56 protein-coding genes (2 of these 56 running past the window's edge) are annotated in these 55,930 nt (G+C 72.6%); 32 read left to right on the top strand and 24 right to left on the bottom strand.

Features of this window, described 5'->3' with window-relative positions:
• Positions 1-404 carry the beginning of an EamA family transporter gene (locus tag IRQ30_RS01885; protein ID WP_227466763.1) on the bottom strand. It extends 466 nt beyond the left edge of the window, so 404 of the gene's 870 nt are visible here — the first part of the coding sequence; its start codon is at positions 402-404; its stop codon lies off the left edge, out of view.
• Positions 405-486: 82 nt separating this feature from the next.
• On the opposite strand from IRQ30_RS01885, the gene IRQ30_RS01880 reads away from it, so the two are divergent.
• Genes IRQ30_RS01880 through IRQ30_RS01870 form a run of 3 tightly spaced genes read left to right on the top strand, consistent with a single transcriptional unit; the run spans position 487 to position 2,764 of the window.
• Positions 487-1,395: a LysR family transcriptional regulator gene (locus tag IRQ30_RS01880; RefSeq protein ID WP_193611344.1), complete on the top strand. Its 909-nt coding sequence runs from the start codon at positions 487-489 to the stop codon at positions 1,393-1,395.
• A 5-nt stretch (positions 1,396-1,400) separates the two neighbouring features.
• Positions 1,401-1,907: a SigE family RNA polymerase sigma factor gene (locus IRQ30_RS01875; RefSeq protein ID WP_193611343.1), complete on the top strand. Its 507-nt coding sequence runs from the start codon at positions 1,401-1,403 to the stop codon at positions 1,905-1,907.
• Entirely contained in the window at positions 1,904-2,764 is an 861-nt protein-coding gene (locus IRQ30_RS01870) for a hypothetical protein (RefSeq protein WP_193611342.1), read from the top strand. Before IRQ30_RS01875 ends, IRQ30_RS01870 begins: the two co-directional genes overlap by 4 nt.
• Here the strand turns inward: IRQ30_RS01870 and IRQ30_RS01865 are convergent.
• Positions 2,761-3,951: a DNA methyltransferase gene (locus tag IRQ30_RS01865; protein WP_193611341.1), complete on the bottom strand. Its 1,191-nt coding sequence runs from the start codon at positions 3,949-3,951 to the stop codon at positions 2,761-2,763. The two genes, IRQ30_RS01870 and IRQ30_RS01865, sit on opposite strands and share 4 nt — an antisense overlap.
• A 38-nt stretch (positions 3,952-3,989) precedes the next feature.
• Here IRQ30_RS01865 and IRQ30_RS24020 point away from each other — a divergent pair, with 38 nt between their 5' ends.
• Genes IRQ30_RS24020 through IRQ30_RS01850 form a run of 3 tightly spaced genes read left to right on the top strand, consistent with a single transcriptional unit; the run spans position 3,990 to position 7,831 of the window.
• Entirely contained in the window at positions 3,990-4,895 is a 906-nt protein-coding gene (locus IRQ30_RS24020; protein WP_193611340.1) for a matrixin family metalloprotease, read from the top strand.
• 56 nt (positions 4,896-4,951) lie between these two features.
• Positions 4,952-6,541 (top strand): alpha/beta hydrolase, encoded by a 1,590-nt coding sequence (locus tag IRQ30_RS01855; RefSeq protein ID WP_193611339.1) that lies wholly within the window; start codon positions 4,952-4,954, stop codon positions 6,539-6,541.
• Positions 6,542-6,559: 18 nt separating this feature from the next.
• Entirely contained in the window at positions 6,560-7,831 is a 1,272-nt protein-coding gene (locus IRQ30_RS01850; protein ID WP_193611338.1) for a phosphodiester glycosidase family protein, read from the top strand.
• A gap of 3 nt (positions 7,832-7,834) precedes the next feature.
• On the opposite strand, the gene IRQ30_RS01845 is transcribed toward IRQ30_RS01850, so the two are convergent.
• Entirely contained in the window at positions 7,835-8,383 is a 549-nt protein-coding gene (locus IRQ30_RS01845; RefSeq protein WP_193611337.1) for a hypothetical protein, read from the bottom strand.
• Positions 8,384-8,440: 57 nt separating this feature from the next.
• Here IRQ30_RS01845 and IRQ30_RS01840 point away from each other — a divergent pair, with 57 nt between their 5' ends.
• Positions 8,441-9,049, top strand: coding sequence for a uracil-DNA glycosylase family protein (locus IRQ30_RS01840; RefSeq protein ID WP_193611336.1), 609 nt, complete (start codon positions 8,441-8,443; stop codon positions 9,047-9,049).
• On the opposite strand, the gene glgC is transcribed toward IRQ30_RS01840, so the two are convergent.
• Positions 9,046-10,287 (bottom strand): glucose-1-phosphate adenylyltransferase, encoded by a 1,242-nt coding sequence (gene glgC / locus IRQ30_RS01835; RefSeq protein ID WP_193611335.1) that lies wholly within the window; start codon positions 10,285-10,287, stop codon positions 9,046-9,048. The genes IRQ30_RS01840 and glgC overlap by 4 nt on opposite strands.
• Before the next feature lie 45 nt (positions 10,288-10,332).
• On the opposite strand from glgC, the gene glgA reads away from it, so the two are divergent.
• Together glgA and IRQ30_RS01825 are read left to right on the top strand one after the other, a co-directional pair.
• Entirely contained in the window at positions 10,333-11,520 is a 1,188-nt protein-coding gene (glgA, locus tag IRQ30_RS01830) for a glycogen synthase (RefSeq protein ID WP_193611334.1), read from the top strand.
• A 61-nt stretch (positions 11,521-11,581) separates the two neighbouring features.
• Positions 11,582-12,256: a hypothetical protein gene (locus IRQ30_RS01825; protein ID WP_193611333.1), complete on the top strand. Its 675-nt coding sequence runs from the start codon at positions 11,582-11,584 to the stop codon at positions 12,254-12,256.
• On the opposite strand, the gene IRQ30_RS01820 is transcribed toward IRQ30_RS01825, so the two are convergent.
• Positions 12,246-13,190, bottom strand: a complete 945-nt coding sequence (locus IRQ30_RS01820) for a DUF1707 domain-containing protein (protein WP_193611332.1) — start codon at positions 13,188-13,190, stop codon at positions 12,246-12,248. The genes IRQ30_RS01825 and IRQ30_RS01820 overlap by 11 nt on opposite strands.
• 144 nt (positions 13,191-13,334) lie before the next feature.
• On the opposite strand from IRQ30_RS01820, the gene IRQ30_RS01815 reads away from it, so the two are divergent.
• Together IRQ30_RS01815 and IRQ30_RS01810 are read left to right on the top strand one after the other, a co-directional pair.
• Positions 13,335-13,877 carry a DUF6318 family protein gene (locus IRQ30_RS01815; protein WP_193611331.1) on the top strand — a complete coding sequence of 181 codons (543 nt, stop codon included), beginning with the start codon at positions 13,335-13,337 and terminating at the stop codon, positions 13,875-13,877.
• A gap of 338 nt (positions 13,878-14,215) precedes the next feature.
• Positions 14,216-14,596 (top strand): hypothetical protein, encoded by a 381-nt coding sequence (locus tag IRQ30_RS01810; RefSeq protein WP_193611330.1) that lies wholly within the window; start codon positions 14,216-14,218, stop codon positions 14,594-14,596.
• Here IRQ30_RS01810 and IRQ30_RS01805 read toward each other — a convergent pair.
• Entirely contained in the window at positions 14,587-14,745 is a 159-nt protein-coding gene (locus IRQ30_RS01805) for a hypothetical protein (protein WP_193606531.1), read from the bottom strand. The genes IRQ30_RS01810 and IRQ30_RS01805 overlap by 10 nt on opposite strands.
• A gap of 18 nt (positions 14,746-14,763) precedes the next feature.
• Here IRQ30_RS01805 and IRQ30_RS01800 point away from each other — a divergent pair, with 18 nt between their 5' ends.
• Positions 14,764-15,381, top strand: a complete 618-nt coding sequence (locus IRQ30_RS01800; protein WP_193611329.1) for a hypothetical protein — start codon at positions 14,764-14,766, stop codon at positions 15,379-15,381.
• A 3-nt stretch (positions 15,382-15,384) separates the two neighbouring features.
• Here the strand turns inward: IRQ30_RS01800 and IRQ30_RS01795 are convergent, their stop codons facing one another.
• The 3 genes from IRQ30_RS01795 to IRQ30_RS01785 are packed head-to-tail and all read right to left on the bottom strand — an operon-like array spanning position 15,385 to position 17,235.
• Positions 15,385-16,068 carry an alpha/beta hydrolase gene (locus tag IRQ30_RS01795; protein WP_193611328.1) on the bottom strand — a complete coding sequence of 228 codons (684 nt, stop codon included), beginning with the start codon at positions 16,066-16,068 and terminating at the stop codon, positions 15,385-15,387.
• A gap of 4 nt (positions 16,069-16,072) precedes the next feature.
• Positions 16,073-16,759 (bottom strand): hypothetical protein, encoded by a 687-nt coding sequence (locus IRQ30_RS01790; RefSeq protein ID WP_193611327.1) that lies wholly within the window; start codon positions 16,757-16,759, stop codon positions 16,073-16,075.
• Positions 16,756-17,235: a DUF4383 domain-containing protein gene (locus IRQ30_RS01785; RefSeq protein ID WP_193611326.1), complete on the bottom strand. Its 480-nt coding sequence runs from the start codon at positions 17,233-17,235 to the stop codon at positions 16,756-16,758. The genes IRQ30_RS01790 and IRQ30_RS01785 overlap by 4 nt, the downstream gene beginning before the upstream one ends.
• Positions 17,236-17,358: 123 nt before the next feature.
• Between IRQ30_RS01785 and IRQ30_RS01780 the strand changes: the two genes are divergently transcribed.
• On the top strand, positions 17,359-19,635 hold the full coding sequence (locus IRQ30_RS01780) for a catalase (protein ID WP_193611325.1): 2,277 nt from the start codon (positions 17,359-17,361) through the stop codon (positions 19,633-19,635).
• 3 nt (positions 19,636-19,638) lie between these two features.
• On the opposite strand, the gene IRQ30_RS01775 is transcribed toward IRQ30_RS01780, so the two are convergent.
• Genes IRQ30_RS01775 through IRQ30_RS01765 form a run of 3 tightly spaced genes read right to left on the bottom strand, consistent with a single transcriptional unit; the run spans position 19,639 to position 23,476 of the window.
• On the bottom strand, positions 19,639-19,971 hold the full coding sequence (locus IRQ30_RS01775) for a TraR/DksA C4-type zinc finger protein (protein WP_193611324.1): 333 nt from the start codon (positions 19,969-19,971) through the stop codon (positions 19,639-19,641).
• Positions 19,968-20,759: a hypothetical protein gene (locus IRQ30_RS01770; RefSeq protein ID WP_193611323.1), complete on the bottom strand. Its 792-nt coding sequence runs from the start codon at positions 20,757-20,759 to the stop codon at positions 19,968-19,970. The genes IRQ30_RS01775 and IRQ30_RS01770 overlap by 4 nt, the downstream gene beginning before the upstream one ends.
• A gap of 53 nt (positions 20,760-20,812) precedes the next feature.
• The gene (locus tag IRQ30_RS01765; protein ID WP_193611322.1) at positions 20,813-23,476 is read right to left on the bottom strand and encodes a class F sortase; all 2,664 of its coding nucleotides are present in this window, start codon (positions 23,474-23,476) and stop codon (positions 20,813-20,815) included.
• Positions 23,477-23,586: 110 nt separating this feature from the next.
• On the opposite strand from IRQ30_RS01765, the gene IRQ30_RS01760 reads away from it, so the two are divergent.
• The 4 genes from IRQ30_RS01760 to IRQ30_RS01745 all read left to right on the top strand — a co-directional run bounded on the left by IRQ30_RS01760 (position 23,587) and on the right by IRQ30_RS01745 (position 25,701).
• Entirely contained in the window at positions 23,587-24,153 is a 567-nt protein-coding gene (locus IRQ30_RS01760) for a hypothetical protein (protein ID WP_193611321.1), read from the top strand.
• An 84-nt stretch (positions 24,154-24,237) separates the two neighbouring features.
• Entirely contained in the window at positions 24,238-24,705 is a 468-nt protein-coding gene (locus tag IRQ30_RS01755; RefSeq protein ID WP_193611320.1) for a hypothetical protein, read from the top strand.
• On the top strand, positions 24,702-24,992 hold the full coding sequence (locus IRQ30_RS01750; protein ID WP_338089524.1) for a transcriptional regulator: 291 nt from the start codon (positions 24,702-24,704) through the stop codon (positions 24,990-24,992). Before IRQ30_RS01755 ends, IRQ30_RS01750 begins: the two co-directional genes overlap by 4 nt.
• Before the next feature lie 19 nt (positions 24,993-25,011).
• On the top strand, positions 25,012-25,701 hold the full coding sequence (locus IRQ30_RS01745) for a hypothetical protein (RefSeq protein ID WP_193611319.1): 690 nt from the start codon (positions 25,012-25,014) through the stop codon (positions 25,699-25,701).
• 26 nt (positions 25,702-25,727) lie between these two features.
• On the opposite strand, the gene IRQ30_RS01740 is transcribed toward IRQ30_RS01745, so the two are convergent.
• From IRQ30_RS01740 to IRQ30_RS01730, 3 genes are read right to left on the bottom strand one after another with little or no spacing between them, the layout of a single operon-like run.
• The gene (locus tag IRQ30_RS01740) at positions 25,728-26,411 is read right to left on the bottom strand and encodes a SprT-like domain-containing protein (RefSeq protein ID WP_193611318.1); all 684 of its coding nucleotides are present in this window, start codon (positions 26,409-26,411) and stop codon (positions 25,728-25,730) included.
• 53 nt (positions 26,412-26,464) lie between these two features.
• Complete coding sequence (locus IRQ30_RS01735) at positions 26,465-27,316, bottom strand: helix-turn-helix transcriptional regulator (RefSeq protein WP_193611317.1); 852 nt, start codon at positions 27,314-27,316, stop codon at positions 26,465-26,467.
• A 47-nt stretch (positions 27,317-27,363) separates the two neighbouring features.
• Positions 27,364-28,149, bottom strand: coding sequence for an SDR family NAD(P)-dependent oxidoreductase (locus IRQ30_RS01730; protein ID WP_193611316.1), 786 nt, complete (start codon positions 28,147-28,149; stop codon positions 27,364-27,366).
• A gap of 164 nt (positions 28,150-28,313) precedes the next feature.
• Here IRQ30_RS01730 and IRQ30_RS01725 point away from each other — a divergent pair, with 164 nt between their 5' ends.
• Positions 28,314-28,721, top strand: a complete 408-nt coding sequence (locus IRQ30_RS01725; RefSeq protein WP_193611315.1) for a VOC family protein — start codon at positions 28,314-28,316, stop codon at positions 28,719-28,721.
• 28 nt (positions 28,722-28,749) lie between these two features.
• The gene (locus tag IRQ30_RS01720) at positions 28,750-29,229 is read left to right on the top strand and encodes a universal stress protein (RefSeq protein ID WP_193611314.1); all 480 of its coding nucleotides are present in this window, start codon (positions 28,750-28,752) and stop codon (positions 29,227-29,229) included.
• 104 nt (positions 29,230-29,333) lie between these two features.
• On the opposite strand, the gene IRQ30_RS01715 is transcribed toward IRQ30_RS01720, so the two are convergent.
• The 3 genes from IRQ30_RS01715 to IRQ30_RS01705 form a co-directional block, all read right to left on the bottom strand.
• Positions 29,334-32,276: a vitamin B12-dependent ribonucleotide reductase gene (locus IRQ30_RS01715; RefSeq protein WP_193611313.1), complete on the bottom strand. Its 2,943-nt coding sequence runs from the start codon at positions 32,274-32,276 to the stop codon at positions 29,334-29,336.
• Between the two features lie 140 nt (positions 32,277-32,416).
• Positions 32,417-32,923 carry a transcriptional regulator NrdR gene (gene nrdR / locus IRQ30_RS01710; RefSeq protein ID WP_193606548.1) on the bottom strand — a complete coding sequence of 169 codons (507 nt, stop codon included), beginning with the start codon at positions 32,921-32,923 and terminating at the stop codon, positions 32,417-32,419.
• A 290-nt stretch (positions 32,924-33,213) separates the two neighbouring features.
• Positions 33,214-33,723, bottom strand: coding sequence for a mismatch-specific DNA-glycosylase (locus IRQ30_RS01705; protein ID WP_193611312.1), 510 nt, complete (start codon positions 33,721-33,723; stop codon positions 33,214-33,216).
• Between the two features lie 94 nt (positions 33,724-33,817).
• Between IRQ30_RS01705 and IRQ30_RS01700 the strand changes: the two genes are divergently transcribed.
• The gene (locus tag IRQ30_RS01700) at positions 33,818-34,168 is read left to right on the top strand and encodes a hypothetical protein (protein WP_193611311.1); all 351 of its coding nucleotides are present in this window, start codon (positions 33,818-33,820) and stop codon (positions 34,166-34,168) included.
• Between the two features lie 177 nt (positions 34,169-34,345).
• On the opposite strand, the gene IRQ30_RS01695 is transcribed toward IRQ30_RS01700, so the two are convergent.
• On the bottom strand, positions 34,346-34,687 hold the full coding sequence (locus tag IRQ30_RS01695) for a LysM peptidoglycan-binding domain-containing protein (RefSeq protein ID WP_193611310.1): 342 nt from the start codon (positions 34,685-34,687) through the stop codon (positions 34,346-34,348).
• Between the two features lie 279 nt (positions 34,688-34,966).
• Here IRQ30_RS01695 and lexA point away from each other — a divergent pair, with 279 nt between their 5' ends.
• The 4 genes from lexA (at position 34,967) to IRQ30_RS01675 (ending at position 40,322) form a co-directional block, all read left to right on the top strand.
• Entirely contained in the window at positions 34,967-35,680 is a 714-nt protein-coding gene (gene lexA, locus IRQ30_RS01690; RefSeq protein WP_193606552.1) for a transcriptional repressor LexA, read from the top strand.
• A 10-nt stretch (positions 35,681-35,690) separates the two neighbouring features.
• On the top strand, positions 35,691-37,268 hold the full coding sequence (locus tag IRQ30_RS01685; protein WP_193611309.1) for an MXAN_6640 family putative metalloprotease: 1,578 nt from the start codon (positions 35,691-35,693) through the stop codon (positions 37,266-37,268).
• 76 nt (positions 37,269-37,344) lie between these two features.
• Positions 37,345-39,042 (top strand): alkaline phosphatase D family protein, encoded by a 1,698-nt coding sequence (locus IRQ30_RS01680; RefSeq protein WP_338089523.1) that lies wholly within the window; start codon positions 37,345-37,347, stop codon positions 39,040-39,042.
• Positions 39,039-40,322, top strand: coding sequence for an alkaline phosphatase family protein (locus IRQ30_RS01675; RefSeq protein WP_193611308.1), 1,284 nt, complete (start codon positions 39,039-39,041; stop codon positions 40,320-40,322). Before IRQ30_RS01680 ends, IRQ30_RS01675 begins: the two co-directional genes overlap by 4 nt.
• Before the next feature lie 38 nt (positions 40,323-40,360).
• Here IRQ30_RS01675 and IRQ30_RS01670 read toward each other — a convergent pair whose 3' ends face one another.
• Both IRQ30_RS01670 and IRQ30_RS01665 read right to left on the bottom strand, forming a co-directional pair.
• The gene (locus tag IRQ30_RS01670) at positions 40,361-42,340 is read right to left on the bottom strand and encodes a helicase C-terminal domain-containing protein (protein WP_193611307.1); all 1,980 of its coding nucleotides are present in this window, start codon (positions 42,338-42,340) and stop codon (positions 40,361-40,363) included.
• Positions 42,341-42,536: 196 nt separating this feature from the next.
• Positions 42,537-43,694, bottom strand: a complete 1,158-nt coding sequence (locus IRQ30_RS01665) for an ROK family protein (RefSeq protein WP_338089522.1) — start codon at positions 43,692-43,694, stop codon at positions 42,537-42,539.
• Positions 43,695-43,788: 94 nt separating this feature from the next.
• Here IRQ30_RS01665 and IRQ30_RS01660 point away from each other — a divergent pair, with 94 nt between their 5' ends.
• From IRQ30_RS01660 to IRQ30_RS01625, 8 genes are all read left to right on the top strand, one after another.
• Positions 43,789-45,321 (top strand): sugar ABC transporter ATP-binding protein, encoded by a 1,533-nt coding sequence (locus tag IRQ30_RS01660; protein WP_338089521.1) that lies wholly within the window; start codon positions 43,789-43,791, stop codon positions 45,319-45,321.
• Entirely contained in the window at positions 45,318-46,331 is a 1,014-nt protein-coding gene (locus IRQ30_RS01655) for an ABC transporter permease (protein ID WP_193611305.1), read from the top strand. Before IRQ30_RS01660 ends, IRQ30_RS01655 begins: the two co-directional genes overlap by 4 nt.
• Positions 46,328-47,440: an ABC transporter permease gene (locus IRQ30_RS01650; protein ID WP_338089520.1), complete on the top strand. Its 1,113-nt coding sequence runs from the start codon at positions 46,328-46,330 to the stop codon at positions 47,438-47,440. Before IRQ30_RS01655 ends, IRQ30_RS01650 begins: the two co-directional genes overlap by 4 nt.
• Positions 47,440-48,672, top strand: a complete 1,233-nt coding sequence (locus IRQ30_RS01645) for a substrate-binding domain-containing protein (protein WP_193611304.1) — start codon at positions 47,440-47,442, stop codon at positions 48,670-48,672. Before IRQ30_RS01650 ends, IRQ30_RS01645 begins: the two co-directional genes overlap by 1 nt.
• Before the next feature lie 144 nt (positions 48,673-48,816).
• Positions 48,817-49,689, top strand: a complete 873-nt coding sequence (locus IRQ30_RS01640) for a sugar phosphate isomerase/epimerase family protein (RefSeq protein ID WP_193611303.1) — start codon at positions 48,817-48,819, stop codon at positions 49,687-49,689.
• A complete protein-coding gene (locus IRQ30_RS01635; RefSeq protein ID WP_193611302.1) occupies positions 49,676-50,806 on the top strand; it encodes a Gfo/Idh/MocA family protein in 1,131 nt (376 codons plus the stop codon). Before IRQ30_RS01640 ends, IRQ30_RS01635 begins: the two co-directional genes overlap by 14 nt.
• A 41-nt stretch (positions 50,807-50,847) precedes the next feature.
• Positions 50,848-51,846: a sugar phosphate isomerase/epimerase family protein gene (locus IRQ30_RS01630; RefSeq protein ID WP_193611301.1), complete on the top strand. Its 999-nt coding sequence runs from the start codon at positions 50,848-50,850 to the stop codon at positions 51,844-51,846.
• Between the two features lie 84 nt (positions 51,847-51,930).
• Entirely contained in the window at positions 51,931-52,911 is a 981-nt protein-coding gene (locus tag IRQ30_RS01625) for a sugar phosphate isomerase/epimerase family protein (protein WP_193611300.1), read from the top strand.
• Here the strand turns inward: IRQ30_RS01625 and IRQ30_RS01620 are convergent.
• From IRQ30_RS01620 to IRQ30_RS01610, 3 genes are all read right to left on the bottom strand, one after another.
• Entirely contained in the window at positions 52,867-53,553 is a 687-nt protein-coding gene (locus tag IRQ30_RS01620) for a GDSL-type esterase/lipase family protein (RefSeq protein WP_193611299.1), read from the bottom strand. The two genes, IRQ30_RS01625 and IRQ30_RS01620, sit on opposite strands and share 45 nt — an antisense overlap.
• Positions 53,554-53,629: 76 nt before the next feature.
• Positions 53,630-55,162: a GTPase HflX gene (gene hflX / locus IRQ30_RS01615; RefSeq protein WP_193611298.1), complete on the bottom strand. Its 1,533-nt coding sequence runs from the start codon at positions 55,160-55,162 to the stop codon at positions 53,630-53,632.
• Between the two features lie 58 nt (positions 55,163-55,220).
• On the bottom strand, positions 55,221-55,930 hold the 3' portion of the coding sequence (locus tag IRQ30_RS01610; protein ID WP_193611297.1) for an AraC family transcriptional regulator. The gene runs 133 nt beyond the window's last position; 710 of the gene's 843 nt are visible here — the last part of the coding sequence; the start codon falls outside the window, past its right edge — the gene reads right to left on this strand; the stop codon is at positions 55,221-55,223.

Below are 55,930 nucleotides of genomic sequence, written 5' to 3'. Positions count from 1 at the left end.
GCCGCGCCGGTCCACGGCTGCGTGAGCAGCAGCACGCCGACCGCCGCGAGCGCCGGCCAGATCCGTCGGCCGCCGTGGCCTCGCGCGACCGCCACCCCGAGAGGCCCCAGGAACTCCAGCGCGCTGGCCGTGCCGAGCGGCAGCCGGTCGACGGCCGCCATGAACAGCATCGTCACCCCGGCGGTCACGACGCCGAGCAGCACGCAGGCCAGCAGCGACCCCGCCGGGAAGTCCGCGCGTCGCGGGCGGACCACGGCGAGCATGATCACGCCGGCCCAGGCGAGCCGCAGCCACGCAGCACCCTCGGGGCCGAGGTCGTCGATCAGGCCGACCGAGACGGCCAGCCCGAGCTGGACGCAGAGCATGGAGACGACGGCCATCGAGGCACCCGAACGAGAACGCATGTCCTCAGTGTGGGAGCCCGGACCGTTCGCGTCCACGTGTGATTGCTGGACATATCGTTCACGATGCACGGACAATGCGGCGATGGACGTCCGCCGCCTCCGGCTGCTGCTCGAGTTGTCCCGCCTCGGGTCCATGCGCGAGGTCGCCGACGAGCTCGGCCTCACCACGTCCACGGTGTCGCAGCAGATCGCGGCGCTGGCCCGGGAGGTGCACACGCCTCTGGTGGAGCCGGACGGACGCCGGGTGCGGCTCACCCCCGCGGGCCGCCGGCTGGCCGACCACGCCGTCACCATCCTGGCCGCGGTCGACGCGGCCCGCCTCGACCTGGACCCCGACGCCGAGCCGGCCGGGACGCTGCGGGTCGCGGGCTTCGCGACCGCCGTACGCCGCTCGCTGCTGCCGGTCATAGACGACCTCGCCACCACGCACCCGGGCGTGCGGGTGCTGGTCCGCGAGTACGAGCCCCTGGAGGCCTTCGACCTGCTCGCGAGCGACGACGTGGACCTGGCTCTTACCTACGACTACAACCTCGCCCCGGCCGCCCTGCGCAACGACCTCGACGCGCTGCACCTGTGGGACCTCACCTGGGGCCTGGGCGTCCCGGCCGGCTCCCCGACCCCGCGCGGCGACGCCGCCGCGGTCTTCGCCGCGCACGCCGAGCACTCGTGGATCGTCAACTCCCGCAACACCGCCGACGAGGACGCGGTGCGCACGCTGGGCTCCCTGGCGGGGTTCACGCCGCGCATCCGCCACGAGATCGACAGCCTCGACCTGGTCGAGGACCTCATCGTCGCCGGCCTCGGCGTCGGTCTGCTGCCCCTCGACCGGGCCTGCGGCCCCGGCGTGCGCGTGCTGCCGCTGGCCGATCCGGGCGTCGTGCTGCGGGCCTACGCGCTCACCCGCCGCGGCCGCGACGACTGGCCCCCGCTGCGGCTGGTCCTGGACCGGCTGCGCGCCGGTGCAACCTCCGAGCGCGTCGATCCCGTGTGAGGGGCATGAGACAGGACCCGGAGCCGGAGTTCCGCAAGTGGGTGGCGGCGCGCCGCTCCCACCTGCGGCGGACCGCCTACCTGCTGTGCGGCGACTGGCACCTCGCCGACGACCTGGTCCAGGAGGCTCTGACGCGGGCGTTCGCGGCCTGGGGCCGGATCGCCAGGCGCGGCCAGCCGGACGCCTACGTGCGCAAGATCCTCCTCAACCTCTACCTCGACCACCGCCGCCGGCCCGCGCGCCGCGAGGCTGCCTGGGCCGACCTGCCCGACGAGCCGTCGCCCGCCAGCGCCGCCGACGACCTCGGCGAGCGCGAGCACCTCCTCGCCGCCCTGCGCCAGGTCGCCCCCGGCCAGCGCGCCGTGCTGGTGCTGCGCTTCTGGGAGGACCTCTCGGTCGAGCAGAGCGCCCAGGCGCTCGGCGTCAGCACCGGCAACATCAAGAGCCAGACCAGCCGCGGCCTCGAGACGCTGCGCGGCGCCCTGGCGACGTACCAGGAGGAGACGCCGTGAACGACGTCCGCACGCTCTTCGAGTCGGTGCTCACCGACCCGCCGCCCGACCCCCTCGACGTCGAGCGCGTCGTCGCCCGCGGCACCCGCCGTCGCACCGTACGACGTGCGGTCACCGGCGCCGCCGGCCTCGCGGCCGTGCTCGTGGTCGGGGGCGGCATCGCCCTCGTGGCGACCCCCGGCGAGGACCGCATGGCGCCGCCGGTCACCGACCCCACGACGGCCCCGTCGAGCACGCCGCCGGTGATCGACCTCTCCGCGCGCCCCGCCACCGACTACACCTGCGAGACCAACGGGCAGGGGCTCGGCCCGCCCACGGTCATCGCCCAGCCCTCCGGGGTCGTCCTGCGCGTCTCGAGCACGATGCCTCCCGGCTCCCTGATGGGCTACACCTACGAGCTGCCGTTCGCGGACACGGGAGCTCACCGGCTGCCCGCACGCAACGGCACGTGGACCATGCCGCTCGCCCCCGGCAAGGTCACCCTCGCGTGCGAGCCGCTCGACGGGATCCTCCAGGAGATCGTCCTGACCGTGACGGACCCCGACGGCCACTGGCGCGGCGACGCGGTCGAGGGGTGCGAGGCCGGCGGGGTCCCCGAGTGGGGGCCGGCCCTGACCGGCTCGGGCCCGACCCCCGAGGACGCGGTCGAGGAGACCCTGAACGGCCTGCGCGCCGGGGTCGACGGGCTGCCTGCCGGCGAGGCGGACTACACGGCCCGACCGACGGAGAGCGGCTACGACGACCGGGCGACCGAGCCGTGGGTCGTCCTGAAGGACGGCGAGCCCTACCTCACGATCGCCATGGCGAGCCAGGAAGGGACCCGCTTCGTCGCGATGCCGGACCGGCTCTGCGGCTAGCGCGACGGCGTCAGGTCGACGAACCCGCCCCCGACCCGCTCCGCGACCGCCCGCAGCCGGGCGCGGGTGATGTCGGCGACCGTGGCGTAGCCCGCGAGGCGGGCGTTGGAGCCGACGCGGGTGGGCTCGGTGGAGTTGACCGAGAGGCAGGTCCGCGAGCCGCCGTCGGCGGCGTTGGCCAGCGCGACCGCGTGCCCCGTCGTGCCGCTGCCGGCGAAGAAGTCGAGCACGCGGGCGTCGGAGGGCATCGTCTGCAGGATCCGCAGCAGCAGGCCGGTCGGCTTGGGCGACTCGAAGACGTGACCCAGGATCTCCTTGAGCTCGGCGACCGCGGTGTCGGTGGAGCCGACCTCCTCGGCCATCCAGATCGTGCGGAGCTTCTTGCGGCGCCCGCCCGGGGTGTCTCGGTGCAGCCAGTCCCGCTGGAAGACGTCGACCCGCTCGCCGAGGGCGCCGTTGATCGTGCGGCAGACCAGGTCGTCGGGGCGCTCGTCGATCCGCGGCCGGCTCCACCGCCACACGGCCGGGGTGCCGTCGCCGAAGACCGGCAGCACCTCCACGGCCCCCTCGAACGGCGCCGTGCGCACCGTGCCCGTCACAGGGTCGCCCCACACCGGGAAGTGCAGCGTGCGCGCCGTCGCGGGGTTGAACTTCTTGTTCGTGTTGCGCAGCGGCAGGTGCCGGAAGCGCCGACCCTCGGCGTCCACGAGCGGGAAGTCGCGCTCGTCGACGGTGTCGCTGGTGCTGGCGTCCAGCACGCAGCGCCGCGCGTCACGCGCGTAGGCGAGCAGGTACTCGTGGCTGGTCGCGAAGCCCTTCCCGAGCTGGCGGCCCTTGGGGTTGAGGTTGACGACGACCTGCGCGAGCAGGTTGTCCTCGCCGTAGACCTCGTCCATCAGCAACCGCAGGTGAGCCGCCTCGTGGTCGTCGATGCTGACGAAGATCGCCCCGGTCGCGGCCAGCACCACGCGCGCGGCCTCGAGCCGCGGTCGCATCATCGCGACCCAGGCCTCGTGGCGGCTGAGCGACTCGTCGCCGCGGATGTCGTCGCGGTAGGCGAAGTCGTTGCCGGTGTTGTAGGGCGGGTCGATGTAGACCAGGTCGATGCTGCCCGGCGCCAGGGTGGGCAGCACGTCGAGGTTGTCGCCCGCGACGAACGCGTTCCACGGGGTCTCGTCGACGGTCACGGCCGCACCGTAGCCGGTCGTGGGCGATGATTTCGGGCGTGGCAGGGTCCGGGTGGTCGCGGCGGCGCGCCGAGCGGCAGTGGCAGCGCGACCTGCTGCGCGAGATCCGGGCGATGGAGACCACCGACGAGGGCCCCGACGGCGGCAGGGTGACCCCCGTCCGCGGCGGTCTGCCGCGGGCGCCCCGCGCCCCGCGACGCGGGCGCCGCGAGCCGGTCGCCCACGAGCGCCGCCGCACCGTCGTGACCGTGCTCCTCACCACCACCGCGATCCTCTCGCTCGTGCTGCTCAACGTCGGGCCGGGGTCGGCGCAGGTCCGGGCGTGGCTGGGCTTCGACGACCGCTTCGGCACCCAGGTCGACGGCGACGGCAGCGGCTCCTACGAGTTCCTGGCCACGCGGCCGGGCACCGACGAGCCGGTGGGCTGGAGCAGCTGCGAGCCGATCCAGTACGTCGTCAACACCGACGGGGCGCCCGGCGACTGGGAGGAGCTGGTCGACGACGCGACCGAGCGGCTGTCCGAGGCGTCCGGACTCGTCTTCGAGGACCGCGGCACCACCGACGACCGCGACTTCGAGGGCCGCTTCGGCCTCGGCGGGCGCGCCCAGCCGGTGCTCATCGCCTGGGCCGACGAGGACGAGGTGCCGGGGCTGGGCGGCGACGTCGCCGGCCTCGCCGGGCCGATCTCGCGCGACGACGGGATGTTCCAGAGGTACGTCACCGGCCGGGTCGTCCTCGACAAGGAGGCCTTCGAGGAGATCGAGTCGGTGCGCGGCGGCGACGAGCAGCGGGAGGCGATCGTCCTGCACGAGCTGGGGCACCTGGTCGGGCTGGCCCACGTCGACGACCCCGGCGAGCTGATGCACCCCACCACCGAGACGACCGAGCTCGGGCCGGGCGACCGCAGCGGGCTCGCGATCCTGGGCGACGCGCCCTGCGGCTGAGTCCACCCTCGTGCGGCGGCGCGTGACCTCACCCGGCCGCGGCAGTTGAACACCCCATGAAGACCCGCCTCGCGCCGCTGCTCGGCCTCGCCCTGGCCGCCGCCACCCTGACCGTCGTACCGACGTCGGCGGGGGCGGTGTCGGCGGGGGCGGTCGCGACCAGCGCCGAGGCCGCGCCCGTCGCGAAGCCCGGGGTCAGGGTGACGAACGGCTGCCTGCGCAGCGTCCCGGAGGCGAAGGGCGGCGCGCCGGTCAGGATCTGCTACACCCTCTTCAGGCCGGCGCGGGCCAGCGCCGAGCGGCGCGTCCCGATGATCATGCACAGCCACGGCTGGGGCGGATCGCGCACCACCGACCCGGCCCAGCTGCGGGCCTTCACGCGCGCCGGCTACGGCGTGATCTCCTTCGACCAGCGCGGCTGGGGCGAGTCCGGCGGCAAGGCGCACGTCGAGAGCCCCGCCTTCGAGGGCCGCGACGTGCGCGCGCTCGTGCGGCTCGTGAGCCGCCTGCGCTGGGTGCGGCAGGACGGCCGCGGCGACCCGCGCATCGGCGCGGTGGGCGGCAGCTACGGCGGCGGCTACCAGTTCGTGGGCGCGTTCGAGTCGCTACGGCTGCGCGGCAGGCCGATCTTCGACGCGCTCGCCCCCGAGATCACCTGGCACGACCTGTCGCAGAGCCTCGCCCCCGAGGGCGTCACCCGCACCGAGTGGGCGCTCGGGCTGAGCGCCGCGGCCCTGCCCTCCCAGGCCCTCCCCGAGCGCGTCTACAAGGCCCTCGTCGAGGGCGCCGCGACCGGCCGGTGGCCCGACGGCTCGCTGCCGGGCGGGGAGGACCTGGTGCGGTTCTTCGAGCGCAACGGGCCCAAGTGGCACGCCGACCACGGCCGCCGGCTGAGCATCCCGGTGCTGCTCGGCCAGGGCACCACCGACACCCTCTTCCCGCTCCAGCAGGGGCTCGCCAACTGGCGGCGCGCACTCACCGAGCGCGCGCGCCGGCAGAGCATCTTCGTCGGCTACAACGGCGGACACGTGCTGCCCGCGGTCCTCCCAGCCGGCGTGAGCGTCACCTCCGACCCGTGCAGCAGGAAGCTCGCGGGCGGCGACTTCCGCGCGCTGACGGTGAGGTTCTTCGACGCGAAGCTGAAGGGACGCACGACCCGGCTCCGCGGCTTCGGTCGCATCCACCTCGCCACCCCGGCGAGCCGCTGCACCACCGTGCGGTCGGTCGCGCCCACCAAGCGGTACGCCGTCGGCAGGGTCGCCACGACGACCGGACCGGCCGGCGCCCCGGTGGCCGTCCCGGTCGTCCGTGGCCCGGTGCGCGTCGCCGGGTCGCCGTACCTCACCGGCGCCGTGACGGCCCTCGGCGTGGAGAACCGCGCCTTCTACGGCCTCGCCATGGGCACCTCCCCCGCCACCGCCCGGCTCGTCCAGAACAACGTGCTCCCGCTGCGCGAGCCCACCCCGGTCACGGGCGTGACCCGGCGGGTGGCGCTGCCGTCCGTGGCCGTCGACGTGCCGGCCGGGCAGACGCTCTACCTGCTCGCCTCGGCCACCAGCGACACCTTCGTGACCATGGGCTCGCGCACCCCCGGCGTCGTCGTCCTGGACGACACCGTCGTCTCACTACCCGTTGTCGGCCGCTGAGCGCCTACCCTCGACACGGTGCGCACACTTCCTCGGGTCGCCGCCCTCCTGCTGGGCTGCAGCCTCCTCGCGGCGCCGTCGCCCTCGAGCGGCGGCGGGGCGGACGACGACACGCGTCTCTCGACCGGCCTCCCGTCCGACGGCCGGCCCGCGAGCACCCAGCTCTCCACCCGCCCGCGGATCCCGCAGACCTCCGACGGCGTGCGCGGCGAGATCGCGCGCCCGATCCCGCGCCGGCTGCGCGGCCTCGCCCGCGCGACCGCGCCCTCGGCCGAGTGGCGGGTCGCCCCCGGCATCCGCTACCACCGCTGGGACCAGGTCGACGCCCGCGGTCCGATCCGCGCCCACCTGCTGACCGTCAACCTGCGCACGCGCGGCGTGAGCCTCGGCTACGGCTCGCCGGGCTACGTCGCGCGCACCGACGAGGTCAGCGACATCGTGGCCCGCAGCAAGGCCGTCGCCGGCGTCAACGGCGACTTCTTCGACATCGGCGACACCGGTGCGCCGCTCGGCATCGGCCGCAGCCCGAGCGCCGGGCTGCTGCACGCGCCGAAGGCCGGCTGGAACGCCGCCTTCTTCCTCGACTCCCGCGGGCGCCCCGACATCGGGCCCCTGCAGCCGGTCCTGCGGGTCGCCAAGCGGCCGGGCATGACCATCACCAACTACAACTCCCCCGCCGTGCCGCCCGGCGGCATCGGCGCCTACACCCCGCGCTGGGGCCTGACCTCCGGCTACAGCGTGACCGACGGCCGCCGCCGCGGGGTGCGCTACGTCCGCGTCGTGCGCCAGCGCGTCGTCGAGACCGGCCGCCGGCTGTCGCAGGGCAAGCGCGTGCGAGGCGTCATCCTCGTCGGTCGCGGCCGAGGCGCGCGCAGCCTGATGGCCCTGCGCAAGGGCGACCGGGTGCGGCTGCAGCGCGGCATCGCCGGCTCGCCGCGCCTGGCCATCACCGGCAACAAGATCCTGGTCCGCGACGGGGTCATCGACGTGGTCGACGACCGCGAGATGCACCCGCGCACGGCGATCGGCTACGACCGCGACACCGGCGACGTCCTGATGCTGGTCGTCGACGGCCGCCAGAGCTTCAGCCGCGGCTACACGATGGTCGAGCTCGCCGAGCTCATGATCGACCTGGGCGCCGACGAGGCGCTCAACCTCGACGGCGGCGGGTCCACCACGATGGTCGCGCCCAAGCCCGGCGAGCGGGTCAGCGTGCGCAACAGCCCCTCGGACGGCGCTCAGCGCAAGGTCGCCAACGGCCTCACCGTCCGCTACCGCAAGCCCAGCTGACCCCTACGTCGCCGGGTCGGCCGCGGCCGGGGCGATGTCGCCGGGCACGTCGACGACCACGACGGTCGTGACCGGGGCGAAGCACTCCTGCAGCGGGCTGGCGACCTTGGCCGGGGTCACCGTCCAGGCGCCGTCCTGACGGGTCACGAACACCTCGGGTGGCACGTCGCAGCCCAACGCCACGACCGCCGCGCCCAGGCTGTGCCCCGTGGCCAGGGAGTGCTGGTCGACGGCGGCGCGCACCTGCTCGCCCAGGGTGGCGGAGTCGAGCTGCGCGAGGAAGGCGTCGACCGCCGCGCCCTCCACCGGGGTGAGCACGTCGGCGGCGCTCCCGCCCGCTGCGGTCTCGCTCAGCAGGGCGACCACGACGGGCTCGCCCGTGGGCGGCGGCTCCGTCGTCCCGCCGGAGGACGGCTCGCCCGGTGTCGGTGTTAGTGAAGGGGAGGACGAGGACGCCGGGACGTCTTCCGCGGTCGTGTCCCCACCGTCATCGCCGTCGCCGCAGCCGGCGAGCAGCGTCAGCAGCAGGAGGGGTCCGAGAGTCCGTCTCATGGTGGTTGGACGCTACCCCTCGGGGGCCGGTTCCCGCCGCCCTGGCACGCTGGCGGCGTGACCGCGCCACCTCCCGCCGAGCGACGCCGCAGCTTCACCCGCGCCGAGCTGGACGCCTTCCGCGACGCCCTCGTGGCCGACCTGTTGCCCGGACCCGGCCAGGAGCTCCGACTGCTCTTCGTCGGCATCAACCCGGGCCTCTGGACCGCCGCCACGGGCAGCCACTTCGCCCACCCGGCCAACCGGTTCTACCCGGCGCTGCTGCAGGCGGGCATCCTCGAGCGACCGATCAGCCCGTCGGCCGGGATGACCGACGAGGACCGCGACTACCTGCGCGCCCGGGGCATCGGCATCACCAACATCGTGGCCCGCGCGAGCGCTCGCGCCTCGGACCTCAGCGCCGAGGAGCTGCGCGAGGGCAAGGAGCGGCTCGCCGCACTGGTCCGCCGTACGACGCCGGCGGTGGTGGCCGTCGCCGGCATCACCGCCTACCGCACGGGCTGGGGCCACCCCAAGGCCGTCCTCGGCCGCCAGCCCGAGGACCTCGAGGGCGCGCAGCTGTGGGTGGTGCCCAACCCCAGCGGGCTCAACGCCCACCACACCGTCGCCACCCTCGCCGAGGCCTACGCCGAGCCCGCCCGCGCCGCGGGCATCGTGGCGGCCTAGAAGGACTGGTCCTTGCCGAGCACGGTGAGGCCGTCCTCGACGACGAACCCCCTCGCCCGGTCGGCCTCGTGGTCGACGCCCACCTGGGCGCCGTCGGGCACGACGACATTCTTGTCGAGGATCGCGTTGCGGACGATCGCGCCGGCGCCGATGCGCACGTCGTTCATCAGCACCGAGCCCTCGACGACCGCGCCGGCCTCGACGCGCACCCCGGGCGAGAGCACCGAGCGCTGCACGCTCGCGCCGCTGACCACGACGCCGGGCGAGAGCAGCGCCTCGTCGACGGCCGCCTCGCTGCCGTCGACGCCCTGCACGACCTTGGCCGGGGGCTGCGGGCCGTAGGAGGTGTAGATGGGCCAGGCGAAGTTGTAGAGGTTGAACACCGGAAGCGGGGAGACGACGTCCATCTGGGCGGCGTAGTAGGACCCGAGCGTCCCGACGTCGCGCCAGTAGCCGCGGTCGCGGTCGGTGGCGCCGGGCACGACGTTGTCCTTGTAGTCGTAGACGCCCGCCAGCTCGCGCCGGACGAAGGCGGGGACGATGTCGCCGCCCATGTCGTGCTTGGAGCCCTCCATCGTGGCGTCGCGGGTGACGGCCTCGATGAGGGCGTCGGCGTCGAAGACGTAGTTGCCCATGGAGGCCAGCACCTCGCCGGGGCTGTCGGGCAGGCCAACGGGGTTGGTGGGCTTCTCGAGGAACGCGCGGATCCGCGACGGGTCGTCGGGGTGCACGTCGATGACCCCGAACTGGTCGGCCAGCTCGATCGGCTGCCGGATCGCGGCCACGGTGCACGTGGCGTCGCTCTCGCAGTGCTGCTGCACCATCTGGGCGAAGTCCATGCGGTAGACGTGGTCGGCGCCCACGACCACCACGATGTCCGGCTTCTCGTCCTTGAGCAGGTTGAGCGACTGGAAGATCGCGTCGGCGCTGCCGAGGTACCAGTGCTTCCCGACGCGCTGCTGCGCGGGCACCGGGGTGACGTAGTTGCCGAGCATCGTCGACATCCGCCAGGTCTGCGTGACGTGGCGGTCGAGGCTGTGGGACTTGTACTGCGTCAGCACGACGACCTTGAGGTAGCCGCTGTTGACGACGTTGGACAGCGCGAAGTCGATCAGGCGGTAGATCCCCGCGAACGGCACGGCGGGCTTGGCGCGGTCGGCGGTCAGCGGCATCAGTCGCTTGCCCTCGCCGCCCGCGAGCACGATGGCCAGGACCTTCTTGCGGTTCGGGGCGCTCATGGATGCACCGTATCCCTCGAGCCACGTCCGAGTAACGTGCCTCACGTGAGGATCGACGTGCTGAGCAAGGAGTACCCGCCCGAGGTCTACGGCGGCGCGGGTGTCCACGTGACCGAGCTCGTGCGAGCGCTGCGGGCGCGGCGCGACGTCGAGGCCCGGGTGCACGCGTTCGGAGCGCCGCGCCAGGAGGCCGGCACGGCGTCGTACCCCGACCTCGCGGAGCTCGCCGGCGCCAACCCCGCCCTGCAGACCCTCGGCGTCGACCTGGCCATCGCCGACGCGTGCGCCGGCGCCGACCTGGTCCACTCCCACACCTGGTACGCCAACATGGCCGGCCACGTCGCGTCGCTGCTGCACGGCGTCCCGCACGTCGTGTCGGCGCACTCGCTGGAGCCGCTGCGGCCGTGGAAGGCCGAGCAGCTCGGCGGCGGGTACGCCGTGTCGTCGTGGGTGGAGCGCACGTCCTACGAGGCCGCGGCCGCCGTGATCGCGGTGTCGGCCGCGATGCGCGACGACGTGCTCGCCTCCTACCCCGCCATCGACCCCGCCCGCGTCCACGTCGTCCACAACGGCATCGACACCGAGCAGTGGGCGCCGCTCACCGCGCCCGACCGGGTGCGCGAGCTCGGCGTCGACCCCGACCGCCCCTCGGTGGTCTTCGTCGGCCGCATCACCCGGCAGAAGGGCCTCCCACTCTTCCTCCGGGCGGTCGCCGAGCTGCCTCCCGAGGTGCAGATCGTGCTGTGCGCCGGCGCCCCCGACACCCCCGAGATCGCCGCGGAGGTCGAGGGGCTCGTGAGCGAGCTCGCCGCCCGGCGTACCGGCGTCGTGTGGATCACCGAGATGCTCCCCCGCCCCGACGTCGTCGCCCTGCTCACCCAGGCCACCGTCTTCGCCTGCCCCTCGATCTACGAGCCCCTGGGCATCGTCAACCTCGAGGCCATGGCGTGCGAGACCGCCGTCGTCGCGACCGCCACCGGCGGCATCCCCGAGGTCGTCGTCGACGGGGAGACCGGCCGACTGGTCCCGATCGAGCAGGCCACCGACGGCACCGGCACCCCCCTCGACCCCGACCGCTACGTCGCCGACTTCGCCGCCGCCCTCCTCGAGGTCGTGGCCGACCCGGCCCGCGCGGCGCAGATGGGCGTCGCCGGCCGCCGGCGCGCCATCGAGTCCTTCGGCTGGCCCGCCATCGCGGACCGCACCGTCGACATCTACCGCTCGCTGGCCTGAGCCGCGCGCGGCCGTCCGGCCGGCTGTAACGCAGCGGTCGGGGGCCGCTAGATTCGCCGGCGTGACCAAGCTGATGTTCGCGCTGTGGGGCTCGGACCTCGCCACCTCCCTGCACCTGCCGACGCTGCGCGACGCGCTCGCCGCCGCCGGGGGCGAGCGGGTGCAGCTCAACGTCGACGACGAGCACGTCGCGCCGGCCATGCGGATCCCGACGTCCGAGGAGCCCATCGGAGCGATCGTCAGCGTCTGGACGTCGGGCCCGGCCGAGCCGGTCGCGCAGGTGCTGGCCGGTGTCGCCGCCCGCGTCGCCGGCTGGGAGGTCGAGGAACGTCGCCCGATCGACCCGCCGGAGACCTGGGACGGCGCTCGGGGCGACGGTCTCGCCAACGTCGCGGTGCTGCGACGGCCGGCCGAGCTCACGCAGGAGGAGTGGCTGCACCGCTGGCTCGTCGACCACACCCCGGTCGCGATCGCCACGCAGGCGACGTTCGGCTACCTGCAGAACGTCGTCGTGCGCCCGGTCACGGCGGAAGCGCCGCCGGTCAGCGCGCTCGTCGAGGAGCTCTTCCCGATCGAGGGGATGAGCGACATGCACGCGTTCTACGGCAGCGGCGGGGACGACGCGGAGCTGGCCGCGCGGCTGACCCGCCTCATGACCAGCGTCGCGAGGATCGGCGCCGACCGCGACCTGGACCTGGTGCCGACGAGCCGGTACCTCTACCCGCTCACTCGCTGACGTAGCGGTTGACGACCTTGCCCGTGAGGTCGGCCTCGAGGTAGCCGCTCTCCTGGAAGTCGTTGGAGGCGTAGACCGAGATCCACGCGTCCGCGGCGCCGAACTCGTCGGGCTTCTGCAGGATGACGTAGACGCTCGTCGGGTCCTCGACCAGGTTGTTGCGGGCGCGACGCACGAGCGGCGCGATCACCGACGGGTCGATCCGCGCCAGGTCGAAGCGCTGGAAGCTCGAGCGCCCCGGCGACGGATCGGTGTCGAGGTCGCCGTCGTAGTAGTAGCTCAGCTCCCGCGGTCCGGTCGCCTGCGCCGGCACGGCGACGGAGGCGTACGTCGGGTAGAGCACCACCCGGAACACCGTGGTCGTGCCGGTCTCGGCCTCGATCGCGTCGCGGAGGGCGTCGAAGTCGGCGGGCCGGAAGAGACTGGGACGTCCCTCCTCGGGCACACCGTCGGGGCCGACGCCCTCGCTGAACGTGTCGGACCCGAACGGGTCGGACTCGAAGGGGTCGTCGCTGATCGCCGAGAACACACCGAGGATGACGCTGCCGACCACCACGAAGATGACGACGAAGAACACGATCGCGCAGCCCTGCCCCCCGGAGGACTTCCGCGTGCCGAAGAGCTGCTTGGCGGTCGCCGCCGTCCCCCGGGGTGGGCCGTAGGGGTTCGTCGAGACCGGGGTCGCGGGCGCCTCGTACGTCGGCCACGAGGTCGGCGCTCCCGTAGCCGGCGTCGTGCTCGGGGTCTGCGTCGCGCCGGGCTGGTCGCGGTAGGCCAGGTCGTGGACGACCATCCGCACCTCGGACGCCGTCTGCGCGCCGCGCAGCTGCATCACGCGGTGGTCGCGGTCGGCCTGCACGATCCGGCCGTCGGCCAGCGCCGCCTCGACGGCCTTGATCGCCGCGTTGCGCTCGCTGTCGCTGACCGGGTCCACGCTGAGCACCGTAGTGCCACCAGGGCCCCCGGAGCCATCACGTTCGACGACCCGCGTCACGTTGTCCACAGGCGTCACGCCGCCCCTTCCGGCCACGCGCCTCGAGCGGTAATTTCGGCTCCACCTTCTCGGGAAGGACCGCTCGTGCCCCACCTCCGCCTCGCCGCTCTCCTCGCCACCGCGACCCTCCTCGCCGCCGGCTGCTCCGACGACGCCCCTCAGCCGCGCGTGGAGCCTCCGCCCAGCGCAACCCCCACCGAGTCCCCCTCGCCGACGGAACCGACTGCGACGTCAAGCGCACCGGCGGCCCTCAACCCAGTGCAGACCGTCCGAGCGTGGGTCGCCGCCCGCAATGAGGCGCTAACCAACGGTTCAACCACCGCCGTCTACGAACTCAGCTCGTCGGATTGCAAGAGTTGTCGAGACCTCACTGAGCCCTTCGCAAAGGTCTACGCGGCTGGCGGATCAATTGATTCGAAAGGCTGGCTAATCGACAGCATTGAGCGCCGCCCAGACTTCTCGAGCAATCGACAAGTTATCGCGGCCATGACCTTTGCGGCTGGTCAGATAATCCGGGCCTCGGGGAAGCCCCCTTCTCAGTTCTCCGAAGAAAAGCACATCCTTCAGTTCGATCTCATCCGACGCGACTCGGCTTGGCTGGTCGCCGAGGTGGTGTTCCTGCCATGAAGCCCATCCATCTATTGGCACTGGCCCTGATGGGTGGGCTCGTGTATCTCCCTGCGTCGGCGACTCAAGCGGGGTGCGTTAGAACTGAAGTGGTCAACTTCGTCATGGACACCGCTGTCGTGACTGTCGTCGAGACCTGCTCGGAGAACACCGGCGGCGACTCGTCAGCCACCGACGCGGCTACTCCGACCATCGGTGGAGCCGCATGTGTTGCGGCTTCACTGCTCTTGGAGGATGCCCCAGCGGACTATTGTGCGGGACCCCCCGCGCAACCTGTCCTCACGGACGATGTTGTGGCTGCTGCTCTGCGTCGCCTCCCGCTTCCCCCGTCCCAGCTCGTGGTGCAGCCACCCAACGGCCGCACGCTGGTGAACTTCGCGACGAACTTCTACACCGAGACCGAGCCGTTCACGCGGACGATCACGCTGCTCGGGCAGCAGGTCGACCTGCGGATCCGGCCGAGCGCGTTCGGGTGGCGCTTCGGCGACGGGGAGCGGGTGACGACGAGCGAGCCGGGGTCGCCGTACCCGCGGCTGGAGATCACCCACCGCTACCAGGACCGAGGTGCCGTGCGGCCGTCGGTGGACACCACCTACTCCGCCGACTGGCGCGTCGGCGGCGGTCCGTGGCAGCCGGTGAGCGGCACGGTCACGATCCCCGGCGCGCCCGTGGCGCTCGACGTGGTCGAGGCCTCGCCCACGCTGGTCGGCTACCGCTGACCGTCGAGCTCCGCGAGCCGCTCGTGCAGCTTCCGACGTACGTCGTCCGGCGTGACCTGCGCGCGCTTGCGCTGGTCACGGGCGAGAATGGCTCCCGTGGCGGCCACCCCGGTCAGTCCCGCGATCCCCAGGATCTTCCACAGCTTCACCGACAGGACTCCCTCACGTTGGACACCTCCAGGCTGACGCTCGACGCGGCGGTCGAGATCACCCGCACCGGCGACCTCTGGCTCTTCCGCGGTCGCTCCGCCGCCGACCACGCTATCCGGGTCGTGACCAACGCGCCGGTCAACCACGTCGGCATGGCGGTCGTGATCGACGACCTGCCACCGCTGATGTGGCACGCCGAGCTCGGCAAGGGCCTGCTCGACGTGTGGACCGGAGACCACCACCGCGGCGTGCAGCTGCACGACCTGCGCGACGCGGTCACCCAGTGGTGCGGCCGCTACGAGCAACGCGCCTGGCTGCGCCAGCTCGACACCGAGGTGACGCCCGACATGGAGGCGGCGGTGCTGCGCACGATCGCGCGGCTGGACGGCACGCCGTTCCCGTCGACGGCCAAGCTCGCGACGCGGTGGGCACGCGGACGGGTGCGCAGCAAGGCGCCGGCCGAGCTGACCTACTGCGCGGAGGTCGTCGCGGCGACGTACCAGGCGATGGGACTGCTCGACGAGCGCCGCCCGACCAACTTCTACGACCCCGGCACGTTCTGGTCCGGCGACGGGCTCGACCTCGAGCGCGGCGCCCGGCTGGGCGACGAGATCCCGGTGCTCGTCAGACCGTGACGTCTAGGCGGTGACCCAGTCCTCGCCGTCGAGTACGCGCATGACCGGGTCGGACACCGAGCCGCGCGGCACGTGGCCGAGCAGCGAGACCGCGGTGAACTCCGCGGCGTAGCCGTCGAACGCCCGCCCGCGGCGCAGCATGGCGTGCTTGCCGCCGGGGATCTTGATGAAGCCGACCTCGGTGGTGCGGGCGATGCGGCGCGCGACGAGCTCGGCGCGCTGTGGGAGCGCGATCCGGTCGGCCGTGCCGTGCACGACGAGCACCCGCCGCCCGGACAGGTCGACGGAGTCGTCGGGGTAGACCCACGGGTTGAGCGCCACGACGGACTCCACACCGCGCTGGTCGCCGGCGAGCAGCGCGGCGCGGCCACCCAACGAGTGACCGACGAGACCGACCGGCAGCTCGCCGTGGCGCTCGCGGACCTGCCCGAGCGCCCACTCGACGTCGGCGACGGGCGTGTGCTGGGTGTCCCAGCCGCGGTAGGAGTTCAGGACGCGGTAGACGGCGAGCTTGCCGCGTCCCTCGCGCGCGACCCGCTTGGCCGTGGGGATCATCCGCACGACCGACAGCTGGGTGGGGCTCACCATCATCTGCTGACCACGGCTGGCGCCGCCGTGCAGCACGAGCACGACGCCCGTGGGGAGCTCGGGCTCACGGACGGGGAGGAGACGCGGCTGGGCCTGCACGCGCTCAACTATCCCCGGTGGCCCCAACAGCGTCCTCGCCACGACTGCTGCGCGCCGTGACGTACGACGGGGCGCGCAGCCGCCGCACCCACCCGTACTGCTCGAGCCCGGGCAGCTGGTGGCGCACCGGGTCGAACGACACCGACTGGTCGTCGGCCTCGAGATGGCTCAGGCGCAGGTCCGCCACGTGGCGCCAGTCGCCGTCACCGACCGCGCACAGGATCTCCACGGTCGACCCACCGCTGGATCGCGCGGCGAGCACGACTGGGCCGGCGACGGTGCGGTAGGGCAGCAGCGTCGTCATCGGTCGTCCGTACTGGCTCCTGCTCAGCGTGAGCGCGTAGCGCGTGAGACGCCCCATCCCGGTGGTGGAGAACAGCAGGTCGCCGTGGCTGCCGTCGGGGTTGGTCACCTTGATCGCCAGTCCGTGCACGTCCGGCAGCCAGCCGGGCAGGCCGACGGAGCGCGACTCGCGCACGACGACCTCGTCGGTCGAGACGGCGTCGAGGAAATCCACCCCCAGCGGGGGCTGCAGGCCGTGTCGGTAGAGGCACGCGTTCGCCACCGAGCCGCGCGGGTGGAGCGGCTTGGCCGCCGGCCGTACGGCTGCCAGGGCGCGCGTGCCGGTCGCCAGCACCGCCCCGCCGACCGACGCTGCGCGACGTCCCAGCTCCGGGCTCAGGCCCTTCACATCGGGGTCTGGCTGCCGACGTCGCCGCGCAGGGCGCGCTGGCCCACCAGGCCCATCCCGACCATGCCGATGGCGAGGACGAGGTGCAGCCAGTTGTCCGCGTCGTTGAGCGGGACGAAGTTGGCGTCACTGCCGTGGCCGACCAGCAGTCCGTAGACCCACAGGACGAGGTAGACGATCCCGCCTCCGACGAGGTAGGCGATCGCCGTCGTGGCCTTGCGCGCCAGCACCAGCCCGGCGACGCCGAAGAGGAGGTGGACGATGTTGTGCAGGACGGAGACCTGGAAGATGCCGAGCAGCTTGGCGCCGCTCTCGTGGCCCGCGAGCTCCATCGTGTCGTAGTCGGTCGTGACACCCGGGACGAACCCGAGGACTCCGGCGAGGAGGAAGACCGCTCCGGTCGCCAGGGCGAGGGTGCGGGTGAGCTTGTCCCGGCCGTCGTGGGCCGTGCTCGCGTGGTGGTCGTGGACGGACATGGGCCCGCTCCTCTCATGGGGAAGGCTCCCGGTGCCCCTCCCTCCCATCACCACGTTCGCCCGAAGGGGTGGAGTCGCACCGTCCGGGCCCGGGTACCTGAGGGCCCCTCTCGAGGAGCAACGATGACCCCCAGCAAGCCCGCCAAGAAGGCGGCCGCCAAGGCCACCAAGGCCGTCAAGTCCACCATCGACAAGGCCGCAGAGCTCCTGGAGCCGGTGATTCCTGGCACGCCGGGGGCCGCACCGGCGACCCTGGAGGAGCCGACCAAGCCGATGGAGCCGCTGCCGCCCAAGCCCGACCAGCGCACGCCGGACACGCGCACCGCGACGGGCACCAAGGTCGACGCCCTCCCGACCGATGCTGCGCAGCAGGGGGCGTACCTCACGACCTCCCAGGGCGCGCGCCTGCGCGACAGCGACCACTCGCTGAAGGCGGGCCCGCGCGGGCCGACGTTGCTCCAGGACCACCACCTGCGCGAGAAGATCACCCACTTCGACCACGAGCGCATCCCCGAGCGCGTGGTCCACGCGCGCGGCGCCGGCGCCCACGGCACCTTCGAGGGCTACGGCTCGGCGGGGTCCGTCACCAAGGCGGGTTTCCTCGCCAAGGGCAAGGAGACCCAGGTCTTCGTCCGCTTCTCGACGGTCCTGGGCTCGCGCGGCTCGGCCGACACGGTGCGCGACACCCGCGGCTTCGCCACGAAGTTCTACACCGAGGAGGGGACCTTCGACCTCGTCGGCAACAACATCCCCGTGTTCTTCATCCAGGACGGCATCAAGTTCCCCGACGTGATCCACGCCGGCAAGCCGCACCCCGACCGGGAGATCCCGCAGGCGCAGAGCGCCCACGACACCTTCTGGGACTTCGTCTCGCTGCACACCGAGGCGCAGAACCACACGATGTGGAACATGTCGGACCGCGGCATCCCCCGCTCCTACCGGATGATGGAGGGCTTCGGCGTCCACACCTTCCGCTGCGTCAACGAGGCCGGCGAGACCTCGCTCGTGAAGTTCCACTGGAAGCCCGTGCTCGGCGTCCACTCCCTCACCTGGGAGGAGGCGCAGCTGATCAACGGCATCGACCCCGACTTCCACCGCCGGGACCTGTACGACGCCATCGAGTCCGGCGCGTTCCCCCAGTGGGAGCTCGGCATCCAGGTCTTCGAGGACAACGAGGAGCAGATGTTCAACGGCATCGACCTCCTCGACCCGACCAAGATCGTGCCGGAGGAGCAGGCCGAGGTGCAGCCCATCGGGCGCCTGACCCTCAACGCCAACCCGACCAACTTCTTCGCCGAGACCGAGCAGGTCGCCTTCCACGTCGGGCACCTGCCTCCCGGCATCGACGTCACCGACGACCCGCTCCTGCAGGCGCGGCTCTTCTCGTACGTCGACACGCAGCTGACCCGGCTGGGCGGGCCCAACTTCTCGCAGATCCCGATCAACCGGCCGCACGCGCCGGTCAACGACATGCTGCGCGACGGCTTCCACCAGCACGCCGTCCACGGCGGCGTGGCGCCCTACAAGCCGGCCTCGCTCGACGGCGGCTGCCCGTTCTTCGCCGGGGCGGACGACAACGCCTTCCAGGACCTGCCGGTCCGCGTGGCCGAGTCGACCAAGGTGCGCGAGAACCCGGCGTCGTACGACGACCACTACAGCCAGCCCCGCCAGTTCTGGCTGAGCATGACGCCGGTCGAGAGGGAGCACATCGTCCGGGCCTACACCTTCGAGCTCGGCAAGTGCTACGAGCAGGCGATCAAGGAGCGCCAGCTCCAGTCGCTGGCCAACATCGACCCGGTGCTCTGCCAGGAGGTCGCCACCGGCCTCGGCCTGCCCGCGCCCCAGGCCACGATCCCGCTCGAGGACCCCGACCTCAGCCCCGCGCTGTCGCAGGTCGGCGGGGAGTGGCCGCCCGACGGACGGATGGTCGGCATCGTCGTCGACCCCGCCGGCGACCTCGAGGGCGTCCGCGCGCTGCGTCGCACCATCGACGCCGCGGGCATGGTGCCGCTGCTCATCGCCCCGCACGGCGGGATGGTCGGCGACATGCCCGTCCAGCGGACCTTCGCGACCGGTCGCTCGGTGGAGTACGACGTCCTGCTCGTCGCCGGCGCGCCGGTGCCGGCACCCGACGCGCTGGGCGCCCGCGACGACAAGGCCGGGACCCCCGGCCAGCCGCTCATCGACCCGCGGGTCGTGCTGATGGTCCAGGAGTGCTTCCGGCACGCCAAGGTGATCGGCGCCTGGGGCGAGGGTGTCCAGGCCCTCGCGGCTGCAGGAGTCCCGTCGGACGAGCCCGGCGTCGTCAGCGGTGAGGACGCGGCGACCGTGTTCACCGAGGTGCAGGGGCTCATGGCCGCTCACCGAGTCTGGGAGCGCTTCCCCGCCGCGATCCAGTAAGAGCTAGGCGCAGGACACGCACGTGCGCGCCGTCGGGCGGACCTTCATCCGCCCGGCGGCGATCTGCTGCCCGCACACGGCGCAGCGGCCGTAGCTCCCGTCGTCGAGACGGGCGAGCGCGGCCTCCACCTCCTCGAGGTGCTGGGACGCCTGGCGCACCAGCGCACCGACCTGCGAGCGCTCGAAGGCGATGGTCGCGCCCTCGGGGTCGTGCTCGTCGTCGGCATTCGTGTCGCGCGAGGCGTCCACGACGCTGCGGAAGTCTCCCCGCAGCGTCGCGAGCCTGGCCGCCGTCCGTGCCCGGTCGGCCAGCAGCAGCTCGCGGGCCTCGCTCACGGCGCGGGCGTGGGCGCCGGCGCGGTCGGGGTGGGCGAGGGCTGGGTGGTGGGCTGCCCGGTCGGCGTGCTCGACGGCTCCTCGGTGGGCTCGTCGCTCGGGGTCTCCGACGGCTCCTCGGTGGGATCGTCGGACGGCGTCTCCGCGGTGGGATCGTCGCTGGGCGCCTCGTCGCTCGGCTCCTCGGAGGGCTGCTGCTTCGGGTCGTCCTTGCGGTCGCCGCGGTCCGAGGAGCCGCCGCCGGTGAAGGTCGAGCTCGAGTCCTTGTCGCTGCCGCCGGTGTAGGAGGCCACGCTCCGGCCGGTCAGCGCCTCGAACGAGGCTATCGCGACCAGCACCAGGAGGAACGTCGCGGCGGCCAGCAGCCCGATCCGCTTCCACGGCAGCAGCAGCAGCCGCTCGCGCAGGCCGAGCTGCGCCGGGGCCGCGTCGTCCAGCTCCTCGCGCGCCTGCTCGAGACGGTCGTCGGCCACCTCGAGGTGCGCCTCCACCGCGCCGGTGTCGTTCTGTCGACGACCGGCGCGGCGGACCTCGGCCTGGGCGATGCCCACCTTGGCGAGCGCGGTCTCCTGCGCCTTCGCCATGGTGCGCTTGCTGCGCGCCAGTCCCTGCGCGTACACCTGGCTGGAGATCGTCACCGCGATGCTGCCGAGCGCGGCGCCGATCAGGGTGCCGGCGGCGCCGAGGGTCGACAGCAGGACCGCGGTCGTGACCGCGGCCAAGGCCCCGGCGATGGTCTTGAGCCAGTCGATCTTGGGCGGGTTGTCGGTCTCAGTGTCGTCACTCATCTCCTTCCAGGGTGCCAAACACCTCCGCGGAACTCACATCCCGCGGGGGTGAGTCAGGACACCTCCTGCGCGGTGACCACCAGGTTGTCGGCGTAGTGGAACCCGCCGCCCCCGGTGCTGCGCCTGTTGGTGCAGGTCACGAGGTGCAGGAGGTGGGGCCCGTCGGTGCGGAACACGGTCCCCGGGACCCCGCGGCGACGGTCGTAGCGGCGGATGCTCCGGACGACGAAGCGGTGGACCTTCCCACCGGGCTCCGCCCAGCGCACGACGTCGCCCACGCGCGCCTGCCGCAGGCGCCACAGCGCTCCGGGGCGGTCACTGCGGTCGGAGACGTGCCCCGACACCACGCTGGAGCCGATCAGGTCGTCGGCCGCCGCCGTGGCGCTCAGCCAGCCCAGGCGGAACCGGTCGTTGGGGATCGCCATGGTGCCGCGGTCCAGGCCCACGGGGTCGACCGGCGCCCGCAGCCCGATGCGGTCGATGCGCAGCTGTCCCGCCGGTCGACTCCGCGCCGAGGACGGGTCGTGCGGTGCGACGTAGGGCCGGTAGAGGTAGCGCGGCTCGGTGCGGGCCGTGGGGTAGGTGAGCTCGCCGTCGGGGCGGGTGCTCGCACGAGCCGGCCCGGAGGGCACCTCCGGGATGCGCGGGAGCGGCGGACGCGTGACGAGGGCCGTCTCCACCGGGATCCCGGGCCTGCTCTCCGCGGGCTCGGTCGTGGCGCTGGCCTGCAGGCGCTCGCTGTAGGTGTAGCAGCCGGCGGTGCGCAGGAGCGTGCCTCGGGTCGTGTGGGTGCCGTTGCCCCTCGCGACGAAGGAGCCGCTGTCGGCGATCCCCGAGCCGCGCCAGCGCAGCCCGTCGCACGAGCCGTTGGCCCGCGGGGCCCGCGGGCCGTGCAGCCACCAGCGCACGACCACCCGGTCGCCCCGCGCCAGTCCACGGATGCGCACCCGGTCGTGGAGGCGCTGGCCGACCAGCGCGTGCTGGTCGGAGACGACCGTCGTCACGCGCGGCGTACGGCGCACGGCCAGCGCGGTCTCCGGGACCAGGCCCGGCGGGCTGCTGGCCTCGTGGGTGAGCGGCGTCGCCGGGACGTACTGGCTGTAGGTGTAGCAGCCGGCCGTGCGCATCGTGGTGGACGGCGTGCGGTGCAGGCCGTCGCCGGCGGCCGCGACGACGCCCCGGGCGGCGACCGGCGCGCCGGTCCAGGTCAGGCCGGCGCAGGAGCCCCCGCGGGGAGCGACGGGACCGTGCAGCGTCCACTGGATCGTCACGGGGCTGCGCGCGATGCCTCCGACGAGCACGGCGTCGTGGATCGCGTCGCCGACGAAGGCGCGCTGCCGGGACGCGGTGGTGCGGACCGTCGGGGTGAACGGCACCACCCGGGTCGTCTCCTCGACCAGGCCGCAGCGGGTGGTGGTGGGCAGGGTCTGCTCGTCACCGGGGAGGTGCTCGACCCAGGTGTAGAGACCGACCTGCCCCACGGTCACCGGCGGCGTCTCGAACGTGCCGTTGCCGCTCACGGGGAACGTCACGCGGCCCGCGACCCGGTCCGGCGTGCAGTCACCGGGTCCGGGCTGGGCGTCGTAGGGCCCGAAGAGCGTGGCGGTGGCGCGGGCGGCGTAGCCGGCCGGGAGGCCCGAGACCGTCACGATGTCGTGGATCCGGGCACCGGGCGTCACCTCGGCCTCGGAGGTCTGCGTGATCACCCGCGGACGCGCCCTGCGGATGCGCGCCGCGGCCTCGACGACGGCGGTCGTGCGGCTCTCCTGGGCGATCCAGCCTCGCTGGCGCCCGGCGTTGCGCGCGTGCGGCCCGCCGTGGCCGCGCCAGTCGGCCGTGCGGTAGAGCAGGCCGTCGGAGGAGGGGCCGGACGCCGACGCGCGCACCCGGTAGCGACCGACGTCGCGCGGGCGCACCCGCACCTGCGAGCGGTGGCGTCCGGTGACCAGCGTCCGCGGGCACCGGACCGGGCCGCGGCAGCTGAACCGCACCCGCACGCCCGGGACCGGACGCCCGGCCGCCGACATCACGCGCACCCGGTAGGTGCGGCTGCGGCCCAGGTGCACCGGGCCGCTGCCGCGGCTGTCCATGACGAGGCGGTAGGGCCCGTAGTAGGCCGAGGCCGCACGCCACATCTCCTGCGCGAGCCCCATGATCGAGCCGTCGAGTCCCCCGATCGGCGGCCGCACGCGCTCCCCCACCTCGAGGCCCTGCGGGTAGACCACGGTGCCGTCGCGGCGGCGGCCGTCACTCATCACCTCGCGGATGATCAGCGCGATCGCGGCGTCGCGCTCGTCGCTGCCCGTGGACCCACGGCCCGCCCACGTCGAGATGACGTGGTTGAGCGCCGCGACCTCACGGTCGCGCACGCGGTCGCCGAGCTGGTTGACCAGCCGGCGCGTCGAGACCTCGCGGGCCTCACGGGGCAGCCGCGAGTCGTAGAGGAAGTCGATGCAGAAGAACACCCGGCCGCTCGGCGCGCGGTAGGTGCCGATCCAGGTCAGCCCGCTGCGGCCGTCGACGCGGTAGCGCAGGCAGGCGCCGTTGACGAGGTTGGGATCGATGCGGCGGCAGGTGTCCTTGGCAACGCGGGTCGCCGCCTCCGCCGGCGGTGCGCCGCCCGGTGGGGCGACCACCAGCGCGAGCCCGGCGACGAGCAGGGCGAGGACGGTGAGCAGGGACAGGCACAGCGAGCGGGGCTTCCGAGAGATCGACATGGCGACCACCGTTGCCAGGCGCGGAGCCCGTGAAAACCGCGATCTCGCCGCCTGTGGATGACCGCGTGGAATCCGTGTCGCCACCGACACCACGCGCTAGCGTCACGCACATGGATCCGCTCGAGGCCGAACGCCTGCACGCCGACATCGAGTACGGCCTGCGCCTCGACAAGGCCGAGGCTCACGAGGCCCTCGGCCGTCGGATGTCCCCCGGCGAGCACGGGCGCGTCCTCTTCCTCCAGGCCGCCGCCGGGCACTGGATGCTGCGCCACGAGCACGAGCGGGCCCGAGCGCTGCTGTCCTCGATCCAGGACGAGCCGTCCGAGGGCGTCATCGCCACCCGTGCCGTCCAGCTCGAGCTGGCGTTCGCGACCGACGATCCGGCGTGGGCCGACGACTTGCTCCAGCGGCTGCTGGACGACTTCCGCAGCGGGCTGCTGACGACCTCGACCTGCCTCTTCGTCGGGGAGCTGCTGCTCGCGAACGGCCGGCTGCGCCAGGCACAGCGCTGGCTGACGTTGCCTCTCTCCCGGCTGGACCCGGACGAGGACCTGGACGGAGTCGAGGAGATGTGCGTCGAGACACGCGCCCAGGTCCGACGCCAGCTCGGGCTGCCCCATGACCGGTACGACGCACTCGCCGCGCAGCTGGAGGCCGGGTACGGGCCGGACTTCTAGACCGAGCCGACAGGGTCGGCAGAGGCCCAGCACCAGCGACACCGATCACTTGCCGCACCGGAAAGCGTGCGCTAGGTTTCCGGCATGGAAAGCGATCCCCTCGACGACGTCCGTGAGGCGCAGCGCGTGGCCGACCGCGCCGAGGCTGCGCCCTACATCGACTTCCCGCCGACGCCGTGGTGGTACCCGCCCGCCGCCGGGCTCTGGGCCGGGGCGCTGGTGTCGATGCTGGCGCTCACCGAGCGCCGCTCCCCCATCTCCGTGGTGGGCATCGCGCTGCTGCTCCTGGTGCAGATGGCGTTCGTGACCTGGTACACCCGCTACCACGGGGCGCTGCCGTCGCCGAAGGGCGCGCCGCCGGAGTTCCGGCCGGCGTTCGCCCGCTACACGGCGGGCATCCTGGTGATCATGGCCGCGGGCGCGCTGGTCTGGCTGCTGCTCAACGCGTGGGTGGCGGCAGCGACGACCACGGTCCTGGTGACGGTGGGCCTCACGCTCTACGAGCGGGCCTACGCCGACGCCGCCGAGCGGACGCGGGCGCGTCTCGGGTGATCGAGGACCTCGACCCCGTCATCCACGCGCCCAAGCGACTGGCCGCGATGGCGGTGCTGACCAGGGCCGACGCGACCTTCCCGTTCCTGCGCGACCACCTGGGCGTGAGCGACTCCGACCTGTCCAAGCAGATGGCGACCCTCGAGAGGGCCGGGTACGTCGTGATCGCCAAGGCCGGTCGCGGGCGCGGCTCCGTGACGTCCTACCGCCTCACGCGGGAGGGCCGCGCCGCCTACGCCCGACACCGGCGCGCACTCGCCGCGATCCTGGAGCAGGCCGGCGGCTGAGGACGCATAGGATCCGCGCATGAGCGAAGGCAGCGGCGAGCAGATCAGCCCCGACGGCAAGTGGCGATGGGACGGGCACAACTGGGTGCCCCACCAGGGCGCCGCACCCGAGACCCCGCAGTCGCAGCAGGCCCCGCCGTCGCCGTACGGCGATCCCCAGGCCGGCACGCCGTACGGACAGCCGCAGCAGCCCGCGAGCCCCTACGGCCAGTACCCGCCGCGTCCCTACGGCTTCACGCCGCCGCAGAAGAGCAACACCACGCGCAACGTGCTGCTGGTCATCGGCCTGCTGGCGCTGCTGCTCGTCGGCGGCTGCCTCGCGGTGGTCGGCCTGGCCGCCAACGAGATCGACAACGCCGTCGACGAGGTCACGGCCAACGACCGGGAGCCCGGCGGCGTCGACAACCCGCTCGAGATCGAGCAGGGCGAGGCGTTCGACGTCTACGGCTTCGAGTACCAGGCGGGCTGGAAGATCCTGGCCGACGACCTCGGCGAGGCCGATGTCGTGGGGCTGAAGTACGAGAACCAGCGCGACGCGATCGACGACGCGTCGGTGCGGATCAAGCTCTTCCAGGGCAACGAGCTGCTCGCCACGGTGAGCTGCCGCTCGGAGACGGCCGAGGTCGGCCAGATCGTGCCGCTCGACTGCTACTCCACGGACACCATGCCGGCGGCCTACGACAAGATCACGATCGCCGACGCCTACTAGGTCTCACGCGGGGCCCCGCGCGGGCCTCACGCGTCGACGCGCTCGGCCAGCGTGAACGGCACGGTCAGCACGCCGCCCTTGACCGCCAGGTGGTAACGGGTGCGGCCGCGCTTGACCAGCGTGCCCACCACGCCCTCGTAGCGACCCTGCGCGGTCACGCGCATGCGGGCGCCCACGTCGGCCGGGGGCGCGTCGAACAGGGTCGCGGGGCGCGACAGGATGCGGCACAGCTGGGCGTCGTAGGCCGGCGTCATCGGGACCGTCTGCCCGTGGTGGGTCCAGGTGAAGAGGTGGGCGGGATCGAAGGCCCTGGAGCAGGTGGCACACGCCATCGGGCGGGTCGGTCGACGGTGGCGGGTGACCCGGTGGCCGGCGCCGCACACGCCGACCCAGGCGCCGTCCACGCCCGGGGTGTCGGCCGAGATCAGACGCTCGCCGCTGCAGCCGATGCGGCGCGCGGTGGCCTTCCAGACGCGGTCGTGACCGTGGCGTGCGCCGACCAGTGCGTGGGCGATCTCGTGGAGGATCGTGTCGCGGACGTCGGCGTCGCTGTGGACCTGTGTCAGGGGCGCGGACAGGCCGATGCGGCGCTCGGACTCGCGGCAGATGCCGGCGCGGCGCTTGGCGCGGTCGAAGACGAGCTCCCAGTCGTGCAGGCCGTGCTCGTCGAGCAGCGCGCGGCCCAGCCGGGCCGCCTCCGCGAGCTGCACGTCGTACCTCCCTGACCGTTCCCCGGTGTCGACTGCCGAGTGACGAGACGATCCTAGGAAGCGCCGCCGACATCGAGCCGCTGGGCACCGATGACGCTGAGGAGCTGGAGCTTCTCGTGGCTCTCGCTGCCCGGCGCGGCGGTGAAGACCAGCAGCCCCTGCGACTGCTCGATGTCGTAGAGCACCTGGCAGTGCACCTCGACCAGGCCCACCTCCGGGTGGGCGATGCGCTTGAGCTTGGTGTGCTTGCGCTCGACCTCGTGCTCGGCCCAGACGGAGGCGAACTCCTCGCTCGTCGCCAGCAGCGCGTCCACGATCTCGGCCGCGCGGGAGCCGGCGCCGTCGCGCGCGTAGGCGACCCGCAGGTCGGCGGTGAACTGGCGGCCGTGGCGCGGCCGGTCCTCCTCCGGGTAGATCGCCCGCGACTCCGGCTGCGTGAACCACCGGTGCACGACCGAGCGGTCCAGCCCCTCGTACGACGTCTCGTCGCCGAGCAGCGCGACGGCGGGCGGCGTCTGCACCAGGGTCTCCCCCACGCCGTTGACGACCATCGCGGGCGTGTCGGCGAGCCGGTCCAGGATCCGCATCAGCCCGGCGTCGACGTGGTCCTCACGACGCGCGCGGCGCGGCGCCGGGTGCCCGCCGAGCAGGAAGAGGTGGTCGCGCTCGTCGAGCGAGAGGTGCAGCCCCCGCGCGATCGCCGCCAGCATCTGCTCGGAGGGCTGCGGGCCGCGCTGCTGCTCGATGCGGCCGTAGTAGTCCACCGACATCCCGCTCAGCGCCGCCACCTCCTCGCGCCGCAGCCCTCCCGTACGCCGCCGCGGCCCGCGCGGCAGCCCGACGTCCTCGGGCTGGAGCGCCTCGCGGCGGGTCCGGAGGAAGTCGGCGAGCTGGGCCCTGTCCATGCCCCCCAGTGTCCCAGGCTGGGTCACACGCTGGGTCACACGCTGGGTCACAGGAGCATGCCGCCCGACGCCTCGACCCGCTGCCCGGTGACCCAGCCCATGGCGTCCGAGGCGAGCGCCGCGACGGCCGCGCCGATCTCGTCGGGCTGCCCGACGCGGCCCATCGCGGTGACGGCGCCGAGGTGGGCGCGCACCTGGTCGTCGTCGCGCAGCGAGCCGCCGCCGAAGTCGGTGGCCGTCGGTCCCGGCGCGATGGCGTTGACCGCGATCCGGCGCGGGCCGAGCTCCTTGGCGAGGTAGCGCGTGTAGACCTCGACCGCCCCCTTCATCGAGGCGTACACCGACAGCGCGCCGTCGCCGGTGAACCGTGCCAGGCCCGTGCTGGTGTTGATGATCCGCCCGCCGTCGGCCAGCAGCGGCAGCAGCGCCTGGGTCAGGAACACGACGCCGGTGAAGTGCACGGCCACGAGCTCCTGGACGGCGCCGAGCTCGGTGCTGCCGACCGGCGTGGGCGCGGCGACGCCGGCGTTGTTGACGAGGACGTCGAGGCGCTCCCGGCCCCAGTCGGCGGCGAGCGTGCGCCGTACGTCGGCGGCGAAGGCGTCGAAGGTCTCGACCTGCGTGGTGTCCAGCTGGAGGGCGACGGCCCGACGGCCCGTGGCCCCGATCTCCGCGACGACCGCGGCCGCCTCGTCGGCGTTGGCGCGGTAGGTGATGATCACGTCCGTCCCGGCCCGAGCGAGGTGGAGCGCGGAGCTGCGCCCCAGGCCTCGGTTGCCGCCGGTGACGAGCGCGGTCCTGGTCTGCGTGGTGTCGCTGTTCGGTGTGGTCATGCGTCCAGCCTGCGCCGGCACGTCGTGCGGATGAAGGCCGTGACTATCCAGGGACCACCGGTCCCTGGCTGGCTCCAGTCGGTGGTCGAGGTGCGAGCGAAGCGAGCCTCGAGACCGCCCCGGGCGGACCGATGACTCCCGCCCTCGTCCCCCCTCGATCTGGCATGACCACCCGACTCAGCCCCTACCTCCACTTCAACGGCGGCGCCCGCGCCGCGATCACCTTCTACGAGTCCGTCTTCGGCGGTGAGCTCCTCGTCAACACCTTCGGTGAGATGGGGATGGAGGGCGAGCAGGCCGACAAGATCATGCACTCGCAGCTCGAGACCCCGCACGGGCTCGTGCTCATGGCGGGCGACACCCCGCCGGACGTGACGGTCTCTGCGAGCGACACGGTGACCCTGTGCCTCAGCGGTGACGACGAGGCCCAGCTCACGGCGTGGTTCGCCGCGCTCTCCGAGGGCGGCGAGATCCAAGTCCCGCTCGAGAGGCAGATGTGGGGTGACGTCTTCGGCCAGTGCGCCGACCAGCACGGCGTGAGCTGGATGGTGAACATCGTCCCGCAGCCCTGATCGGGCCCGGCGGTGAGACCATGAGCACATGACCACCGAGAAGCCCCTGATCATCGTCGGCAACGACGGCTCCGACGCGGCCGAGCCCGCCCTGCGCTGGGCGCTGGACCACGCCCGGGCCGTGGGCGGCGCCGTACGGGTCGTGCGTGGCTGGTCGATGAAGACCGCGCCCCGCCCCGAGACCCAGACGGTCGGCCACATCCCGCCGATCGAGGACTTCGAGGCCGCCGTGCTCCAGGACCTCCGGGCCGACACCGAGCGCGTCGCCGCCGACCACGCCGGCGTCGAGGTCGAGTACGTCGCCAAGCGCGCCCCCGCTGCCAACGCCCTGCTCGACTGCGCGAGCGACGCCGACCTCGTGGTCGTCGGCGCCCGCGGCCTGGGCGGCTTCCGCGGCCTGACCCTCGGCTCCGTCGCCGACCAGGTGAGCCGCCACTCCCCCGTGCCCGTGGTGATCGTCCGCAACCGCAAGACGGCGGAGACCGAGCGCTCGATCCGCCAGGGCTAGCAGTCGCCGAGGGACGTCGTCCGGCGCCGCACCACGGACGACGTCCCCGAGACGCAAGAAGGGCCCGACACCTCACGGTGTCGGGCCCTCCTCGTCTCAGTCGATCAGCTGCAGCCGCTGGTGGAGCCGCAGCCCTCGCAGACGTAGCAGGAGCCGGCGGGACGCATCTTGGTGCCGCAGGTCATGCAGAGCGGGGAGTCGACCGCGGTGCCGGTGAGCTTCTCGAGGAGCTCGGCGGAGGTGTGGGCCTCCTGGCCGGAGTGGATCGTCGCGGGGACCTCGCGCTGCTCGGCGCCCTTGGAGTCCTTGGTCTCGACGACCTGACCCTCCACGGTCTCGGGATTTCGAGACGGTTGCTTCGCAACCTCCTCAACCACCGAACCCTCCTCGATGAGCTCCGAGGCGGAGCCGGTCTCCTCGACGAGCTCGTAGGAGCCGGTCTCGAGGTGACGCTGACGCTCGTCGGCGGAGTAGATGCCCATCGCGGAGCGCTCCTCGAAGGACAGATAGTCCAGGGCCAGGCGGCGCCAGACGTAGTCCATCAGGGACTGGGCCATGCGGACGTCCGGGTCGTCGGTGAGACCGGCCGGCTCGAAGCGCAGGTTGGTGAACTTCGCGACGTAGGTCTCGAGCGGCACGCCGTACTGGAGGCCGATGGAGACCGCGATCGAGAAGGCGTCCATGACGCCGGCGAGCGTGGAGCCCTGCTTGCCGAGCTTGAGGAACACCTCGCCGAGCTGACCGTCGTCGTGCGCACCGGAGGTGAGGTAGCCCTCGGCACCGCCGACGGTGAACGACGTGGTGCGCGACAGGCGCGACTTGGGCAGGCGCTTGCGGACCGGGGCGTAGACGATCTTCTCGATCACCTTGGTCGCCTCGGCGACCTCCTCCTCCACCTTGCTGGTGTTGGAGTCCTGGCCCTTGTTGTCGCCCTTGCCGCCGGAGAGCGGCTGGCCGACCTTGCAGTTGTCGCGGTAGACGGCGGTGGCCTTGAGGCCCAGCTTCCACGACTGCAGGTAGATGTCCTCGATCTCCTCGACCGTGGCGGTCTCGGGGAGGTTGACCGTCTTGGAGATGGCGCCGGAGAGGAACGGCTGGCAGGCCGCCATCATCCGGACGTGGCCCATCGGCTTGAGCGAGCGGGCACCCATGGCGGTGTCGAAGACCTCGTAGTGCTCCTGCTTGAGGCCGGGGGCGTCGATGACGTGGCCGTGCTCGGCGATGTAGTGGACGATCGCCTCGACCTGCTCGCCGACGTAGCCCATCTTGCGCAGGGCGCGCGGGATGGTCTGGTTGACGATCTGCATCGAGCCGCCGCCGACGAGCTTCTTGAACTTGACCAGCGAGAAGTCCGGCTCGATGCCGGTCGTGTCGCAGTCCATCATGAAGCCGATGGTGCCGGTGGGCGCGAGCACGGAGGCCTGCGCGTTGCGGAAGCCGTTGACCGCACCCAGCTCCTGGACGTCGGCCCAGGCCTGCGTGGCGAGGCGGTGCACCTGGCTGTCGACGATCCCGAGGGTGCGGATCGTGTCGTTGGCGGCCTGGTGCTTGCGCATGACCCGCTTGTGGGCCTCGGCGTTGCGGGCGTAGCCGGCGTAGGGGCCGACGATCGCGGCGAGCTCGGCCGAGCGCTTGTAGGACTGACCGGTCATCAGCGAGGTGATGGTCGCGGCCATCGCGCGGCCGCCGTCGGAGTCGTAGCCCAGGCCCATGGCCATGAGCAGCGCGCCGAGGTTGGCGTAGCCGATGCCCAGCTGGCGGTAGTCGCGGGTGGTCTGGCCGATCGGCTCGGTCGGGAAGTCGGCGAAGCAGATCGAGATGTCCATCGCGGTGATGATGAACTCGACGGCCTTGGCGAACAGCGGCGCGTCGAAGGTGTCGTCGTCCTTGAGGAACTTGAGCAGGTTCAGCGAGGCGAGGTTGCACGAGGAGTTGTCGAGCGACATGTACTCCGAGCACGGGTTGGACGCGGTGATGCGGCCGGTCTCGGGGTTGGTGTGCCAGTCGTTGATCGTGTCGTCGTACTGCAGGCCGGGGTCGGCGCACTCCCAGGCGGCCTTGGAGATCTTGGTGAAGAGCTCGCGGGCGTCGATCATCTCGATGACCTCGCCGTTCTTGCGGCCGCGCAGGGCGAAGTCGGTGCCGTCCTCGACCGCGCGCATGAACTCGTCGCTCACGCGGACGGAGTTGTTGGCGTTCTGGTACTGGACCGAGGTGATGTCGGCGCCACCGAGATCCATGTCGAAGCCGGCGTCGCGCAGGGCGCGGATCTTGTCCTCCTCGCGCGCCTTGGTCTCGACGAACTCGACGATGTCGGGGTGGTCGACGTCCAGGACGACCATCTTGGCCGCACGACGCGTGGCGCCGCCCGACTTGATGGTGCCGGCGGAGGCGTCGGCGCCGCGCATGAAGGAGACGGGGCCCGAGGCCGTGCCGCCGGAGGACAGCAGCTCCTTGGAGGAGCGGATGCGGGAGAGGTTGAGGCCGGCGCCGGAGCCGCCCTTGAAGATGAAGCCCTCCTCCTTGTACCAGTTGAGGATCGAGTCCATCGAGTCGTCGACCGACAGGATGAAGCAGGCCGACACCTGCTGCGGCGAGGGCGTGCCGACGTTGAACCACACCGGGGAGTTGAAGGAGAAGTACTGGTGCACGAGCAGCCAGGTCAGCTCGTGCTCGAAGACCTCGGCGTCACCGTCGGTGGCGAAGTAGCCGTGGTCGAGACCGGCCTTCGTGTAGGTCTTCACGATCCGGTCGATGAGCTGCTTGAGGCTCCACTCGCGGGCGTCGGAGCCGACGGCGCCGCGGAAGTACTTGGTCGTGACGATGGTGCTGGCGTTGACCGACCAGAAGTCGGGGTACTCGACCCCGCGCTGCTCGAAGACCGTGGCGCCGGTCTTCCAGTTGGTCTGGACGACGTCGCGGCGCTCCCAGGTGAGCTCGTCGTAGGGGTGGACACCCTCGGTGCTGAAGACGCGCTCCATGGTGAGGCGCTTGCCGAAGACGGTGTCTCCCGCGCCCCTGCTCGTGCCGCTGACGGTCTCGGTCATGGTTCTCCTCGTGCTTCCTGGTGCGGGTGGAGGGCTGCTTCTAGTCAAGCTGGGAGCACCGACAGCCCCGGGTGGGCTGGTGCTCGACGATTGGTGCGCCCGGCAGGCCGCTTCCCCACGACCTGCCGGGCGGTTCTGGGTCAGCCGCTGGGGGCTGAGTGGGCGAGCGCGGCCGGGGAGTCCGGGACGGCTCGCTCAGCGCGCAGGCTGGCGATCTCGTCCTCGAAGTCGTCGGCCGACTCGAAGGCGCGGTAGACGCTGGCGAAGCGGAGGTAGGCCACCTCGTCCAGCTCACGGAGAGGCTGCAGGATCGCGAGGCCGACCTCGTGGGCCGGGATCTCGGCGGCACCGGACAGACGCAGGGCGTCCTCGACGGCCTGGCCCAGGCGGGCCAGCGCGTCCTCGGTGACGGGACGACCCTTGCACGCCTTGCGGACGCCGGAGATCGCCTTGTCGCGGGTGAACGGCTCCGTGGCGCCGGAGCGCTTGAGCACGGTCAGCTGCATCTGCTCCACGGTCGTGAAGCGCTTGCCGCAGCCCCCGCTCTCGGCCGAGCACGTACGTCGGCGGCGGATGGAGCAGCCGTCGTCGGACACCCGTGAGTCGAGGACCCGGGTGTCGGTGCTGCGGCAGTACGGGCAGTGCATCGGGTCCTCCTCTCGGGTGGTGACCGTGCTGCAGACTGTGGAGAACGAGCTCTCCACTGTGGATAACAACCGCGGAACTGTGCGTCATCCCGCTGAAACTGTGTGCGGGGACCCTGCGGCCTGTGCACTAGATGTGGATAACTACATCGTTGTAACTACTAGATGTTGTGGAAGCGTACGCCCCGGCCGCCGCGGCACGCAAGGGGGTCCGCGGAATTGCCGCGGACCGGCTCCAGCAGGCGGCGTTCACGCAGGTCAGCAGGGGTGAGCCGGTCCGGACCGGCCGCGCGTCACTCCTGAGCGGCCAGGCCCGAGAGTGCGGCGAGATCGCGCCACCACGCGATCCGGGTGGGCCGACCGTCGTAGTCGCGACGCTGGTTGGCCCCGCTGGTGCCCGGCAGCACGAAGACCTGGCTCTCCCCGACGTACCAGTCCGCCGCGCCCAACCCGACTTTCGGTCGCTTGAGGGCGCGGGCCGCCTCGTGCGCGACGCCCTTGGAGGTGAAGGCCAGCCACTCCGGCGCCCAGCGCTCCACCTTGGCGGCGAGCTCGTCGATCTCCACCCAGCGCGGGTCCCAGTGGCCGACCAGGTCGGTGAGGCCCAGCCCCAGCTCGACCACCGAGGCGCCCTCCTCCGGACGCAGCCGCCGTGGCGACATGCCGCTGAGGTGCAGGGACTCCCAGAAGCTGTTGCCGGGCGAGGCGTAGTAGTGGTCGCGGCTCTTGATGCTCTCGGCGCCGGCCAGGCCGCAGAACACGACGACCGGGGCGGGACCGACGATGTCGGGGAGGACCTCCATGACGCCCCGGTGCCCGCTGGGGCGCGGGCGATGCCCACCGACGGCCCGCGGGTCCTGGTAGGAGGGCAGCGGTCCATCAGACACAATGGCCCCCGTGAGCCAGGGAAAGCGTGCCGGGTCGCGCCGGGGGGCCAAGCCCCAGCGCGGGTTCCGGCCCGCGCTGCTGGCCTACGCCCTCGGGGTCACCGCGGCCGTCCTGGCCTGGGGCTACCTGGTCTACGCCGCCATCGACTTCGGCACCGAGGCACGCGGCGGCGACTCGCAGGCCTGGGCGTTCCTCGCGCTCGCCTCCGTCGGCGCGGTGGCCTGCCTGTTCCTCGGCCTGATCCTCGTCGCCCGGATCCTGCGAGCCCTCGGCCTCACCCGGTCCTCGGCGCCGCCCGCCCCGAGCGACACGCCCACCCCGGCCCCGCCCTCCGGCGGCGGCCGCCGCGCCGCCCGCTGACACAGCCCCGCCACCCCCGACGAGCCCGGGAGTACGCGCAGCGAGTACTCCCAAGGGAGGACGAGCGCAGCGAGGACTCCCCCATGCCGCAAGGGGCGGGGCCACCGTGTGGCCCCGCCCCCTGTCTTCCCCGGCTCGTCAGCCGGGGTCGAGGCGGCTGACGAAGTCTGTGTGGGTCTACTCGTCGGGCACGATCAGCTGCTGGCCGACCGTGACCATGCTCGAGTCGAGCGCGTTGAGGCGGGTGATCTCCTCCATCGTGGAGCGGGTGTCGCCTTCCGGGTCCACGTCGGCGGCGATGTCCCACAGGGTGTCGCCGGCCCCGACCATGACCACGCGGGTGGGCTCGGGGGTGCCGGCCTCCTGGGTCGCCACGGAGCCGGAGGCGAGGGCGAAGCCCACACCCAGGACGACGCCCAGAGCCAGGAGCAGCACGACGAGCCGGCCGCGACGGGTCAGGCGCAGCGTGCTCGCCTGCCGGGTCTGCGGGATCGGGCGGTGCAACGTCATCGTGCTCATCTGGGACCTCCTGGGGAAGTGGCGGTCAGCCTCGGTATGTGTCGAGCAAGGTCTAACGGTGGCCACCGACACCCACCGGAGATCGGCGAGCGATCCTGCGGCGATTGCGGCCCACTCGATCAGACGTTCGATCGAACATGTGTACGAGACTAGATCAGGTGTTCGAACGAAATCAAGACCCTGGACGAACAAATGTTCGAACGCCTCGGCGGGAGGGGGCGCGACACGCCGTTCGAACAGGTGTTTGAACAAACCCGCCGATGGTGGGACCCTCACCTCATGGCCAAGAAGACTGTCACCGAGCTCCCCGACGGACCCCCGGACGCCACGGGCCTCACCCCCCGGCAGCTGCGCGTGCTCGCGACCATCAAGGACAGCATCGAGCGACGGGGCTATCCCCCGAGCATGCGCGAGATCGGCCAGGCGGTCGGGCTGACCAGCAGCTCGAGCGTGGCCCACCAGCTCAAGACGCTGGAGGAGAAGGGCTTCCTCAAGCGCGACCCCAACCGGCCGCGCGCGCTCGAGGTCTTCCTCCCGGAGGTGATGGCGGCCCGACGCTCGATGAGCAGCGCCGAGGAGTCGTCGTACGACGAGACCGGCATCGGCGACGTCGCCCCGGCCCCCACCAACGTGCCGCTGCTCGGCCGCATCGCGGCCGGCGGACCGATCCTGGCCGAGGAGACCTTCCAGGACGTCTTCCCGCTGCCCCGCCAGCTGGTGGGCGAGGGCGAGCTCTTCCTGCTCGAGGTCTCCGGCGAGTCGATGATCGACGCCGCGATCTGCCACGGCGACTACGTCGTGATCAAGCGCGAGCAGACCGCCGAGAACGGCGAGATCGTCGCCGCGCTGATCGACGGCGAGGCCACCGTCAAGACGCTGCAGCGCAAGGACGGCCAGGTCTGGCTGCTGCCGCACAACGAGGCGTTCGAGCCCATCGACGGCACCCACGCGACCATCCTCGGCAAGGTCACCGCCGTCCTGCGTCGCATGTAGGCTCGCGCGGGTGCCTCCCCTCAGCGCTCGCCGCGCACCCGTCCTCCTGCTGGCCCTCCTCGCCGTCCTGGCCTCGCTCCTCGCGGCGCCGAGCGCAGGGGCCGTCGACCGGGACGACACGGCCGTTGAGAGCGCGGCGGAGGGTGCCGAGGACGCGCCCGTCGAGGTGTCCTCCCCCGAGGCCGAGCAGGCGCTCGACATCGCCGAGGACGCCCTCGAGGGCGAGGGTGACGAGGACGTCGACGCCACGCTCGCCCTGCGCGAGCTCGCGCTGCGGCTCGACGAGCTGGAGGGCGCCGACCGCGTGACTGCGGAGCGGATCTTCGCCCGGCCCACGTCGCCGTCCGACGACGACACCTACGGCCCCTTCCCGGTCTCCAGGATCTGCTCCCCCGTGGTCTGCGTGCACTACGTGAAGGCCGGCCCCGAGGCCGCGACCGACGCGTGGGCGGCGAAGACGCTGGCGACCACGACGTCGGTGCACAACCGCTACGTCGCCGCCGGCTACAAGGCCCCCAAGCCCGACGGCACGCGGGGCGGCGACGCGCGCACGGACATCTACATCGCCAACATCGGCGACCGCGGCCTCTACGGCTACTGCACCACCGACGAGCGCAAGCCGTTCCGGGCGCCGTACGACCGCTACGCCTACTGCGTGGTCGACAACAACTACGCCGAGGCCGGGTTCGCCGCCCACACCCCCGACGAGAACCTCCAGGTGACCGTCGCGCACGAGTACTTCCACGCCGTCCAGTACGCCTACGACTTCGCCGAGGACGCCTGGTTCCTCGAGGCGACCGCCGCCTGGATCGAGGACGAGGTCTACGACTCCGTCGACGACAACCGCCAGTACCTCGCCGCCAGCCCGCTGCGCCGCCCCCGCCTCTCGATGGACCGCTTCAACCCCAACAACGGCTACCACTACGGCGTCTGGATCTTCTTCCGTCGGCTCAGCGAGCGGTTCCCGGGCACGCAGGGGGGCCTGCCGACCATCGTCCGGGACATGTGGCGCCGCGCCGACGGCTCCGGCCCGGCCCGGCGCAACCAGTACTCCTGGCAGGCCGTCTCCAGCGTGCTGAAGGCGCGCGGCACCTCCGCCCAGCGCGAGTTCAGCACCTTCTCCGCCGCCAACCGGCGCCCGCGCAAGACCTACTCCGAGGGCGCCGCCTACCGCGCCGCTCCCCTGGCGGGCCGCGCCCGGGTCTCGCGCGGCCTGGTCAGGCGCGAGGTGCGCCTCAACCACCTGAGCTCCGCCACCTACCGGCTCACCCCGGTCGCCGCGCTCCGCGCTCCCCGGTGGAAGGTGCGCGTCAAGCTCGACCTGGCCTCGGCCTCCCGCGGGTCGCGCGCCGTCATCACGACGTTCTTCAAGAACGGCACGCAGAAGGTGCAGGTCGTGCGCCCCGGCGCGCGTGGCAACGCCCAGCGAGCCGTGCCGTTCTCGCGCTCGACCGTCTCCTTCGTCGAGGTCACGCTGGTCAACGCCAGCGGCCGCTTCCGGTGCTGGCGCGGGACGGCGTTCTCCTGCCAGGGCAAGTCGCGCGACGACGGTCAGCGGCAGAAGCTCGCGGCCCGCGCCTACCGCTAGCGCACGCACGGTGAACGCCGGATGACCATCCGGCGTTCACCATCACCTCGCGGCGGCTCCCACGTTGACTACTGACGTGAGCCTCCCCTCGTTGCCCGTACGCCGCCGCGCCGTCCTCGCCACCGGCACGGCAGGTGCCGGCGCGGCCGCGCTGGCCGGAGCCGCACCAGCCCCCGCCGAGGCGGCCGGGCGCCGCTTCTTCCAGCACGGCGTCGCCGCCGGCGACCCGCTCCCCCACCGGGTCGTGATCTGGACCCGGGTCACCCCCACCGCCGCGAGCCGCCCCGGCTCGGGAGAGGGGCCCCGCGTCGAGGTGACGTGGGAGGTCGCCCGGGACCGCCGGTTCCGCCGGATCGTGCGCCGCGGCAGCGTCACCACCGGTCCCGGACGGGACCACACCGTCAAGGTCGACGTCGGCCGCCTCTCCGCGGCGACCTGGTACTTCTACCGCTTCCGCTACCGCGGCACCTCGAGCCGCGTCGGGCGCCTGCGCACGGCGCCCGCGACCCGCAGCCTGCCCGGCCACCTGCGCTTCGGCGTCGTCTCGTGCGCCAACCTGCAGGCCGGCTGGTTCAGCGCCTACCGCGGCCTGGCGCGGCGCGACGACCTGCACGCCGTCATCCACCTCGGCGACTACCTCTACGAGTACGCGCCCGGCGCGTACGGCGCCGGCTCCGACGACACCGACGTCCGTCGCCACGAGCCGGCGCGCGAGATCGTCTCCCTCGCCGACTACCGCCAGCGCCACGCGCAGTACAAGCGCGACCCCGACCTGCAGGACCTGCACGCGAAGTACCCGTTCATCGTCACCTGGGACGACCACGAGGTCGCGAACGACCAGTGGAGCGCGGGCGCCGAGAACCACGACGCCGGCGAGGGCGGCTTCGCCCGCCGGCGGGCACGGGCCCACCGCGCGTACGACGAGTGGATGCCCGTACGCCTCGACGGCACCGCCCGGCTCGGAGACGGCGACCGGCTCTTCCGGCGGCTGCGCTTCGGGCGTCTCGCCGAGATCAGCATGCTCGACCTGCGCACCCACCGCAGCCGCCAGGTCAGCACGGCACTGCCGTTCCCCGCTCCCGCCGCGGAGGCCGCGATCAGCGACCCCGACCGCACCATCGTCGGACGCCAGCAGATGCGCTGGCTCAAGGACTCGCTCAGCAGGCGCGGCGCGCAGTGGAAGATCGTGGGCAACCCCGTCATGATCGCGCCGCTCGGGCTGCAGGGGCTGCCCGACGAGGTCCTGCGACCCGTGAACAACGTGCTCGAGGTGCTCCCCGACGACGGGTTCCCCCTCAACGTGGACGCCTGGGACGGCTACACCGACGACCGCCGGGAGCTCTTCGCCCACATCCGCGACCGCGGGATCGGGGACACGGTCTTCATCACCGGCGACATCCACGGCGCGTGGGCCTGCGACCTGCCCTACGACGCCTCGACGTACCCGGTCGTCGACGGGTCGGCCGGCGTGGAGTTCGTGTGCACCTCGGTGACCTCGAACAACCTCAAGGACCAGCTCGGCACCCCGCCTCGCAGTCCGGCCAGCCTGGCGGTCGAGCGGGTGATCCTGGCCAACAACCGCCACATCAAGTACCTCAACTTCGACGACCACGGCTTCTCGGTGCTCGACATCACGCCCGCGCGCACCCAGATGGACTGGTTCGTGATCGGCGACCGGCGCGACCGCAGGACCCGGATCAGCCACACGGCGTCCTGGCAGACGCGAGCCGGCACCGCGAAGGTCACCCCCGTCGATCGGCCGGTGGGCCGATGACCACGCCCTTCGAGGCCGGGCTCGCGGAGGTGCGCACCGGCCGCCGTACGTTGCTCAAGGTGGGCGGCGCCGGCCTGGCGTTCTCCACCGCGGTCGCGACGACGGCAGCGGCGGCGGGCCCGCCGCCGGGCGACCGCAAGCGGGCCTACGTGCTCGTGATCGACGGCTGCATCCCCGGCGAGATCGACGGCGGCCTGACGCCCCGGCTCCGAGCCCTCCGCGACGGCGGCCACCGCTTCCCGCGGGCGGTCTCGATGCCGATCATGGAGACGATCCCCAACCACGTGATGATGATGACCGGCATGCGTCCCGACCGCACGGGGGTGCCGGCCAACGCGATCTACGACCGCCGGCTGGGCGAGACCCGCACCATGGACCGCGCCTCCGACATCCGGGTCGACACCGTCATCCAGCGGCTCAACCGTCGCGGCTACCGGACGGGCACGGTGCTGAGCAAGGAGTACCTCTACGGCGTCTTCGGCACCCGCGCCACCCACCGCTGGGAGCCGGCGCCGATCATCCCCGTCTCCGGCCACGCCCCCGACGTCTTCACGATGCGGGCCGCGCGCACGATGGTGCGGGAGTACGACCCGCACCTGATGTTCGTCAACCTCGGCGACATCGACCGGTTCGGTCACTCCGACTTCACCGGCACGACGGTCCGCCTCGCCCGGCGCCTCGCGCTCGCCGACACCGACCGGCTGGTCGGGCAGTTCGTCGACATGCTCCAGTCGACCGGGCGGTGGCGCCACTCGATGCTGATCGTGCTGGCCGACCACTCGATGGACTGGTCGACCCCCGACAGGGTGATCTCGCTGCAGGCGTCGATGGACGCCGACCCGCTGCTCGCCGGCAAGGTGCGGATCTCGGCCAACGGCGGCGCCGACCTCCTGTACTGGACCGGCGCGACCGCCGACCGTCCGCGCGCGATCCACCGGATGCGGCAGATCGCGCTGGCCACCCCCGGGGTGCTCTCCGCTCCCCGACGGGACGCGAAGGCGCTGCGACTGGGCCCCAACGCCGGCGACGTCGTGGTCTTCTGCAAGGCCGGCTGGCGCTTCAGCGACCCGAACCCGGTCACCGACAACCCCATCCCCGGCAACCACGGCCACCCCGCCACCCGGCCGATCCCGTTCTTCATCGCCGGCGGTCACCCACGCGTGCCGCGCCGCAAGGCGTCCTCCGCGCTGGCCCGCACCGTCGACGTCGCTCCCACGGTCGCGTCGTTCTTCGGCGCCGGCAAGCCGCGCCGCGGCTGGGACGGGCGCGCCCGGATCTAGCGGGAGCCCGCGGTCGGCGTGGATGTGCAGGCTGCCGGCTAGACCTTCGCCAGGCGCTGGAGCGCCTTGCGGACGACGGCGGGGTCGGTGGTGGTCCACATCGGCGGCAGGCTCGCCTTGAGGAAGCCGCCGTAGCGGGCGGTGGCCAGGCGGGGGTCGAGGACGGCGACGACGCCGCGGTCGTCGGTGGTGCGGATCAGGCGCCCAGCGCCCTGCGCCAGCAGCAGCGCGGCGTGGGTGGCGGCGACCTGCATGAAGCCGTTGCCGCCGGCGGCGTCGGCGGCCTTCTGGCGCGCGCTCATGAGCGGGTCGTCGGGGCGGGGGAACGGGATCCGGTCGATGAGCACGAGCTGGCAGGTCTCGCCGGGGACGTCGAGGCCCTGCCACAGGCTGAGCGTGCCGAAGAGGCAGGTGTGGGGGTCGCTGACGAACTGCTTGGCGAGCTCGGGCAGCTGGGCGTCGCCCTGGGCGAGCGTGGTCAGGTGGGGCAGCTGCTCGCGCACGTGCTCGGCGGCGGCCTCGGCCGCGCGGCGGCTGGAGAACAACCCGAGGGTGCGGCCGTCGGCGGCGTCGACGAGCTCGCAGATCTCGTCGAGCTGTGCCTTGACCAGGCCGTCGCGGCCCGGCGGCGGCAGGTGCCTGGCGACATAGAGGATCGCCTGCTGGCCGTAGTCGAACGGCGAGCCGACGTCGATGCCGACCCAGGGCAGCACGCCCTCGCCGCCCCGGACCGCCGCGCCGTCGACCAGGCGCTCGGAGGGCTTGAGGCCCACGCTGCTGGCCAGCGAGGAGAAGTCGCCGCCGAGCATCAGGGTGGCCGAGGTCATCACGACGGTCTTGTCCGTCAGCAGCTTGTCGCGCATCTGGCCCCACACCTGCAGCGGCGCCACGCACAGGCGCGGCGGGATGCGCTCGGTGCCCTCGCTGAGCCAGAGCACGTCGGCGTCGGAGCCCGCGGCCATCCGCTCGGCGGTCACGAAGACGTCCTGGACCGAGCCGCGCGCCTGGGTGCGGCCGGCATCGGCGTCGGCGTCGCCGCCCTTCTCCTTGGGGTAGGCCGACAGGCAGGTGCGCGCGGCGTCGCGCACCAGCACCAGGGCGTCGGCGAGCTCCTCGGGCACCTTCTCGAACCGGCCGGGCCGGGCAGCGGCGATCGCGTCGCGCAGCGCACCCGCGGCGTCGGCGAGGTCGTCGGCCTCGGGCCCCTCGACGTGGCGCTGGGAGCGGCGCGACGCACGCTCGACGTCGCTGGCCGTCAGCTCGTCGGTGGCGGCCTGGGTCACCCGGGCGGTCAGCTCGTGGGCCTCGTCGATCACCACGACGTCGTAGTCGGGGATCATCGGCACGCCCTCGATCGCGTCGATCGCGAGCAGCGAGTGGTTGGTGATGACCAGGTGCGAGCGGTGCGCCTTCTCGCGGGCCAGCTCGGCGAAGCACTCCTGCCCGAACGGGCACTTGGCCGCGCCCAGGCAGTCGCGGTGGCTGACGCTGACCTGGCGCCAGTCCTTGTCCATGTGGCGCGGGGCGGAGTCGCGCTCGCCGCTGCCACCGTCCTTGGCCTCCTCCTCGGCCCACGCGCGCAGCTCCAGGATCTTCTGCCCCATCGAGCCGGCCGGCAGGTCGACCAGCGCACCCTGCTCGTCGGGGACCCCCTCACGCACGCGGTGCAGGCAGGCGTAGTTGGAGCGGCCCTTGAGCACGGCGTAGGAGGTGTCGACGCCGGGCACGTCCTTGACGGCCTCGATCAGGCGCGGCAGGTCGCGCTCGACCAGCTGGTGCTGCAGCGCCAGCGTGGCGGTCGCGACCACGACGCGCTCGTCGTTCATCAGGCTCGGCACGAGGTAGGCGAGCGACTTGCCGGTGCCGGTGCCGGCCTGGACCAGCAGGTGCTTCTTCGACGTCATCGCGGTGGCCACGGCCTCGGCCATCGTCACCTGGCCGGCGCGCTCCTTGCCGCCGAGCGCCTCGACCGCGGTCGCGAGCACCTGCGTCAGCGGGAGATCGGAGGGCTCGGACACCCGAGAACCCTAGCCGCGCCCACCGACCGTCGGGTGACGCCGTCCCCAGGTGGGGGCGCGGTGGCGGGCCGGTGGCGGGCGGCGGTGGGCAGTTTCACCAAGGGATGTCGCCGTGGCGTCACCTCCCTCGGTCTGCAGCCCGTGGGAAGTGACGGTTCCCCTGCATACCTTGGGGAAACGTCACCGGCGCGGAGCCTCACACCAGCGCCAGGCTCCGCGCCTCGATGTAGTCGGGCGAGAGGACGTGGCCGATCGCGAGGGCGGCGGCGCCGAGCACGCCGGCGCGCTCGCCGGCCTGGGCGGTGACGATGCTGAGGTGCTCGGTCGCCAGGGGCAGCGAGCGCTGGTAGACGACCTCGCGGATGCCGGCGAGGAGGCTCTCCCCGGCGGCGGCCAGGGAGCCGCCGATGACGATGACCGAGGGGTTGATGACGTTGACCAGCACCGCGACGACCTCGCCGAGGTCGCGTCCGGCCTGCCGCATCGCCTGGACCGCCGCCGGCTCACCGCTCTGCACGAGCGCGACGACGTCCTGGCCGGCGCCCACCTCGACGCCGGCGCGTCGGAGGGACTCGACGATCGCCGGACCGGCGGCGACGGCCTCGAGGCAGCCCTGGTTGCCGCAGCGGCAGGTGACGTCGCCGGCGCGCGAGACCCGGACGTGGCCGAGGTCGCCGGCGGTGCCCTGCGCGCCGCGCTGGAGCTCGCCACCGGAGATCAGCCCGGCGCCGATGCCGGTGCTGACCTTGATGAAGACCAGGTTGTCGACGTCGGGCAGGTGGGCGTGCTGCTCGCCCAGGGCCATGATGTTCACGTCGTTGTCGATGAGCACGGGCACGGGGAAGGCGCGCTGCACCCGGGCCGGTACGTCGTAGCGGTGCCAGCCCGGCATGATCGGCGGGTTGATCGCGCGGCCGGTGTCGTGCTCCACGGGGCCGGGCAGGCCGATGCCGATCGCGGCGAGCTCGGAGACCGTGCGCTCCTGGTCGGCGAGCATCTCGGCCACGACCTCCTCGACCCAGCCGAGCACGTGGTCGGGTCCGGTCGCCACGTCGATGTCGGCCCGGCGCTCGACCAGGATCGTCCCGGAGAGGTCGGCCAGGGCCGCGGTGGCGTGCGTCGCGCCGATGTCGACGCCGACGACGACCCAGGCGCGGGGGTTGAGCGCGAGCAGCGACGGCGGCCTGCCGCCGGTGCTGACGCCGCCGCCGTAGGGTGCCACCAGCCCCATCCGCATCAGCACGTCGATGCGCGAGGCGATGGTGCTCCGGGCCAGGCCCGAGGCGTCGGCGAGCTCCGCGCGAGTCCGGGGCCGGCCGTCGCGCAGGAGCTCGAAGACGTCGCTGGTCCGCACCGCCGCAGTCTTCCACGCGGGAGTTATGAACGTCCAGCGAAGAACTTTTGCCAAAACCTCGACAGAAGTCCGTGACGCGTGCCACAGTGGCGCCGTGCCAGCAACATCTGTCGTCCTCACGGCCCGAGGGCTCACCAAGAGCTTCGTCGGCCACACCGTCCTCCAGGACGTCGACCTCGAGCTCCGCGCCGGAGAGGTCCTCGGCCTGGTCGGCGAGAACGGCGCGGGCAAGTCGACCCTGATGAAGATCCTCGCCGGCGTCCACTCCCCCGACTCCGGCAGCGTCGAGCTCGGCGGCGAGACCGTCTCGTTCAGCCACCCGGTCCAGGCCCAGCAGGCCGGCATCTCCACGGTGTTCCAGGAGTTCAACCTCCTCCCGGAGCGCTCGGTCGCCGAGAACATCTACCTCGGCCGCGAGCCGCGCAGCCGCGGCCTGGTCGACGTCGGCCAGATGCACCGCGACACCGAGGAGCTGCTCACCGGCCTCGGCGTGACGGGCCTGCGCCCCGGCCAGCGCGTGCGCACGCTGTCGGTGGCCGAGCAGCAGATCGTCGAGATCGCGAAGGCCGTCAGCTACGACGCCCGGATCATCTCCATGGACGAGCCGACCGCCGCGCTCGCCGAGCACGAGGTCGAGCTGCTCTACGGCATCATCGGCACGCTCACCGCGCGCGGCGTCGCGATCCTCTACGTCTCCCACCGCCTCAAGGAGATCTTCCGCCTCTGCGACACGATCACCGTGCTCAAGGACGGCCGCCAGGTCACCACCAAGCCCGCCGCGGAGCTCGACGACGCCGAGCTGGTCCGCCTCATGGTCGGCCGCTCGATCTCCTCCTTCTTCCCCGACCCGGTCGAGGGCACGGTCGTCGGCGAGCCGGCGCTCGAGCTGCGTGACGCCGGCAACGGCTACGTCGACGGCATCGACCTCACGCTGCGCGCGGGTGAGGTCGTCGGCATCGCCGGCCTGCAGGGCTCGGGCCGCACCGAGCTCGTCGAGGGCATCTTCGGCGTCCGCCCCCTCACCCGCGGCACCATGTCGATCGCCGGCAAGCAGGTGCGCCCGCGCTCGCCGCGCGCCGCGATCCGCGCCGGTCTCGCGATGGTCACCGAGGACCGCAAGGCCACCGGCCTCGCGCTGAACCAGAGCATCCTCGACAACGCCCTCGGCGTCGTGCGCGCCGTCTTCCCGCGGCGTACGTCGCAGGCGCGCCGCGAGGTCCCCGGCCTGCTGTCCTCGCTCGAGGTCTCGGCCCGGGCGACCGACCAGGAGGTGCAGTTCCTCAGCGGCGGCAACCAGCAGAAGGTCGTCCTGGCCCGCTGGCTGACCACCAACCCCCGTGTCGTGCTGATGGACGAGCCCACCCGCGGCATCGACGTCGGCGCCAAGCACTCCATCTACGAGCTGATGCGCTCGCTGGCCGCCGACGGCGTCGCCGTCCTGATGATCTCCAGCGAGCTCCCCGAGGTCATCGGGATGTCCGACCGGATCCTGGTCATGCGCGACGGCCGCCTCGCCGGCGAGCTGCCCGCGGGCTCCTCGGAGGAGGCCGTCCTCCAGGTCGCCACCGGCGTCACCGCCGCGCCGGCGACCACCACCCCCGCACCCACCGAGGAGGTCGCCCGATGAGGAGCCGCCTGCAGCACCTCACCTCGACCGGCATCGTCGTCGCCGTCCTGGTGCTCAGCCTGGTCGTCGGCGCCATCCTGACCGCCATCGAGGGCCGCAACTTCCTGAGCAGCGGCAACATCGACGCGATCCTCACCGGCTGCTCGATCCTCGGCCTCATCGCCATCGGCCAGACGCTGGTGATCCTGGTCGGCAGCCTGGACCTCTCGGTGCCGTTCGTCGTCAGCCTGACCAGCGTCCTCGCCGCGGGCCACATGGCCGGCGAGCCCGGCAACGTCGTGCCCGCCGTGCTCCTCGCGCTCGGCATCGCGGCGGTCATCGGCCTCGCCAACGGCCTGGTCGTCAGCTTCCTCAAGGTGCACGGGTTCGTCGCCACGCTCGGCATGGGCCTGATCATCAGCGGCTACATCGGCAGCAACTACCAGGGCAGCCACGGCCTCGCGCCGCGCTCGTTCCGGCTCATCGACGCCACCCAGATCGGCCCGGTCCCGCTCACCTTCCTGATCATGCTGGGCTGCGCGCTGCTGGCGATCCTCATGCTGCGCCGCACCCGGCTGGGCCACCACCTCTACGCCGTCGGCGGCAGCCCCGAGGTCGCGCGCCTGTCCGGCATCCGCACCTCCGTGCCGGTCGTCGTCGCCCACGTCCTGTGCAGCGTCCTCGCCGCCGTGGCCGGGCTCCTGCTCCTCTCCCGGCTCAGCGTCGGCAGCCCCACCATCGGCAGCCAGGGCGACTACGACCTGATGTCGATCGCGGCCGTGGTCCTCGGCGGCACGCTGCTGGCCGGCGGCAAGGGCAACATCGTCGGCACCCTCGCCGGCGTCGCGATCTTCGCCGTCCTCGACAGCGTCATGGGCGTCATGCAGGTCAACCCGTTCCTCAAGGACGTCATCCGCGGCCTCGTCATCGTGGCTGCCGTCGCCGTCTACGCCGGTCGCGAGATCGACCGGCGCCCCGCCCGCTTCGACCGGCCCACCGGCCTGGACGCCGTCCTGCAGGAGACCAAGTGAGCACCCCCGTGACCACCTCGACCCCGGCACCCGCCCGGGCCGCCATCCCCGCGCACCAACGCGGCCTCGGCGGTCGGCTGCTCGCGGCGATCCTGACGCCCGGTGGCGCCGTGTTCGTGCTCGCCGCGGTGCTCCTGATCGCGACGATCCAGGCCAACCCCAACTTCGGCGACCCTGGCGTGGTCATGCTCTTCCTCGGCCGCACCGCCCCGATCGCGATCGCGGCCATCGGCCAGTACTACGTGATCGTCTCCGGCGAGTTCGACCTCTCGATGGGCGCCGTCATCGGCACCCAGGTCGTCCTGGCCGGCAACATGATCGGCGAGGACCCCGACAAGGTCGTGCCCGTCACCGTGCTGATGCTGCTGGTCGGCGCCGCGGTCGGGTTCGTCAACGGCGTGGTCACCACCCTGCTGCGGGTGCCGAGCTTCATCGTGACGCTCGGCATGATGCTGGCGCTCGGCGGCCTGGTCTCCTACCTCACCGGCGGCGCCGCCACCGGCAACCCGGTCGACGAGTTCCGCGAGATCGGGCGCGGGCGCTTCGAGAACGTCCCGCTGGTGGAGTTCCTCCCCTACCCGCTGCTCATCCTGGTCGTCCTCGCGATCGTCGCCTCCTGGCTGATGCGCCGCCCGTTCGGCCGCAACCTGCTGGCCGTCGGCGACAACCCCGAGTCGGCCGAGCGCTCCGGCACGTCGGTGTGGTGGCTCAAGACCCGCGCCTTCATGATCTCCTCGCTCGCCGCCTCGGTCTCCGGGATCCTGCTCGTCGGCTACGCCGGCGTGCACCCGTCGGTGGGCGACGGCTACGAGTTCACCGCGATCACCGCGGTCGTGCTCGGCGGCGTGCTGCTCGGGGGCGGCCGCGGGTGGGTCCTCTCCGCCGCGGCGGGCGCCATCGCGCTCGAGCTGCTCTTCACCCTGCTCACGGTCAAGGAGGTCGAGTCCACGTGGCGCGACACCGTGCAGGGCGTGATCATCATCCTCGCCGTCGCCGTCGCCGCCCGTGGCTGGCAGGCCGGCCGTCGCCCGCGCGGGTCCGCCCGCCAGGCCCCCTCTACTCGGATCCCCACCACGCCCACCCCGGGCACGACCAATGGAGACAACTGATGCGCAAGAGTCCACTGCTGAGAGGCGCCGTGGTGTCCGCTGCGGCACTGCTCGTGCTCGCGGCATGTAGCACCGATGATTCGGTCGACGACCCGGCACCGGACGCCGGCGCGGACCCGGAGACCTCGGAGTCGGCCGACGCCTCCGCCGACACGGAGTGGTTCGTCCAGGCCGACTTCGACGAGCAGGACGCCCAGCGCTCCGCGACGTTCGAGGGCGACGACGCCACCCCGTGGCTGCAGTACATCGACGGTCCCATGACGGACACCAAGAAGTACGCGACGCAGGAGGCCCAGAAGGTCTGCTTCGCCAACGCCTCGATCAGCAACCCGTGGCGCCAGACCGGCTGGATCACCATGAACCAGCAGCTCAAGGCCCTCCAGGACTCCAAGGTCATCGGCGAGATGGAGACCCGGGACGCGCAGGACGACGACAACACGCAGATCGCCGACATCGACTACTTCATCGCCGAGGGCAACTGCGACGTCTTCATCATCTCCCCCAACTCCACGGCGGCCATGACCCCGGCCGTCGAGCGCGCCTGCGAGACCGGCAAGCCGGTCATCGTCTTCGACCGCGGCGTCAACACCGACTGCTACACCTCGTTCATCCACCCGATCGGTGGCTACGCGTGGGGCATCGACACCGCCAACTTCCTCAGCGAGAACCTCGAGGAGGGCGACAAGGTCGTCGCGCTGCGCATCCTGCCCGGCGTCGACGTGCTGGAGACCCGCTGGGCCGCGGCCGAGAAGATCTTCAAGGACAACGGCATCGACGCGGTGGACTACTTCACCGGCGCCGACCCCAGCAAGATCAAGCAGATCATCAGTGACGAGCTCGTCAAGGGCGACGTCAAGGGCATCTGGATGGACGCCGGTGACGGCGCCGTCGCCGCCATCGAGGCGTTCGAGGACGCCGGCGTCGACCTCCCGGTCATGACCGGCGAGGACGAGATGAGCTTCCTGCGCAAGTGGGAGGAGACCGGCCTGACCGGCCTGGCTCCCGTCTACTCGAACTTCCAGTGGCGCACCACGCTCCTGGCGGTCGAGAAGATCGTCAAGGGCGAGGCCATCCCGAGCGAGTGGGTGCTCCCGCAGGTTCCGATCACCGAGGACGAGCGCGCCGACTTCCTCGAGGAGAACGACGGGATGCCCGACGGCCACTACGCCAAGTTCGGTGGCGAGGACCTGCCCGGCTACCCGCAGGTCTGGCAGGACCGCAAGATTCCCTGACCGTGTGGCCGGCCGGCGGTCTCCTCGCCGCCGGCCGGCCCACGCACCCTGCTCCACCCCTGCCCCATCCCTGCTCCACCCCTGTTCTCCGAACCATGCCTCCGGGCCTCCCCGAGGCCCCTCCCCTCCTCCGAAGGTCCTTCCATGCGCGCGATCGGCATCAACACCTGGGTGTGGACGTCCCCGCTGACCGACGCGGTGCTGCCCGCCCTGCTCACCCGGATCGCCGAGCTCGGCTTCGACGCCGTCGAGCTGCCGCTCGAGAACGTCGGCGACCTCGACCCGGCCCGCACCGCCGCGAGCCTCACCGAGGCCGGCCTCACGCCGTACGTCGTGGCGGCGATGGCGCCCGGCCGTGACCTCGTCGCCACCGACGCCGCGACCGTCGCGCGCACCCAGGACTACCTCCGCGGCGCCGTCGACCTCGCCGAGGCGATCGGCGCGACCAGCGTCTGCGGCCCGTTCTACGCCCAGACCGGCCGCGTGTGGCGCCTGAGCGACGACGAGCGCACCGCGGCGTACGCCGAGTGGCGCGAGCACCTCGCCCCCGTGGCCGACCACGCGACGGCGGCCGGGGTGCGGATCGGCGTCGAGCCGCTCAACCGCTACGAGACCTCGCTCGTCAACACCGTCGACCAGGCGCTCACCGGCCTCGGGCCGCTGCTGGAGCAGGGCGTGGGCCTGGCGCTCGACACCTACCACCTCAACATCGAGGAGCGCTCCAGCGCCGCGGCCGTGCGCGCGGCCGGACGCCACCTCGTGCACGTGCAGGTCTGCGGCAGCGACCGCGGCGCCCCCGGCGGCGACCAGACCGACTGGCCCGCGCTCGTCGCGGCGCTGGACGAGGTCGGCTACGCCGGCCCGCTGAACATCGAGAGCTTCACCCCCGACAACGCGTCGATCGCCGTGGCGGCGTCGATCTGGCGGCCGCTCGCGGCCTCGCCGGACGACCTCGCTCGCGACGGGCTCGCGTTCCTGCGCTCCCTGGACGGAGACACATCACATGTCCTCTACTGACCACGCCACCGACGGCACCCGCCCGCTCGGGGTCGCCGTCATCGGCTACTCCTTCATGGGCAAGGCCCACTCCAACGCCTGGCGCAACGTCGGCGCGTTCTACCCCGACGTGCCGCCGGTGCGCCAGCAGGTGCTGGTCGGCCGGGACCCGGCGGCGGTGAAGACCGCCGCCGAGCGCTACGGCTGGGCGGAGTCGGCCACCGACTGGGCCGAGGTCATCGGCCGCGACGACATCGACATCGTCGACATCTGCACCCCCGGCCACCTCCACGCCGACATCGCCCTGGCCGCCTTGGCCGCTGGCAAGCACGTCCTGGTCGAGAAGCCGCTGGCCAACACCGTGGCCGAGTCCGAGGCCATGGTCGCGGCCGCCGCATCGGCCACCGGACGCTCGATGATCGGCTTCAACTACCGCCGGGTGCCCGCGCTCGCGCTGGCCCGCCAGCTCATCGCGGACGGTCGCATCGGCCAGGTCCGCCAGGTGCGGGCGGCGTACCTCCAGGACTGGCTCTCCGACGAGACCGCCCCCATGACCTGGCGCCTGCGCCGCGACGAGGCCGGCTCCGGCGCGCTCGGCGACCTCGGCTCCCACGTCATCGACCAGCTCCACTCCCTGCTCGGCGAGCGGGTCGTCACGGCCCGGGGCCGCCTGCAGACGTTCGTGCCCGAGCGCGACGGCAGCGAGGGACGCGAGCAGGTCACCGTCGACGACGCCGCCTGGGCCACGCTCGAGACCGCCTCCGGCGTGGTCGCCAGCGTCGAGGTGAGCCGCATGGCCACGGGACGCAAGAACGGGCTCAGCCTGGAGGTCTACGGCTCGGAGGGCGCGCTCAGCTTCGACCTGGAGCGCCTCAACGAGCTCGGCGTCGACGACGGCACCGGCATGCGGCGGGTCCTCGTCACCGAGGAGAGCCACCCCTACCTCGCGGCGTGGTGGCCGCCGGGCCACACGCTCGGCTGGGACCACACCTTCACCTCGCAGGCGGCCGACCTGCTGACCGCCATCGCCAACGACGTCGCCCCGGCGCCGTCGTTCGAGGACGGCCTGGCGGTGCAGCGGGTGCTGTCCGCCATCGAGGCCAGCGACGCACGCTCCGGCACCTGCGTCGACGTGTGACGATCTGCACCTGACGACCAGATGACGAGCTAGGAGTCCTCATGGGCAAGCGCTTCACCCTCTTCACCGGACAGTGGGCCGACCTCACGCTCGAGGAGGTGGCCGGGCTGGCCGCCGGCTGGGGCTACGACGGTCTCGAGATCGCCGTCTCCGGCGAGCACCTCGACGCCTGGCGCTGGGACGACGACGACTACATCGCCGAGCGTCTGGAGCTCCTGGAGCGCCACGGCCTCAAGGTCTGGGCGATCTCCAACCACCTCACCGGCCAGGCGGTCTGCGACGACCCGATCGACGCCCGCCACCAGGCGATCGTGCGCCCGCAGGTGTGGGGCGACGGCGACGCGGAGGGCGTGCGCCAGCGCGCCGCCGAGGAGATGAAGCTGACCGCGCGGCTGGCGCAGCGGCTCGGCGTCGACACCGTCATCGGCTTCACCGGCTCCGCCATCTGGCAGTACGTCGCGATGTTCCCGCCCGTGCCCGCCTCGACGATCGAGGCCGGCTACCAGGACTTCGCCGACCGCTGGAACCCGATCCTCGACGTGTTCGACGAGTGCGGCGTGCGGTTCGCCCACGAGGTGCACCCCTCCGAGATCGCCTACGACTACTGGTCGACCGTGCGCACCCTGGAGGCGATCGGCCACCGGCCGGCGTTCGGGCTCAACTGGGACCCCAGCCACATGATGTGGCAGAACCTCGACCCGGTCGCCTTCATCACCGACTTCGCCGACCGGATCTACCACGTCGACTGCAAGGACACCCGGATGCGGCTGGGCGGCGGCCGCAACGGCGTGCTGTCCTCGCACCTGCCCTGGGGCGACCAGCACCGCGGCTGGGACTTCGTGTCCACCGGCCGCGGCGACGTTCCGTGGGAGGACTGCTTCCGCGCCCTGGCCGCCATCGGCTACGCCGGTCCGGTCTCGGTCGAGTGGGAGGACGCCGGCATGGACCGCCTGCACGGCGCTCCCGAGGCGCTGGAGTTCCTCCGGAGGTTCGACTACGACCCTCCGGCCCAGTCCTTCGACGCGGCGTTCAGCGCCTAGCGCCCGGCGCTCTGGGGGGAGCCCACCGGGGGGCAACGCACTTCGGTCCCGAACGGGTCGGGACCCGAAAGATGGAGATACGTCATGTGTTTCGGGTATGTCGGAGAGGCAGCGCTGCGGCGCTCGTTGGTCGAGAAGGGCGCCCCGCGGCGCCACGTGCTGCGGGGAGCCGCGGCGGGAGTGGCGGCCGTCGGGGTCGCCGGCGGGCTCGCAGCGGGTGCCGGAGCGGCCGCGGCCGCGGCGCCCGGAGAGAGGCCCGTCGAGAGGCGCGGGCACTCCCGGCAGCGGTCGGTGCCCCACGACCGGATCAGCATCCAGCTCTACACGCTGCGCGCCGCCCTGGGCGGCCAGCCGGGCTTCGACGTCGTGCTCCAGCGGCTGGCCCAGTACGGCTACGAGAAGGTGGAGCTGGCCGGCTACTACGGCCGGACCGCGACGGAGCTGCGCCGCTTCCTGCGCGGGCTGGGGATCAAGGCCACGTCGAGCCACGACGGCATCAGCGCGACCCCGGCCGCGCTGAGCACCAAGCTGGAGAACGCCGCCATCCTGGGCCAGCGGTACGTCGTCGTGCCCTACCTCAACTCCGCGACGCGCGCCGACTGGGAGCGGTGGGCCGACCAGATGAACGCCGAGGCGCGCCAGGCCAGGCGCTGGGGGCTGCACTACGGCTACCACAACCACGCCCACGAGTTCACGACCGACCTCGGCGGCGGGGTGACGCCCTGGGAGATCCTCATGGAGCGCCTCGACCCGCGGCTGGTCCACCTCGAGGTGGACCTCTACTGGGCCTTCACCGCGGGCGTGAACCTCGGCGTCGCCGACCCCGACCGGTTCGCCATCGACGTGGTGCGGCGGGCACCGCTCCGGGTGCGCCAGTTCCACGTCAAGGACCGCGACGCCCAGACCGGCGACATGGCCGACCTCGGCACGGGGGTCGTCGACTTCCCGCGGATCTTCCGCAGCCACACCGTGGAGGAATACATCGTTGAGAACGACAACCCCGACGTGTCGCCGCTGACGTCAGCGGCGGTCGGCCACCTCTACCTCGACCACCTGGACTACTGAGGCCGCGACCAGGTCGCCGAACTCCTCGTGGCCTCCGGGGGTGAGGTGGAGGCCGTCGTCGAGGTAGCGCAGGTCGGCGTCGACCATCGAGAGGTACGTCGCGCCGTGGCGGGCGGCGAGGTCCCCCAGGACCTCGTCGACCCGCGCGACGTGGCGACCGCGCAGTGGCGCCGGCGGCGGGCCGACGACCAGCATCGGCACGTCGCCGACCGCGCGCACGAGGCGGCGGAAGCCCTCGGTGATCTCGGCCTCGGTGCGGTCGTAGTCGTTGAGGCCGCCCTCGGCGACCACCAGGTCGGCACCGTCCGCCAGCGCCCGGGGCGCCCGGTCCGCGAACGACACCGGCCCGCAGCCGCTGGCGCGGGCGCTGAAGCCGGAGCCGGAGAAGCCGTCGACGTGCACGGTGCCGGGCAGGTGGGCGGGCCAGGACTCCTCGGGCCGGTCCAGCCGCAGGCCGGCGGAGTAGGAGTCGCCGATCACCACGACCCGGGTGCCGGGCCCGTTGTCGTTGTCGTGGTCGGCGCGCCACGCCGAGGCCTCGGCGAAGCGCTCGCAGCGCTGGGCGAAGGCGCCCTCGGCGTCGTCGGTGAGCTGGAAGGTCAGCACGACGCTCGCCGCCAGGGCAGCCAGCAGCGTCAGCACGAGCGGCTTACGCGCCGCAACCCCCCGAAGGACCACGTCACCATTCTCCGTCACGCGCGCAAGGCGCGTGGTGGGTTCAGCGAATCGGTGCGTCCGCGGCGTAGGCCGCCAGGTCGCCGGCCAGGTCCTCGTTGGCCCGACCGCTGACGAGGGTGCCGTCACCGGTGTGCTCCAGCGAGGCGATCTCGCCCTGCTGGTGGATCCGGTTGAGCAGGTCGCCACGCTCGTAGGGCAGCAGTGCCCGGAACTCCACGTCGGGGCGCGGCAGCTCGTCCTCGACGAGTGCCAGGACGTCGGCGATGCCCTCGCCGGTCCTGGCGCTGACCACGACCGAGTGCGGCTCGCGCTGGCGCAGCCGGGCCAGCACCAGCGGGTCGGCGGCGTCGGCCTTGTTGATGACGACCACCTCGGGCACCTTGTCGGCGCCGATCTCGGCGAGCACCTCGCGCACGGCGCCGATCTGGCCCTCCGGGTCGGGGTGGGAGCCGTCGACCACGTGCAGGATCAGGTCGGAGTCGGCGACCTCCTCCAGCGTCGAGCGGAACGCCTCGACGAGCTGGTGGGGCAGGTGGCGCACGAAGCCGACGGTGTCGCTCATCGTGTAGACGCGGCCGTCGCTGGTGGTGGTGCGGCGGGTGGTCGGGTCGAGCGTCGCGAACAGGGAGTCCTCGACGAGCACGCCGGCGCCGGTGAGCCGGTTGAGGAGCGAGGACTTGCCGGCGTTGGTGTAGCCGGCGATCGCGACCGAGGGGATCTGGTGGCGCTGACGGTCCTGGCGCTTGGTGTCGCGGGTGCCCTTCATCGCCTTGAGCTCGCGGCGCAGCTTGGCGATCTTGTCGTTGATGCGACGCCGGTCGGTCTCGATCTTGGTCTCACCGGGGCCACGGCCGCCGATGCCGCCGCCGTCGGCGCCGACCCGGCCACCGGCCTGGCGCGAGAGGTTGCCACCCCAGCCGCGCAGGCGCTGCTTCATGTAGCTCAGCTGCGCCAGCTCCACCTGGGCCTGGCCCTCGGCGGAGCGGGCGTGCTGGGCGAAGATGTCGAGGATCAGCGCGGTCCGGTCGACGACCTTGACCTTGACCCGGTCCTCGAGGTTGCGCAGCTGGCTGGGCGCCAGCTCGCCATCGCAGATCACGGTGTCGGCGCCGGTCGCCTGCACGATCTCGGCGATGCCCTCGACCTTGCCGCGACCGACGTACGTCGCGGGGTCGGGCGCCTGCCGGCGCTGGTAGATCGCCTCGAGCACCTCCGAGCCGGCCGTCTCGGCGAGCAGGGCGAGCTCGGCCATGGAGTTCTCGGCGTCCTGCACGGTGCCGTCGGTCCAGACCCCGACGAGCACGACCCGCTCCAGGCGGAGCTGGCGGTACTCGACCTCGGTGATGTCCTCGAGCTCGGTGCGGAGCCCGGCCACGCGCCGCAGCTGGTGGCGCTCGGCCAGCTCCATGGCGCCGGCGGTGGGCTCCTCGGGGTCGGGGTCGTCGGCCCACGAGTCGTCGGGAGCATCGTCGGGCGAGTCGTCGGGCGCGTCGTCGGACTGGGTGTCGTCCCAGGCGTCGGTGGCCTCGAGCTCGTCGTCGAGGGAGAAGTCGTCTGCGTTCGCGGTAGTCATACGCCCTCCAGAGTAGGTCGGGGACGGGTGCCGCGCGAACCCCTTTCGGGTGAGCGGCCTACGGCAGGCGCCGCTGGGCGGCGTAGGCGCCGGGCGTGAGGCCCGTGACGCGGCGCCAGTCGCGACCGAAGTGGGCCTGGTCGGTGTAGCCCAGGTCGGCGGCGACGCGGGCCAGGTCGACCTCCCCGTCGGCGCCGAGGCGCTCGGCGGCCTCGTGGAGCCGGCGCCGCTGCATGAGCCACTTGGGGCTCAGCCCGATGCGCCGGGCGGCGAGGCGCTGGAGGCTGCGCTCGGAGAGCGCGAACTTCTCGCAGATCTGCCCCACCCGCTGCACGCGCGGGTCGCCCTCGACGTACTCGACGAGCGCGTTGACCAGCAGCCCCTCCTCGTCGAGCGGGGTGAGCCCGCCGATGGCCTGCTCGATGGCCAGCACGGCCGCCAGCTGGCGCTCGCCCTCGGCAGGGGCCGGCGCCATGGCCTCACGCACCGACTCGGTGAGCCTCGCCCCGTCGAGGGTCGCCACGGTGTCCAGGTCGACGTGGGTGTCGGTGATCGTCACGGGGCCGCCGAGGAGCAGCGAGCCCGCACCCGGCTGGAGCATGGCGCCCGCGGCCCAGCCGGAGCCGCTGAGCTGCTTCGTCGAGAGGCCGGTGGCCGGCCCGACCACGTGGGCGTAGGTGTCGGAGACGACGAGCAGGCAGACGGGGTACTGCAGCACCCGCTGGGTGGTCGAGCGCCCGGGAGGCAGCGACCAGACGGGGAGCCAGT

The organism is Nocardioides lijunqiniae (genome assembly GCF_015024225.1).
GTDB classification, from domain to species: Bacteria; Actinomycetota; Actinomycetes; order Propionibacteriales; family Nocardioidaceae; genus Nocardioides; species Nocardioides lijunqiniae.
The sequence above is the reverse complement of the archived record's forward strand: the minus strand, read 5'-3'. Positions and strand labels throughout refer to the sequence as shown.

What these genes read in the sequence shown, in the direction of transcription:
- IRQ30_RS01735 (WP_193611317.1), bottom strand. Translation starts at nt 27,316, where the DNA reads ATGGACAGGGCCCAGCTCGCCGACTTCCTCCGGACCCGCCGCGAGGCG.
- IRQ30_RS01625 (WP_193611300.1), top strand. Translation starts at nt 51,931, where the DNA reads ATGTGTTTCGGGTATGTCGGAGAGGCAGCGCTGCGGCGCTCGTTGGTC.
- IRQ30_RS01780 (WP_193611325.1), top strand. Translation starts at nt 17,359, where the DNA reads ATGACCCCCAGCAAGCCCGCCAAGAAGGCGGCCGCCAAGGCCACCAAG.
- IRQ30_RS01720 (WP_193611314.1), top strand. Translation starts at nt 28,750, where the DNA reads ATGACCACCGAGAAGCCCCTGATCATCGTCGGCAACGACGGCTCCGAC.
- IRQ30_RS01645 (WP_193611304.1), top strand. Translation starts at nt 47,440, where the DNA reads ATGCGCAAGAGTCCACTGCTGAGAGGCGCCGTGGTGTCCGCTGCGGCA.
- IRQ30_RS01875 (WP_193611343.1), top strand. Translation starts at nt 1,401, where the DNA reads ATGAGACAGGACCCGGAGCCGGAGTTCCGCAAGTGGGTGGCGGCGCGC.
- IRQ30_RS01715 (WP_193611313.1), bottom strand. Translation starts at nt 32,276, where the DNA reads ATGACCGAGACCGTCAGCGGCACGAGCAGGGGCGCGGGAGACACCGTC.
- IRQ30_RS01765 (WP_193611322.1), bottom strand. Translation starts at nt 23,476, where the DNA reads ATGTCGATCTCTCGGAAGCCCCGCTCGCTGTGCCTGTCCCTGCTCACC.
- IRQ30_RS01630 (WP_193611301.1), top strand. Translation starts at nt 50,848, where the DNA reads ATGGGCAAGCGCTTCACCCTCTTCACCGGACAGTGGGCCGACCTCACG.
- IRQ30_RS01770 (WP_193611323.1), bottom strand. Translation starts at nt 20,759, where the DNA reads ATGAGTGACGACACTGAGACCGACAACCCGCCCAAGATCGACTGGCTC.
- IRQ30_RS01695 (WP_193611310.1), bottom strand. Translation starts at nt 34,687, where the DNA reads ATGAGCACGATGACGTTGCACCGCCCGATCCCGCAGACCCGGCAGGCG.
- glgC (WP_193611335.1), bottom strand. Translation starts at nt 10,287, where the DNA reads ATGAGCGCCCCGAACCGCAAGAAGGTCCTGGCCATCGTGCTCGCGGGC.
- IRQ30_RS01745 (WP_193611319.1), top strand. Translation starts at nt 25,012, where the DNA reads ATGAGCGAAGGCAGCGGCGAGCAGATCAGCCCCGACGGCAAGTGGCGA.
- IRQ30_RS01755 (WP_193611320.1), top strand. Translation starts at nt 24,238, where the DNA reads ATGGAAAGCGATCCCCTCGACGACGTCCGTGAGGCGCAGCGCGTGGCC.
- IRQ30_RS01725 (WP_193611315.1), top strand. Translation starts at nt 28,314, where the DNA reads ATGACCACCCGACTCAGCCCCTACCTCCACTTCAACGGCGGCGCCCGC.
- IRQ30_RS01880 (WP_193611344.1), top strand. Translation starts at nt 487, where the DNA reads ATGGACGTCCGCCGCCTCCGGCTGCTGCTCGAGTTGTCCCGCCTCGGG.
- IRQ30_RS01845 (WP_193611337.1), bottom strand. Translation starts at nt 8,383, where the DNA reads ATGAGACGGACTCTCGGACCCCTCCTGCTGCTGACGCTGCTCGCCGGC.
- lexA (WP_193606552.1), top strand. Translation starts at nt 34,967, where the DNA reads ATGGCCAAGAAGACTGTCACCGAGCTCCCCGACGGACCCCCGGACGCC.
- IRQ30_RS01705 (WP_193611312.1), bottom strand. Translation starts at nt 33,723, where the DNA reads ATGGAGGTCCTCCCCGACATCGTCGGTCCCGCCCCGGTCGTCGTGTTC.
- hflX (WP_193611298.1), bottom strand. Translation starts at nt 55,162, where the DNA reads ATGACTACCGCGAACGCAGACGACTTCTCCCTCGACGACGAGCTCGAG.
- IRQ30_RS01640 (WP_193611303.1), top strand. Translation starts at nt 48,817, where the DNA reads ATGCGCGCGATCGGCATCAACACCTGGGTGTGGACGTCCCCGCTGACC.
- IRQ30_RS01855 (WP_193611339.1), top strand. Translation starts at nt 4,952, where the DNA reads ATGAAGACCCGCCTCGCGCCGCTGCTCGGCCTCGCCCTGGCCGCCGCC.
- nrdR (WP_193606548.1), bottom strand. Translation starts at nt 32,923, where the DNA reads ATGCACTGCCCGTACTGCCGCAGCACCGACACCCGGGTCCTCGACTCA.
- IRQ30_RS01655 (WP_193611305.1), top strand. Translation starts at nt 45,318, where the DNA reads ATGAGGAGCCGCCTGCAGCACCTCACCTCGACCGGCATCGTCGTCGCC.
- IRQ30_RS01675 (WP_193611308.1), top strand. Translation starts at nt 39,039, where the DNA reads ATGACCACGCCCTTCGAGGCCGGGCTCGCGGAGGTGCGCACCGGCCGC.
- IRQ30_RS01760 (WP_193611321.1), top strand. Translation starts at nt 23,587, where the DNA reads ATGGATCCGCTCGAGGCCGAACGCCTGCACGCCGACATCGAGTACGGC.
- IRQ30_RS01635 (WP_193611302.1), top strand. Translation starts at nt 49,676, where the DNA reads ATGTCCTCTACTGACCACGCCACCGACGGCACCCGCCCGCTCGGGGTC.
- IRQ30_RS01785 (WP_193611326.1), bottom strand. Translation starts at nt 17,235, where the DNA reads ATGTCCGTCCACGACCACCACGCGAGCACGGCCCACGACGGCCGGGAC.
- IRQ30_RS01730 (WP_193611316.1), bottom strand. Translation starts at nt 28,149, where the DNA reads ATGACCACACCGAACAGCGACACCACGCAGACCAGGACCGCGCTCGTC.